Source organism: Aeromicrobium piscarium (assembly GCF_007421815.1).
In the GTDB taxonomy this organism is placed as follows: domain Bacteria; phylum Actinomycetota; class Actinomycetes; order Propionibacteriales; family Nocardioidaceae; genus Aeromicrobium; species Aeromicrobium piscarium.
On record NZ_VLNT01000003.1, the window covers coordinates 230368 to 275066 of the forward strand.

Genomic DNA, 44699 nt, shown 5'->3' on the forward strand with positions numbered 1-44699 from the left:
CGCTTGAGCTTGTGCCTGCCCATCGCCTGTTTGGCGTTCTGCTCCACGGTCTCCATCAGGCGCCTCTTGTCGCCGCGCCGAGGGACGCGGATGCGCACGGGGCCGCCTCGCTGCTCGCTGAGCAGCGCCTCGACCGCGTCCAGATCCGCGGGTAGCTCGGGCACCAGCACCTGCTTGGGGATCGCCTCGTCGACCGCGTCCTGGTAGAGGGTCATCAAGGCGTGCTGAACCAGATCCGCCAGCGCGGCATCGTCCTCCTTGTCGGCGACCCAGCCTCGCTGTCCGCGCACACGCCCGCCGCGCACCGAGAATATCTGGACCGCGACCTCCAGGGGATCGTCGACGAAGCCGAAGACATCGGCATCGGTGCCGTCCCCGAGGACCACGGTCTGCTTCTCCAGGACGCGTTGCAGGGCGGAGAGGTCGTCGCGGTACTTGGCGGCGAGCTCGTACTCCTGGCGTCCGGCCGCGTCGCGCATCTGCTGCTCGATCCGCCGGGTGAAGCCGGCGGTCTGGCCACCCATGAACGCGAGGAAGTCGTCGACGATGTCGCGATGCTCCTCGGCGGACACCCGCCCGACGCAGGGGGCCGCGCATTTGCCGATGTCGCCGAGCAGGCAGGGCCGGCCGATCGCCTTGGAACGCCGGAACACCCCGGCCGAGCAGGACCGCATGGGGAACACCCGCAACAGGGTGTCGACGGTGTCACGGATCGCCCAGGCGTGACCATACGGCCCGAAGTACCGCACCCCCTTGCGCTGCGCCCCGCGCATCACCTGCACACGGGGGAACTCCTCCCCCACGGTGACCGCCAGCCACGGGTAGGACTTGTCGTCGCGGTACTTGACGTTGAAGCGGGGGTCGTACTCCTTGATCCAGGAGTACTCCAGCGCCAGCGCCTCGACCTCGGTGCCGACCACGGTCCACTCGACCGATGCCGCCGTGGTCACCATCTGCTGTGTGCGCGGATGCAGGTGGACGATGTCCTGGAAATAGGAGCTGAGACGTGGTCGCAGCGACTTGGCCTTGCCAACGTAGATCACGCGGCGTTCGGCATCGCGGAAGCGGTAGACGCCCGGCTCGGTCGGGATCTCGCCCGGCTTGGGCCTATAGGTGGCCGGATCAGCCATCGGCGCTCACGCCAGGAGGGGCGCCAGGAAGCGCCCGGTGTGGCTCGCCGGATTGGCCGCTACGTCCTCGGGAGTGCCCTCGGCGACCAGCACGCCGCCACCGCTGCCGCCCTCCGGGCCCATGTCGATGATCCAGTCCGAGGACTTGATGACGTCGAGATTGTGCTCGATGACCAGGACCGAGTTGCCGGTGTCGACCAGCCGCTGCAACACGCCGAGGAGCTTGCGGATGTCCTCGAAGTGCAGGCCGGTGGTCGGCTCGTCGAGCACGTAGATCGTGCGTCCAGTGGACCGCTTCTGCAGCTCAGCGGCCAGCTTGACGCGCTGCGCCTCGCCGCCGGACAGGGTGGGCGCGGACTGACCGAGCCGCACATAGCCCAGCCCGACGTCGACGAGCGTGCGCATGTGCCGGGCGATGGCCGGGATGGCCTCGAAGAAGTCGACGGCCTCCTCGATCGGCATGTCGAGGACATCGGCGATGGTCTTGCCCTTGTAGTGCACCTCGAGGGTCTCGCGGTTGTACCGCGCACCGTGGCAGACCTCGCAGGGCACGTAGACATCGGGCAGGAAGTTCATCTCGATGCGGATCGTGCCGTCGCCGTGGCACGCCTCGCAGCGGCCGCCCTTGACATTGAAGGAGAAGCGTCCCGGCAGGTAGCCCCGCATCTTGGCCTCGGGAGTCTGGGCGAAGAGCTTGCGGACGTGGTCGAACACGCCGGTGTAGGTCGCCGGGTTGGAGCGCGGCGTGCGCCCGATCGGCGACTGGTCGACGTGGATGACCTTGTCGAGGTTCTCGATACCGTCGATGGCGCGGTGCCGTCCGGGGATCGTGCGCGCCTTGTAGATCGCGCGGGCGAGGGAGGTGTAGAGGATGTCGTTCACGAGCGTGGACTTGCCCGAACCGGACACCCCCGTGACCGCGACGAGCTGGCCGAGCGGGAAGGTGACATCGATATCGCGCAGGTTGTTCTCACGGGCACCTCGCACGGTGACCTCGCGTCCCTCTTGGCGTGGCCTCCGCTTCTCTGGCAGCGGGATGCTCTCCTTGCCGCTGAGGTAACGACCGGTGAGGGAGTCGTCATTGGCCAGCAGCTCGTCGACCGTGCCCGACACCATGACCTGGCCGCCGTGCTCGCCGGCACCCGGGCCGATATCAACCACCCAGTCCGACGTGCGGATGGTGTCCTCATCGTGCTCGACGACGATGAGCGTGTTGCCGAGATTCTTGAGCCGCACGAGGGTCTCGATGAGGCGGTGGTTGTCGCGTTGGTGCAGTCCGATGGACGGCTCGTCGAGTACGTAGAGGACGCCGACCAGGCCGGCGCCGATCTGCGTGGCGAGTCGGATGCGCTGGGCCTCGCCGCCCGAGAGTGAGCCGGCGGCGCGGTCCAGCGACAGGTAGTCGAGGCCTACATCGAGCAGGAACCGCAGTCGCTCGTGGATCTCCTTGAGCACCCGGCCGCCGATCTGGCGTTCCCGGTCGTTCATCACGAGGTCGTCGAGGAACTCCGCGGCCTCTGCGATCGAGAGATGGCACAGCTCGGCGATGTTCTTGGCGCCGTGCTTGGCCGACTCGATGGTGACCGCGAGGATGACGGGCTTGAGGCGCGTGCCGTCACAGGTCGGGCACGGCACCTCGCGCATGAAGCCCTCGAGCCGCTCGCGGTTCGTGTCGGACTCGGTCTCGGCGTATCGCCGCTGAACGAAGCCGACGGCGCCCTCGAAGGCCGAGTAGTACGAGCGCTCGCGTCCGTACCGGTTCTTGTAGCGGACGTGCACCTTGGTCTCGTGGCCGTGCATCAGCGCGTTCTTCACGTCACCGGGCAGCTCGATGTACGGGGTGTCGGTCGAGAAGCCGAGCTCGTCCGCGAGTGCCTCGGTGAGACGCAGGAAGTACTCCGAGACCTGGTTGTAGGCCCATGCGGCGATGGCCCCCTCGGCAAGCGACTTCTCCGGATCCGGGACGAGCAGCTCGGGGTCAACCTCCATCCGGCTGCCGAGGCCATGGCATTCGGGGCAGGCGCCGAAGGGGGCGTTGAAGGAGAAGGACCGTGGCTCGAGCTCATCGATCTGCAACGGGTGGTCGTTCGGGCAGGCGAGCTTCTCGGAGAACCGCCGATGACGAGCCGGATCGTCGTCGGGCAGATCCACGTAGTCGATGACCACCAGACCGTCGGCCAGTGCGAGCGCGGTCTCGACCGACTCGGTGAGCCGCTGCTTGGAGCTGGCCTTGACCGTGAGGCGGTCGACGACGACGTCGATGGTGTGCTTCTTCTGCTTGGCGAGCTTGGGCGGCTCGTCGGCGAGCTGGTGCATCTCGCCGTCCACGATCGCGCGGCTGAAGCCCTGCTGCTGCAGGGTGCTGAACAGCTCGGTGTACTCGCCCTTGCGACCGCGGATCATCGGCGCGAGCACCTGGAAGCGCGTGCCCTCCGCGCCGTCGAGGATACGGTCGACGATCTGCTGGGGCGTCTGCCGGCTGATCGCCTCGCCACACACCGGGCAGTGCGGATGCCCGGCGCGCGAGTACAGCAGGCGCAGATAGTCGTACACCTCGGTGATGGTGCCGACCGTGGAACGCGGGTTGCGTGACGTGGACTTCTGGTCGATCGAGACCGCCGGGGACAGACCCTCGATGAAGTCGACATCCGGCTTGTCCATCTGACCGAGGAATTGCCGCGCATAGGCCGACAGCGATTCGACATAGCGACGCTGCCCTTCGGCGAAGATGGTGTCGAAGGCGAGCGACGACTTGCCCGATCCGGAGAGCCCCGTGAACGTGATGAGCGCATCACGGGGTAGATCGAGCGAGACGTCCTTGAGATTGTGCTCGCGTGCACCGCGAATCACGAGACGATCAGCCACCCGACCAGCCTAACGAGGGGCACCGACAGTTTCTCTTGAGCGAGTTCTCGAGCGGCCTCCGTGGGCGGTGAGCTGTCCCACATCCCGCCTCGCGGAGCGGTGAGCTATCCCGCACGTTCCGCGCTCTGGTGCGTGGTAGCTCACCGCCGGCGTCAAACCGGTCCACTCGGCGATCAAGGATGGACTACTCACCACCCAGGAGCGGGGACGCTAGGGTCGGGCCATGACGTACACGGGAGAAGTCGAAGTCGGTGGAGCTCCGGATGTGCGGGAGGCCGGCGATCTGCGGATCACCAAGGTCGCCGTCGGGCCGATGAGCAACAACGCCTACCTGCTGCAGTGCACGATCACCGGCGAGCAGGCACTGATCGACGCGGCCGCCGAGACGCCGCGTCTGCTGGAGCTCGTCGGCGACGCCGGTCTCGCGCGGGTCGTCACCACCCATCGTCATCCCGATCACGTGCAGGCACTCCCCGATGTCGTCGCGGCGACCGGCGCGCAGACCGTGGCGGGCGAGGACGATGCGGACGAGCTGCCCGTGCCCGTCGACGTGCGGGTGCGCACCGGTGCTCGCATCGTGGTCGGCACCTGTGAGCTCGAGGTGATCGAGATCGTGGGCCACACGCCCGGGTCAATCGTCCTGGCCTATGACGACCCCGATGGCATCGTGCACCTCTTCACGGGTGACTCGCTCTTCCCCGGAGGCGTGGGCAAGACCTGGTCGGAGGAGGATTTCCGGAGCCTCATCGGCGATGTCGAGTCCAAGATCTTCGGGCGCTTCGACGACGACACCTGGTTCTACCCCGGCCACGGCAATGACTCCACCCTTGGCGCCGAACGCCCGCACCTCAGCGAATGGCGCGACCGCGGGTGGTGACGGCTACCAGGTGACGGGGAGCTCGTCGATGCCGAAGACGAAGCTGAGCTGACGGAACTCCAGATCGCTCTCGGGGACCGCCAGCCCGAGCGCCGGGAACCGTTGCAGCAGCTTGGGCAGCACGATCCGCAGCTCCATCCGCGCCAGCTCGGCACCGATACAGCGATGGATGCCGTGCCCGAAGGCCAAGTGTCCGCTGGTCGGCACCCGATAGGGATCGAACTCGTCAGGGCGCTCTCCCGCGCTCTTCGGGTCGCGATTGGCGGCGCTCAACGAGGCCAGGACGACATCGCCCTTCTTCAATGACGTGCCGAACAGCTCCATGTCCTGTTTCGCGAACCGCGGGAACGCCACCTGCACCACCGCCAGGTAGCGCAGCAGCTCCTCGATCACCCGGTCCACGGTCTCGCGATTACCGGACCGCACCAGGTCGGCATAGGTCGGGTCGCGGTGCAGGACGATCGTGCTCAGCGCGATCATCCCCGCCGTGGTCTCGAAGCCCCCGGTGAAGACACCGTCGGCGAGCCCGGCGAGATCGACATCGGAGATCTGCTCGCCCTCGGCCTGGATGATCTGCCCGATGAGGCCCGGCCCCGGCTCGACCCGCTGACGCGCCACGGCATCGAAGAGGAACTCGCGCTGGGCGGAGACCGCGCCGAAGGCAGCAGCCGCGCCGTTCGTGGCATCGAAGCGCTGGCTGCCCAGCTTCGCGAACTCCTCGCGATCGTCGTAGTCCAGGCCCAGCAGCGCGCAGATCGTGTTGAACGGCACCGGGAAGGCGACGTGTTTGGCCAGATCGGCCCCGGGACCGGCCTGTTCGAGCGCATCGAGGGCCTCATCGGCGATCCGGTCGATCATCGGCTCCAGGCGAGCAAGCCGGCGCATGGTGAACTCCGGCGTCACGATCTTGCGTAGCCGCGTGTGCAACGGCGGATCGGTGAAGCCGAGGCCGCCGATATCGTCGGAGGTCGCCGGTCCCGATCCGCTGAACAGGTGCCGGATGTCGTTCGAGTAGGCGTCTCGGGAGGTCAGCACCTCACGGGCCTCGGCGTGCCCCGTGATCAGATAGGCGTCGAAGGCGAACGGGAGATCGAGTTTGCGCAACGGAGACCCGGCCCGGTACTCGGCCATCTCGGCCACCGGATCGGTGCCCTCACGCTGCAATGGCCGCTTGGTCTCCTCGGGGATGAAGGAGATCCGGGAGAGATCGATTCCGCGCTTGCGCACGTGCCGACGCGCCAGGGCACCGCCCAGGCGCGCGCCATAGGTCCTCAACAACGACACCGCAACACCGTACACGTACCGGTTGCCGCGAGGATCGAGGCGGAGCAGTGTTGGACCACACACCAGCTCGGCAGAGACAAGGCGACGACGATGACCACCCAGACCTCCCAGCAGCCGGAACTCCGCCGGGTGATGGGGCCGAAGCTGCTCCTGTTGTTCATCGTCGGCGACATCCTCGGCACCGGTGTCTACGCTCTCACCGGTCAGGTGGCCGCCGAGGTCGGGGGCGCGGCGTGGCTGCCCTTCCTCATCGCCTTCGCGGTGGCCCTCTTGACGGCCTTCTCCTATCTGGAGCTCGTGACCAAGTACCCGCAAGCCGCCGGCGCCGCCCTGTACGTGCACAAGGCCTTCGGGATCCACCTGCTGACCTTCATGATCGCCTTCACGGTCATGTGCTCGGGTATCACCTCGGCATCGACGGCCGCGCGAGCCTTCGCCTCCAATCTGGCCGTCGGGGTCGGCTGGGAGGCCGGCAACACCTCGATCATGGCCATGGCTCTCGGCTTCATGCTCGTCGTCGCGGCGATCAACCTGCGCGGCGTCAGCGAGGGCGTCAAGACCAATGCCGTGCTGACGATGATCGAGTTGTCGGGCCTGCTGCTGGTGATCCTCGTCGGCTTCTACGCGATCGCCGGGGGCGACGCGGACTGGGGCCGTGTGATCGCCTTCGAGACGCCGGACGACAAGAACGTCTTCCTGGCCGTCACGACCGCCACCTCGCTGGCCTTCTTCGCGATGGTCGGCTTCGAGGACTCGGTGAACATGGCCGAGGAATGCCACGAGCCCAATCGTATCTTCCCGCGGATCATGCTCACCGGTCTCGGCATCGCCGGCGGCACCTACGTGCTGGTCTCCATCTGCGCCGTGGCGCTCGTGCCGGTCGGCGACCTCGCCAGCAACGACACGCCCTTGGTGACCGTCGTCGAACGGGGCGCACCGAACCTGCCGATCGCCGACATCCTGCCCTTCATCTCCATGTTCGCCGTCGCGAACTCTGCCCTCATCAACATGCTGATGGCCAGCCGTCTGCTCTACGGCATGGCCCGGCAGGGCGTCATCCCGGGTGTGCTGTCCCGCGTGGGACAGCGACGTCGAACTCCCTACGTGTCGATCATCTTCACGACGCTGATCGCCCTGGCCCTCATCGCCTATGTCTCCTATGCCAGTGAGAATGCCGTCTCGGTACTAGGCGGAACGACCTCGCTCCTACTCCTCGCGGTCTTCGGCGTCGTCAACGCCGCCGTGCTGGTGCTGCGGCGCGACCGCGTGGACCACGGTCACTTCCGCACGTGGACGCCGGTGGCGCTCCTGGGAGTGCTGTCGTGCCTGTACCTGGTGACCCCGCTGTCGGGACGCCCCGCGGCCGAGTACGAGGTCGCCGCGATCCTGTTGTCCCTCGGACTGGTGCTCAGCATCCCGATGTACATCGCCAGCCGCCGCCGGGGACAACGATTGAAGGCCGTGGAAGAGTCCGACGAGCCTCGATCCCACCGCAGCTGAGGTCCTACCCGTCGGTCCGAGACGCGTCACTCGTCGCGTGGCGGGCCGAGTACCAGAGACTGACGACCGCCGTCACGGCGAGTATCGCGATGATGACTCCGAGGCTGACCAGCGTCGGAATCGATGGCACCGGGACGGGCTCGCCGCCGTTGATGAAGGGGAGCTCGTTCTCGTGCAGAGCCTCCAGAACCAACTTGACGCCGATGAAGAACAGCAGCAGAGCCAGCCCGTACGACAAGAAGACCAGCCGCTGCAGCAGGCCGCCGATGAGGAAGTACAGCTGACGCAGTCCCATGAGAGCGAACACGTTCGCGGTGAAGACGAGATAGGGCTCGCGGGTCAGTCCGAAGATCGCAGGGATCGAATCGAGTGCGAACATGACATCGGTGGTGCCCAGCGCCACGATGACCAGCGCCATCGGCGTGACGGCGCGTTTGCCTCCTTCTCGCACGACCAGAGTCAGACCGTGCCATTCGTCGCTCATCCGGAAGCGGCGTCGTGCGAACCGAACCACGGCGTTCTCGGCGTCGTCCTCGTCATCGCCGCCGAAGGCGAGCTTGGCGGCCGTGTAGACGAGGAAGGCGCCGAAGACGTAGAACACCCAGGACAGGTTCTCGATGGCGGCAGCGCCCATGGCGATGAAGATCCCGCGGAAGACCAGTGCCAGGATGATGCCGACCAGCAGGGCCTCCTGTTGGTACTTCCGCGGCACCCCGAAGCTCGCCATGATGATGATGAAGATGAACAGGTTGTCGATCGACAGGCTGTACTCGGTGAGCCAGCCGGCGAAGAACTCGATGCCCCGGTCCTGGCCGTGACGCCACCAGACGAAGAATCCGAAGAGGATCGCGAGGCCGATATAGAAGGACAACGCCAGGGACGTCTCACGGGTGGACGGTTCATGGGGCCGCCGCGCGATGACGAGGATGTCGACGAGCAGGATGGCGATGGTGACGCCGAGGGTGATACCCCATTCGAGCGCAGAGACGTTCACGCGTGATGTCCTCCGAGTGTGGGTGGGCCGCCGGAGGTCTCGCCCGTCGCGACCCGTCCCGTCGCTGAGGAGTCCCCCTGGGCGGTGGCGCTGCGGCGAAGGAACGGTGTCCTCCGCCGACCATTGTGGCACCGCGGCGGCTCGAACTCGCGGCGAGGAGCGGGACGGACGAGCGAAGGGGTCAACCCACCGCAGACGTCTCCCCGGCGTGCAGGCTGAGCCGGATCGATCGTCGATGCAGGTCGACATCGGCGTCCGCCCGGTCGAGGGCGTCGGGTGGAGCGGTCTGCGGCTCGAGACAGATCGCGGACTCGCGTTCGGTGTAGACGACCCACCACGGAGTGTCGGCTTCGAGCTGCAGCGCCAGCACGCCGGGCCATCGCACCACCGGAGCGGACCGCAGGCGGAAACAGTCATCCCACGGGCCCGGCGGCACGGGGACGCGTCTGCCCGTGGGGAGATGGTCGTCACCGCGCTCGAGCATGAACTCCGCCGGCAGTTCGACCACTGCGGCGCTCCCGCTCACCTCCCGCCGCAGCCAAGGATGGAGACCCAGCACCGCCGGGGCGCCGGTGGCGGCCGGCTGCCACTCGAGGCCGATGTGCAGAGCTCGCGGACCGACCCGATAGCGCAGGCGCGCCGATCCCGGCAGCGGGCCGTCGACGATGTCCAGCACGAGGTCCGAACCGTCGACGCGCCAGACCCGGTCTCGCCCGAGACCATGTGCCCGGTGACCGCGCCAGCGGCCGGCCCACGGCACCATCGCGAAGATGCCGCCGGCCGTCGAGGGATCCTCGTCCGGATCGCCGCTGCCGCCGACGACCTCATGATCGCCGAACCGCAACGAGGTGATCCGTCCTCCCGCGGACGGATCGATGGTGGCCTCGACGCCGTCGTCGACGAGTCGCAGCAGCTCAGGCACCGGCCTCGATCATGCCGCGAAGCTCCTTCTTGAGATCGCCGATCTCGTCGCGGAGACGGGCCGCCACCTCGAACTGCAGCTCCTCGGCAGCCTGATGCATCTGCTGGTTCAGCTGATCGATGAGTGAGGCCAGTTCGCCGGAGGGCATGTCTCCTGCGGCCTTCTCCCCCAGCGGCACGGCCACCCCCTTGCGGCGGTGGTCGCCGGTGGCGGCGAGCAGGTTCTTGGTGTCGGCATCCTCACGCGCGAGCAGGTCGGTGATGTCGCCGATCTTCTTGCGCAGCGGCTGCGGGTCGATGCCGCGCTCCCGGTTGTAGGCGACCTGCTTCTCGCGGCGGCGGTTGGTCTCCTCGATCGCGAACTCCATCGAGTCCGTGATGGTGTCGGCGTACATGATGACCTGACCGGAGACATTGCGAGCCGCACGGCCGATGGTCTGGATGAGGGAACGCTCTGAGCGAAGGAAGCCCTCCTTGTCGGCATCGAGGATCGCCACCAGGCTCACCTCAGGCAGGTCGAGGCCCTCGCGGAGCAGGTTGATGCCGACGAGGACGTCATACTCGCCCATCCGCAGCTCGCGGAGCAGCTCGACGCGACGCAGGGTGTCGACCTCACTGTGGAGATAGCGCGTGCGGATGCCGGCTTCGAGGAGGTAGTCGGTGAGGTCCTCGGACATCTTCTTGGTGAGGGTGGTGACGAGCACGCGCTCGCCCTTCTCGACCCGTCCGTTGATCTCATCGACCAGATCGTCGATCTGCCCCTTGGTGGGCTTGACGATGACCTCGGGATCGACCAGCCCTGTGGGCCGGATGATCTGCTCGACCACGTCGCCACCGACCTTGTCGAGCTCGTACGAGCCCGGGGTGGCCGACAGGTAGATGGTCTGGCCGATGCGCTCGAGGAACTCCGGCCACTTCAGCGGACGATTGTCCATCGCGCTCGGCAGCCGGAAGCCGTGCTCGACCAGCGAGCGCTTGCGGCTCATGTCGCCCTCGTACATCGCCCCGATCTGCGGGATCGTGACATGCGACTCGTCGACGACCAGCATGAAATCGTCCGGGAAGTAGTCCAAGAGGCAGTTGGGGGCGGTGCCCGGGGCGCGGCCGTCCATGTGCAGGGAGTAGTTCTCGATGCCCGAGCAGGTCCCGACCTGCTCCATCATCTCCAGGTCGTAGGTGGTGCGCATACGCAGCCGCTGGGCCTCGAGCAGCTTGCCCTCGCGCTCGAGCACCTGAAGCCGTTCCTCCAGCTCGCGCTGGATGCCCTCGATGGCCCGGGTCATGACATCCTGGCCGGCGGCATAGTGGGTGGCGGCACCGACGAAGAGCTCCTTGTCGTCGCTGAGCACCTCGCCGGTGAGCGGATGCAGGGTCATCAGCCGTTCGATCTCATCGCCGAAGAACTCGATGCGCACCGCCATCTCCTGGTAGACCGGGAAGATCTCGAGGGTGTCGCCCTTGACCCGGAAGGTGCCGCGCGTCGCGGCGACGTCATTGCGGACGTACTGCGCCTGGACGAGGGTGCGGAGCAGCTCGTCGCGGTCGACCTCGTCGCCGACCTTGAAGCCGATCATGCGGTTGAGGTACTCCTGCGCCGAGCCCAGACCGTAGATACAGGACACCGTGGCCACCACGACCACGTCGCGACGGGTGAGCAGCGACCAGGTGGCCGAGTGCCGCAGCCGCTCGACCTCCTCGTTGATCGAGGAGTCCTTCTCGATGTAGGTATCGGACTGCGCGATGTACGCCTCAGGCTGGTAGTAGTCGTAGTACGAGACGAAGTACTCGACCGCGTTGTTCGGCAGCAACTCGCGCAACTCATTGGCGAACTGGGCGGCGAGGGTCTTGTTGGGCAGGAGGACGAGCATCGGGCGCTGGAGCTGCTCGGCGATCCAGGCCGTCGTGGCCGTCTTGCCCGTGCCCGTCGCGCCCATCAGCACGACATCGGGCGTACCCCCCGTGATGCGCTTACTGATCTCGGCGATCGCGGCGGGTTGGTCCCCGGCCGGCGCGTAGTCCGAGACGACCTCGAACGGCGCCACTTGACGGGTCAACTCGGTCGCTGATCTCATATCGACCAGCGTACGCCGGGCCACTGACAAGAACCGATCGATACAGTGAGCCCATGTCACCAGACGAGCGGCGGGCCCGCCGCGCCCGGGAGATCGTCGACGCCACCCGCACCTTGTTCGACCAGCGAGGGATGCGCGAGGCGCAGATCGACGACATCGCCAAGAAGGTCGGCATCAACCGGGCCATCATCTACCGGCACTTCACGACGAAGGAAGAACTCTTCGCGATGACGCTGGTGGACTACCTCGGCGAGCTCGGTGATCGGATGGCCGAGGCCGACGCGAACGCCGGCACACCCACGGAACGCCTGGACGCCCAGGCCGAGGCCTTCTTCGCCTACGGCACCGCGTTCCCGGCCTTCGTCGACTGCGCCCAGGCGCTGCTGCGCTTCCGCGGCACCGACCTCGTGGACGAGGTGAGCCAGAATCGTCTCGTCGAGTTGGGCCAGGCGATGTTCCAGTGCCTGGACCACGTGGTGCGGGCGCTCGAGGCCGGCAATGCCACCGGCGAGTTCGCCGTGAGCGATCCGCAGCTGCTCGCCAATGTGCTCTACGCGCAGGGCCTCGGCGTCCTCAATCTCGTCGGCTTCCAGAAATCGATCCGCGAGTTGAACTCCGGCATGCCGGTCATGGCGGATCTCCCTCTGGGAGAGGTCGTGTCGTGGGCGAAGAGGGCCATGGTCGCGATGGCGGTATCCCCGACCTCCGCCGCTGCCGGCGAGGGATGACCCACCATCCCTCGCCGGTCGGTTAGCGGAACCTCTCAGGCCTCGAGGATCGCCACCACGCACTGGCCGCCCGCAGCGCAGACCGAGATCAGACCACGACCCGAACCCTTCTCGTGGAGCAGCTTGGCGAGATTCGCCACGATGCGGCCGCCGGTCGCCGCGAACGGGTGCGCCGCCGCCAACGAAGAGCCCTTGACGTTCAGCTTGGCGCGATCGATCGATCCCAGTGGAGCGTCCAGCCCCAGCTTCTGCTTGCAGTAGTCCGCGTCCTCCCAGGCGGCCAGCGTGGTGAGGACCTGGGAGGCGAAGGCCTCGTGGATCTCGTAGAAGTCGAAGTCCTGCAGCGTCAGCCCGTTGCGCTCGAGCATGCGCGGCACGGCATAGACCGGGGCCATGAGCAGACCCTCGCCACCGTTGACGTAATCGACCGCGGCGGTCTCGTAGTCGGTCACATAGGCTAGCGGCTCCCAGCCGCGTGCGGCCGCCTCGTCCTCGGAGGCGAGCAGCACGACCGAGGCGCCGTCCGACAGGGGCGTCGAGTTGGCTGCCGTCATCGTGGCACGCTCGCCGAGCTGCTTGCCGAAGACCGGCTTGAGCTTGGCGAGCTTCTCCAGGCTCGAGTCCGCGCGCAGGTTGTTGTCGCGCTCGACGCCCTTGAACGGTGTGACCAGATCGTCCTGCCAGCCGTCGTCATAGGACGCCGCGAGATGCTGGTGCGAGGCGACCGCGAGCTCGTCCTGGGCCTCGCGCGAGATCCCCCACTCGTCGCCCGTCAAGGCCTGGGAGTCGCCCATCGAGAGCCCGGTACGCGGCTCCTCGTTGCGGGGCTGATCGGGGGCGAGGTGCTGCGGACGGATCTTGCTGAGCAGCTTCAACCGCGTCGGCGTGTCCTTGGCCGCGTTGACCTGGATGAGGATCTTGCGCAGCTTGTCGCCGACCGCGAGCGGCGCGTCACTGGTGGTGTCGGTGCCGCCCGCGATGCCGTAGTCGATCTTGCCCAGGGCGATCTTGTTCGCCACCTGGATGGTGGCCTGCAGACCGGTGTCGCACGCCTGCTGGATGTCGATGGCAGGGGTGGCCGGGGAGAGCTTCGAGCCGAGGACCGTCTCGCGGGTCAGGTTGAAGTCGCGACTGTGCTTGAGCACCGCACCGGCGACGACCTCCCCCGGACGATCGCCTTCCAGTCCGAAGCGGTCGACGAGGCCGTTCAACGCCGCCGTCAGCATCTCCTGATTGGAGACACCCGCGTAGACGGTGTTGGAGCGTGCGAACGGGATGCGGTTGCCGCCGATCACCGCGACGCGGCGGACGGTGGCGTCGTTGGCCGAAGCCGGCTTCTGGGCCATGACGGACCTTTCTTCGCAGGAGCTGGGACGTCCGTGTGGACTCGCCTGTCACGGCAGGCTACAGTCACACTAACGCGTTCAGATACCGAGGGTATCCGAGAGATAGGACACATGTCGCGATGACCGACCGTTACCAGTCGCTGATCCAGAATCCGATCGCCCAGTTCCTGGTCAAGAACATCGGCCTGCCCAATCCACCGGAGCTCAAGCGCTGGAACGGAGGCCCCCTCGTCGATGGCACCGTGCTGCTCGGCGGGTCCTCGGACGGGCTCCTGTTCGGCTCGCTGCCCCAGCTGCTGAAGAACGACGGGATCGAGACGACCACGGTGCGCGCCGAAGGACGTCGCTACGCCGGCCTCGTCTTCGACGCCACCGATCTGGCCTCGACCCGTGATCTCATCGCCCTGCAGGAGTTCTTCACCCCGGTGCTGCGCCAGCTGGCCTCCTGCGGTCGCGTCGTCGTGCTCGGCACCTTGCCGGAACGCACGGCCGGCGCCGGGGCCGCCATCGCCCAGCGTGGACTCGAGGGCTTCGTGCGATCACTGGGCAAGGAGATCGGCGGTAACGGCAGCACTGCCAATCTGGTCTACGTCTCCCCCGAGGCTGCCGACGCGGTCGACTCGACACTGCAGTTCCTCCTCTCGCCGAAGTCCGCCTTCGTCGACGGGCAGGTCATCAGGATCGGCACCACCGACCTCGCCGATGCCGAGGAGCCGGCGGCGTCCGACGCCCCCCTCACGGGCAAGGTCGCTCTCGTGACCGGCGCGTCCCGTGGTCTCGGAGCCGCGATGGCACGCACCCTGCATCGCGATGGCGCCACCATCGTGGGCTTGGACGTCCCGCCTTTGCAGGGCGACCTCGAGACCCTGATGGACGAGCTCGGTGGAACGTCGATCATCGCCGACATCACGGCCGATGACGCCCCGACCACGATCGCCGACCAGCTGGGCGAGGGCGTCGACATCGTCGTCCACAACGCGGGCATCACGCGCGACAAGCGACTCAAGAACATGAAGGCCGAGAACTGGGACAAGGTCATCGATGTGAGCGTGGGCGCGCCGCAGCGCATCACCGACGAGCTGCTCGACCGCGGGCTGATCCGCGAGGGCGGACGCGTCATCGGCATCTCCTCGATCGCGGGAATCGCCGGCAACAACGGTCAGACCAACTACGGCACCGCCAAGGCCGGGGTCATCGGCTTCGTGCAGGAGCTGGCTCCGCGGCTCACCGATCGCCGGATCACGGTCAATGCGATCGCCCCCGGATTCATCGAGACGGACATGGTCCAGACGATGCCGATCGGCATCCGTGAGGCGGGGCGCCGGCTCAGCTCGCTCTCACAGGGCGGCCAGCCGATCGACGTCGCCGAGGCGATCGCCTGGTACGCCCACCCGGGCTCCGGTGCCATCACCGGCAATGTCGTGCGCGTCTGCGGTCAGGGGTTCCTCGGTGCCTGACCAGAACACGCGCACGTTCGACTCCGCGCCAGCGGGGCTGCCGCTCATGCTCAAGGCCGCGTTGCCGGCATTGCCGGTCATCGGGTCGCTGCCGGGGATCAAGCACTCGCGCGGCGAGCTGCCCGAGACCACGCTGATCCGCCGGCGGGTCACGACGGATCAGGCCCATCTCGAGCGGTACCGCCGGGTCTGCGGATTCGACCCGTTCTCGTCGCTCCCGGCGACGTACCCGCATCTGGCCGCGCACACCCTGCACCTGACGATGATGACCGACACGTCGTTCCCCTTCACGCCGATGGGCGCGGTGCATCTGCGGAACCGGATCACCCAGCATCGCCCGATCGGCGTGACGGAGTCGTACGACATCTCCTTGCGTGCCGCCCAGCTCACACCGCATCCGAAGGGGCAGCTCGTCGAACTGCTCTCGGAGGCGCGGGTCGGCGACGAGCTCGTCTGGGACGAGAGCATGACGCTCTTCTTTCGCGGCCGCAGCGGCAGCGGGCCTGAGCCGACGACTCCCCCGCTGGACGGTGTCGAGGCACCGCGCGGACCGATCCACTGGACGCTGCCCGGTGGCCTGGGGCGCAGTTACGGGGCCGTGTCCGGGGATCGCAATCCGATCCATCTGCATCCGCTCACCGCCAAGGCCTTCGGATTCCCCCGCGCCATCGCGCACGGGATGTGGACCAAGGCCAAGTGCCTGTCGGCGCTCGACGACCTGCCCGAGGCGTACACCGCGACGGTCGAGTTCAAGAAGCCGATCCTGCTGCCCGGCACCATCGTCTTCGGCAGCGAGCGCCAGTCCGGACGCACGATCTTCGGTGTGCGGAGCGAGGACGGCTCGACCGAGCATCTCGTCGGCGCCATCGTCCCCGCCTGACCAGCGGCGCCCCGTTCCTAGCGGGCCTCCTCATCGCCAGGCCCTCGCCGGCCGATGAGGAGGCTCGCCTCAGCTTCCCGGGGGAGGCGCCGATGGCCGCGCTTTGTACCCTGGTACCCGTGGCGACATCCACGGAGACATCAGATGCGAGCTCGACGGACGGCGCCCCCCCTCACGATGGAAAGGTGCCGACCACGATGAGCCCCTCTCGCCCTTCACCGGATCCCTCGTCCATGGGCTTCCCGGTGGCGGCCATGCTGGAGAGCATCGGAGCGACCGCCCACGCACGCCGCCGCGAGAAGGGTCTCACCCTGGCCGAGCTGTCGGCCTTGTCGGGCCTCAGCCCCGCGATCATCAGCCAACTGGAGCGCGGGCAGGCCAACCCGTCGTTCTCGACCCTCGCGCAGCTGGCCCACGGACTGGACCTGCCGGTCGGCAAGTTCCTCCCCAGCCACACCAGCACCATGTCTCCCGTCGTGCGCAGATCGGAGCGCCGCGATCTGCGCAGCGTGGCCCCCGAAGCGGTAGGCCAGGAGGTCTTCGAGCTGTTGACTCCCGACCTCAATGGCACCATCGAGGCGCTCTGGGTGGTCACGCCCGCGGGCCACGACACCAGCGACCAGCCCTTCACCCATGGCGGCGAGGAGGTCGGTATCGTGCTTTCCGGCCGTCTCGATGTGTACCTGGACGGCCGGTGCCACACCCTCGATGAGGGAGACTCGATCACTTTCGACTCCACCATCCCGCACTGGTACGCGAACAGCTACGACGAGACGTGCACGGCGATCTGGATCGTCTCGCCGCCGACTTGGTAAGGCAGGTGCCCCATGGGAGGCCCGTTGGACGGTATCAGGATCATCGACTTCACCCAGGTCATGCTCGGTCCGTCCTGCACGCAGACTCTGGGTGACTTCGGCGCGGATGTCGTCAAGGTCGAGCGGCCTCAGGGCGGCGATCTCTCGCGCACTGGAGTGCTGGCCCACACCGGTGCCGACAATCCGGTCTTCCTCAGCTTGAATCGCAACAAGCGCGGTATCGCGATCGATCTCACCAGCGAGGACGGCCGCCGGGTCGTACACGACCTGCTGCGCGATGCCGATGTCGTCGTCAGCAACTTCCGCCCCGGGGTCATGGAGCGCCTGGGCCTCGGCTACGAGGCCGTCTCGGCGATCAACCCACGGATCATCTGGGCAGCGGGCTCGGGCTTCGGCTCCAGTGGGCCCTATGTCCACAAGGGCGGCCAGGACGTGCTCGGGCAGGCGTACTCCGGGGTGATGAAGCGTCTCTCCGATCCGAGCCACCCGGTCGCCATCTACGCCACTCCCCTCGCCGACTACACCGCGGGCCTCCATCTCGTCCAGGGCATCCTGCTCGCCCTGCTGGATCGTGAGCGCACGGGCCGCGGCCAGCAAGTGGAGGTCAGTCTCTACGACTCGATGCTGGCCATGCAGATGCAGGAGGCCACGACCCGGCTGATGTTCGACGAGGAGCTGAACTGGGCGCTGATGCCTTTGAGTGGCTGCTTCCCCACCGCGGACTCCGAGATCGTCATCATCGGCGCCTTCAAGCCGAACCCCCTCGCCGATATCTGCGCGGCCCTCGGGCTACCGGATCTCTCAGCCGAGGAGCGCTTCTCGTCCTTGGACCGGTTGAAGGAGAACCGCACCGAGATTCGGAAAATCATCGCGGAACGGCTGTGTGAGCGCTCGTCCGAACACTGGCTCACGGCGCTGGAGGAGCAGGACGTCCTGTGCGGCCCGGTCCGCACACTCGCCGAGGCGCTCAGCGACCCGCAGACGGCGCACAACCAGATGATCCTCGAGTTCACCGACGACGAGGGGCGACTCGTCCGCACCATCGCTCCCCCGATCACGATGTCCGCCGTGACCCCCGAGGTCAGGCATACGCCGCCCCGGCTGGGGCAGCACAGTCACGAGTTGCTGGCGGAGCTCGGCTACGACAGCAGCGATATCGAGGCGCTCTTCGCCGACGGCTCCGTGCGCTGACTCACGGTCGCCGATCTCCTCCACCGCCTCCCCGGTCCACCACCATCGCCGTGACTTCGGGGAGGCGGTGTCGTCTGTCCGCGCTGGCCTGATGGGTCTCGACCGGGTCACTCATGGATGTGCCGGCAACGGACGACCACGACGTGACCGTAGACATAATAAAAATCTTTAGTAAGATAAAACACGATCCGGGGCAGCTCCGCATGGCTTCTCCGCTCGACGTCTTACGAGGAGAAGTATGACTGACACCACACATGGGGCCACTCGCGCCCGCGATGAGCTCACTCCCGAGACCCGCCGTGGACTGCTCAGCTTGGGGCTGGGCAACACCCTCGAGTGGTACGACTGGATGATCTTCGGCCTGCTCTCGACCTACATCGGGCCGAATTTCTTCCCCAATGACGACCCGGTGGCGTCGACTCTCAGCACCTTGGCGGTCTTCGCGGTCGGATTCCTCTTCCGCCCCCTCGGCGGAGTCGTGCTCGGCACCATCGCCGACCGCATCGGCCGCCGGCGCGTCATGATGTTCTCAATCACGATCATGGCGCTGAGCACCCTGGTCATCGCGATCGCCCCCACCTACGATCAGATCGGCCCGTGGGCGGGCGTCATTCTCCTGCTCTGCCGCGTCGTGCAGGGCATCTCGGCCGGAGTCGAGGCTCCGCTCTCGACCGCCCACGCCATCGAACTCGTGCCACCCGGCCGCGAAGGCTACGTCGCCGGCATCATGGCGTTCTACGTCAACCTCGGCATCGTCGGCGCGCCGCTGGTCACCTTCCTCATCTCGCTGACCATCCCGGCCGGCCACATGGACGACTGGGGATGGCGGATCGCCTTCGCCATCGGCGCCGCCTCGAGCGTCGTCATCCTGTACCTGCGCCGCAATCTGCCCGAGACCATGACCAGCAGCGAGAGCGAGGAGTCCGCGGGCTCCGTCTGGGTCGGCGTCCGGCGGGCCTGGCTCAGCGTGCTGGCGATCGTCTTCATCGTCGGCGCCGTCCAGGCCTATAACTACGCCTGGAACACCGGGCTCCCCAATGCGGCCCGTTCGGTGATGGACGAGGACCCCCAGAAGGTCTTCGGCCTCACCACGATCCTGGGGCTCATCCTGGTCATCGGCGCCAGGATCGTCGGGCGCCTGACCGATGGCCGCGACCTCGCACCCTGGTTCGTCGTGACCCGGCTGCTCGCCGTTCCCTCCGTATTCCTCATGCTGCTCTACACCCAGCCCGGGCTCGGCGGCTTCGCGGCCGTGCTCCTCGGCGGATCCGTGGTGCTCGTTCTCAACATGACCCTCTACAACGTTATCTCCACCTCGCTGATGGAGAAGCGCTTCCGCGGCGCCGGCACCTCGCTGGGCTATGGCCTCGGGGTCGCGCTCTTCGGCGGCACCGCCTCCTATCTGCTCGTCTGGTTCCAGTCCCGCGGACTCGACTGGGCTTTCCCCCTCTATGTGGCCACGCTCTCCGTGGTCAGCGTGGTGCTGTACCTGCTCGCCCGGAAGTACAACGGCGTTCACGCCGGAAAATGAAAGGAATCATGCACACCAACGACCTTGCACTCACCACGGGCGACCTCGCCGCCCCGATCGCCTCGCGTTCGGACGTCCTCGTCGTCGGCGGCGGCCCCGCCGGCGTCGCCGCCGCCGTGACGGCGGCACGCTCCGGCGTCAGCGTCACCCTGCTCGAGCGCTACTCCTATCTCGGCGGTCTCGCCTCAGGCGGCATGGTGCTCGTCCTCGACGACATGATCAACGGACAGGAGATCACTGTCACGGGCATCGTGTCGGAATATGTCGAACGCTTGCAGCACCTCGGCCTCGCAGTCGTTCCGCCGCCGGAGGACCGGACCCGCTCACAGGAGCTGTGGAACAAGTGGGGGCGCTACGGCACCTTCGACTTCCACTCCCACACGAATCCCAAGCCGATCTGCTATGCGGCGGCATTCGATCCAGATGGCTGGAAGCGCGTCTCCAATGACCTCGTCCGCGAGTCGGGTGTGAATCTGGTGCTCCACTCCTGGTTCTCCCGGCCGATCGTCGACGATGGCGTCCTCAAGGGAGCCGTCACTGAGACGAAGGAAGGCCCCCGGGCCCACCTGGCCGATGTCGTCATCGACACTACCGGGGACATCGACGTCGCCTCACGGGCCGGTGCCGACCACATCCAGGGCAGCTACATCACCACGCTCGTCTTCCGGCTCGGCGGCATCGACACCCAGCTCGCCGAGCAGTTCGAGCAGCGCGAGCCCAAGGAAGCACGGGCGATCAATCGCCAGGTGAAGCGCATTCTCGGAGGCGCCTGGGATCTCTGGTGGCTGAAGACCCCGCTCGAGGGCGTGGTGTGGTGCAATGCCCCACATATGAGCGGTTTCGACGGCACCGATCCGCAGTCCCTCACCGAGGCCGACTTCCTCGCGCGGGACCGCATCGTCGAGGCCGTCGACTATGTACGCGAGCACCTGCCCGGTTTCGCCGACGCGGTCGTCCTCGACACCGCACCGCAGATGGGGGTCCGGCAGACACGCCTGCTGCAAGGTGAGTACGTCATGACGAAGGACGATGTGATGCAGCGCCGGCACTTCACCGACTCGGTCGCCCGCGGCCGCGACTATTACTACCCCTACCGCTCGCTGATTCCCACCAAGGTCGACCAGCTGCTCGTCGCCGGACGGCACTACTCGGCGACTCCGGACGCGCAGAAGGCCTCCCGGGAGATCCCGCCGTGCATGGCGATGGGCCAGGCGACCGGCATCGCCGCGGCCCTCTCCTTGCAGCAGGGAGTCCGCGTACGCGATGTCCCAGCGGTCGACATCCAAACCGGGATGCGCCGGCACAACGCCGATCCGGGTGACGTCCCGGCGGCGAATGCCAGCTTCGATGATCCAGGAACCACGACAGAGGAGGACTGAATGAACACCCCGAATACGGAGCCCGAGCAGACGGTGCTCCCCCTCGCGGGCATCGTCGTCGTCGACTTCACCCAGGTCTTCATGGGCCCCAGCTGTACCCAGCTGCTGGGTGACTTCGGCGCTGACGTCATCAAGGTCGAGCGGCCGGGAGTCGGCGACATCTCCCGGAGCTCCTATCCCGATGAGGACGGACCGGACAACCCGATCTTCCTGTCGATCAACCGGAACAAGCGCGGTATCACGATCGATACCCGCCGTGACGAGGGGCGCGCGGCGCTGCGACGGATCATCGCCGAGGCCGATGTCGTGGTCAGCAACTTCCGATCCGGGGTCATGGAGCGGATGGGATTCGGGTGGGAGGAGCTGCACCGCCTCAACCCGCGGCTGATCTGGGCCTCGGGCACCGGTTTCGGATCGACGGGCCCCTACTCCTCGCTGGGAGGCCAGGACGCCATCAACCAAGCCTATTCCGGCCTGATCTGGCGGCGAAACTCCGATGACGAGCCGCTATCGGCCTATCCCACCACGCTATGCGACTACACCACCGGGATGCACCTATTCCAGGGCATCCTGCTCGCGTTGCGCAGCCGCGACACGACCGGCGAGGGGCAGCGGGTGGAGGTCGCCATGTACGACTCGATGCTGCACATGCAGATGCAGGAGGCCGGGATGCAGCTCAATCGCGGCTACGAGGTGAACTGGGGACGGATGCCGCTGAGCGGTGTCTTCGCCACCCAGGACTCGGCGGTCTGCATGGTCGGCGGCTTCACCCCCGATCCGCTACGCCACATCTCCGCCGCGTTGGAGTTCGACGAGAACCTCACCGACCGCCCGGAGTTCGCCACCTTCGACGATCAGATGGCCAACCGGAGCCGATTGCAGGCGGTGCTCGCCGCGCGCTTCGCCACCAATACGACGCGGCATTGGACCGATCGGCTCGAGGCCGAGGGGGTGCTCAGTGCTCCGGTGCTCTCGCTCGAGGAGGCGCTGGCCGATGAACAGACAGCGGTGAATCGGATGATCGTCGAGGGCGAACATCCGGTCGCGGGCAGCTTCCACATGCTCGACGCCCCGATCCATCTGTCCGATACTCCGGCGAGCGTCCGCCGGGTCGCCCCGAGGCTCGGCGAGCACACCACCGAGATCCTGCGCGAGAACGGCTTCGACGACGAGAGCATCGACCGGCTGAATGACCTGGGGGTGCTCGGATGAGCGACAACGTGACCTTCACCGTCGACGAGCGCGGCGTCGCGACCGTCATGATCGACCGGCCACGGGTACTCAACGCCGTGGACCGCGCGACCCACGAGCGGCTCAACGAGATCTGGCTCGAGATCGAGTCGGACCGTTCGATCCGTGCGGTGGTGGTGACCGGCGCCGGAGAGAAGGCCTTCTGCACCGGCGCCGACATGGGAGCGGATACGACGGAGAAGACCGGCTTGGAGTACTGGGCCGACGGGGATTCCAACGGCTTCGGCGGCCTCAGCCTGCGGTCGACCCTCGACATCCCCGTCATCGCCCGCGTCAACGGCTATGCCCTTGGTGGCGGCATGGAGATGGTGCTCGGCGCCGATATCGTGATCGCCGCGGAACACGCACAGCTCGGGCTCCCCGAGCCTCGGGTCGCCCGACTGCCGATGGACGGTGGCATCACCCTCCTCGTCCGGCGGGTGCCCCACACCCAGGCCATGGGGCTGCTGCTGACCGGTCGCCGGGCCACCGCCTCGGAGCTCCACCGGATGGGACTCGTCAACGAGGTCGTCGCCATGGAGGATCTCGACGCGGCGGTCGACCGCTGGATCGAGCAGATCCTCGCCTGCGCCCCCACCTCGGTGCGCGCTATCAAGCAGACGGTGAGTCGCACCGCCCATCTGACCGCCGCGGAGGCGAGGGTCGCCCGGCTTCCCGCCCTGATGGCGGCACTTGACACCGAGGACGAGGCCGAAGGGGTCCGGGCGTTCCAAGAGAAGCGAGCACCGCGATGGGTCGGCCGGTGATCGCGGCGAGCCCTCGCGAGGACCGGTCGACACCGCTCGAACCCGGCGTGTGGGCGGTCATGCCGACTCCCTTCACCGGGTCGTCGCAGGACCTCGACGAGCGGAGCCTGATCCGGATGACCGAGTTCTACGGCGCGTGCGAGGTCACCGGGATCACGGTGCTCGGTGTCTTCGGCGAGGCGGCATCGCTGACCGTCGAAGAGCGTCGACGGATCCTGAGCTCTGTGATCGAGGCTAGCGATCTGCCCCTCGTCGTCGGTATCGCTTCGCTGTCCACTCGCCCCGCGATCGAGGAGATTCAGCAGGCTCAAGCGGTCGCGGGTGAACGCCTCCGGGCCGTCATGGTCCACGTCAATTCGGCGCAGCCCGATCGGGTCATCGCCCACCTCCAGGAGATCTCCATCGCGACCGGGGCACCGATCGTGTTGCAGAACTATCCGGTGGCGAGCGGCGTGTCGATCGCCCTCGACGATCTGATCGATGTCGTCCGCGCATGCCCGTTCGTCTGCGCAGTCAAGGCCGAGGCACCGCCGACGGCGATGGCCATCGCCCGGATCGCCGAGGAGACCACGGTATCGATCTTCGGAGGTCTCGGAGGCCAGAGTCTGCTCGACGAGCTGGCCGCGGGCGCGGCCGGCGCCATGACGGGCTTCTCCTTCCCCGAGGTGCTGGTGGCCTGTGTCGGCGCTTGGCTGGCCGGTGACGAGGACGGCGCCTGGCAGGCGCTGACGCCCTATCTCCCGCTGATCAACTACGAGCAGCAGCCGCGCATCGCCCTCGCCCTGCGCAAGGATCTGCTCACCCGCCGTGGTCTGCTCACCGAACGGACCGTGCGTCCGCCGGCGGCCGGCTTTCCCACCCAGCTCACCACTGTCGCCGATGGGCATATCGCCCGCGCCGAACGGCTCGGAAGGGACAACTGATGGATCTACGGATGAACGGCAAGACCGCCTTCGTCGCGGCATCGACCGGCGGTCTCGGGCGAGCCGTGGCCGAGGCATTGGCCGAGGAGGGTGCGCATGTCGTCGTCACCGGGCGGCGAGGCGAGACGGCCGCACGGATCGCGGACGCGCTGCCGTCGGCCATCGGCGTCGAGCTGGACCTCACCGATCCGTTCTCCCGGGAACGGGCGATGGCGGCGGCGCAGGAGGCCTTCGGTCCGATCGATATCCTCGTGCTGAACGGACCGGGCCCGCGGCCAGGTCCAGCCGCGGCGTTGAGCGCCGATGACGTCGATGAGGCGATCGCTCAGCTGGTGCAGCCCGGCCGGGACCTGATCTCCCGAGTGCTGCCGCGGATGCGCGAACGCGGGTGGGGGCGGATCCTCGCGATCGGCTCGTCCGGCGTCACTGCCCCGCTGGCGAATCTGGCGACCTCGAATCTCGGACGAGCCGCCCTGGCCGGCTATCTCAAGACGCTCGCCGCCGAGGTCGCCGCCGATGCGGTGACCGTCAACCTGCTACTGCCGGGACGTATCGGGACCGAGCGGGTCGCCCGGCTCGACGCCCTCCAGGCCGAACGCGACGGTATCGACATCGCCGAGGTCAGGAGACGCTCGCAGCAGACCATCCCGGCCGGCCGCTACGGCGAACCCGCCGAGTTCGGCGCCACCGCCGCATTCCTCTGCGGCGAGCCCTCCTCGTACATCACCGGCGTCGCCCTTCGGTGCGACGGCGGACTCGTCCGGTCGCTCTGATCGACACACGGAAGGAAATACCCATGTCAGCTTCTGCCACGGCACAACACTTCATCGGCGGCGAGTTCGTCGGCGATGCCGAACGAGAGCGCCGCAACCCGGCCCAGCCCACGCAGATTGCCGTGCGCTCCCCCATCGGCGACGCCGCCGATCTGGATGCCGCGGTCACCGCGGCTCAGGCGGCCCAGCCGGCCTGGCGACGCACGGCCGCTCCGCAACGCGGCGCCATCTTGCTTCGTGCCGCCGAGGTGCTGCGCTCGCGCGCCGAGACGGTCGCCGAAGACCTCGTCCGCGAGGAGGGGAAGACGCGGGCCGAGGCGACCGGCGAGGTCGCCCGTGCCGTCGGGGTGCTCCAGTTCGCCGGTTCCCTGGGCTGGGCATCGAATGGATCCACCTATCCCAGCTCGCTTCCCGGCACGACGGTGACCACCCGTCGCGAACCGCTCGGCGTCGTCGGGCTCATCACCCCGTGGAACTTTCCCATCGCCATTCCGGCCTGGAAGTCCGCCCCCGCGCTGATCAGCGGCAATGCGGTCGTACTCAAGCCGGCAGAGCTCACGCCGATGTCCGCCACGCACCTCGCCGCCGCCCTGCACGAGGCGGGCCTCCCGGCCGGGGTGTTCAATATCGTGCACGGCACCGGCGCCGAGGTCGGCGAGCCGCTGACGCGCGATCCCCGGATCGCGGCCGTCTCCTTCACCGGTTCGACGGCCGTCGGCCGCCGGATCGAGCGGACGCTGCGGGAACGCGGAGCTCGCAGCCAACTGGAGATGGGAGGCAAGAACGCCGTGCTGGTCGTCGACGACGCCGATCCGCGCCTGGCGGCGCAGGTCGTGGCGGCAGGGGGCTTCTCGTTGACCGGTCAGGCGTGCACCGCGACCTCCCGCGTCTACGTCACGCCCGGCATCCGGGAGAGCTTCCTCGCCGAACTCAGCGCCATCGCTTCGCAGGTCGTGCCCGGCGATGGGCTCGACGCGGCCACCACGATGGGTGCCGTCGTCAGCGACGAGCAGCTGGCCAAGAACCTGGCTGCGGTCGACGCCGCCCTCTCGGACGGCGCCCGGCTGATACACGGATCCGCCGAGGCCGACGGCCTCCGCTTCTCTCCGGTCGTCGCTGTCGACGTCGACCCCGGCTCCCCGCTCGCCACCGATGAGATCTTCGGACCGGTGATCGCCGTCATGGACGTTCCCGACTATGCTTCCGGGCTCCGAGCGGTCAACGACTCGCCTTATGGCCTCACCGCAGGCATCTGCACGACCAGCCTCGCCCTCGCGACGGACTTCGCCGACCAGGCGGCAGCCGGGATCGTCAAGGTCAACCGGCCGACATCGGGGCTGGACCTGCACGTACCGTTCGGGGGTATCAAGGACTCCTCCTCGAACACCTTCCGCGAGCAGGGGCACACAGCCACCCAGTTCTACACCTGGGAGAAGACCACCTATATCGGCGTCGACTGATCCACGACGATGCGGGCCGGGTCCCAGTTCCTCGACGCGACGCCGTCGAGATCCATGGCCCGGCCCGTGTCGTTCTCCCCAGTGTGGCTCAGCGGCGCGGGCGGATGAGTCCCTCCTGGGCCACCGAGGCGACCAGCGTGCCATCTTGGCGGTAGACCTTGGCCGTGCTGAAGCCTCGCGACGAGCCCGCCCACGGCGAGGTCTGGTCGTACAGCAGCCACTCGTCCGTGCGGAAGGGACGGTGGAACCACACCGTATGGTCCAGCGACGCCGGAGATACTTGCGGCGAGTTGATGATCATCCCATGCGGAACCAGCGAGGCCCCCAGCAGGCTGAAGTCGCTGTAGTAGGTGAAGGCCGCATTGTGGATGCGCGGATCGTCCGGAAGCTCCCCTGCCGCCTTGAACCACATGCGCTGGATCGCCGGGACCCGCTCGGGCGACGGATCATCGTCGGCACGACCACCGCTCACATAGCGCATGTCGTAACCGCCCCATTCGGCGTGCCACATCTCCACCGATCCCTCGTCGATCAGGTGGATGAGGTCGGTCATCGAGGTCGCGTCCTCCGGCGAGCCGATATCGGGCATCGCGTCCTGATGCTCCCAGCCCTCCTCATCGCGCTGGAAGGACGCGGTCATGTAGAAGATGATCTCGCCGTGCTGGCGGGCCGCGACACGACGCGTCGTGAAGGAGCGACCGTCCCGGACATTCTCCACGTCGTAGACGATCGGGATCGACGGATCGCCGCCGAGGATGAAGTACGCGTGCAACGAGTGGATCCGGCGGTCGTCGGGCACCGTGAGTTGCGCAGCCATCGTCGCCTGGGCCGCCACCTGGCCGCCGAACACCCGCTTGAGGCGCGAGTTGACCGGTTGCCGGCCACGGAACAGGCCGACCTCCAGGGGTTCGAGATCGAGCAGGTCGACGACTTCGTTGATCGAGGCAGGCACGGCCACGAGTCTAGTGTCTGCGCGACCGCCGCGGGCCATGTGCGGAGGCGTTCCTCCTCACGCGATCAGCCGTGGTCGTCGGGGCGGTGCTGGGCCAGGAAGCGCTCGAGTTGAGCGGCGAGCTCGTCGCCGCTCGGCAGGTGGCCGTCGTCCTCCAGGAGGGACCGTGCCGCACCGCGCGCGAAGGCGTCGTACTGCTCCTCCAAACCGTTCAAGACGTCCTCGCCGTTCTGCTCGTGGATCTGCTCCTCGATCTGCGCGATCGCCGCGGGCTGCTGCTCGCGCAGATCCTCCAGGTCGAAGGTCAGGCCCGTACGCAGGCCGGCAGCCTCCAGCACGGCGATCGCGGCGGTGGGGTACTCGACCTGCGTCAGATAGTGCGGCACATGCACGACATAGCCGAGGGCATCGGTTCCCCGCTGGCCCAGGCGGTACTCCAGCAGCGTCTGCGCGGAGGACGGGACGGTGATCTCGGCCTCCCAGAGGTTGCGACGATCCACCAGCTCCGGTCGCGTGGCATGGGCCGTGATCATCGGCGGCCGCGTATGCGGCACTCCCATCGACACGGCGCCCAGGCCCACCACGAGGGAGACGTTCTCGCGGTCGATGATCTCGATCACCTCGCCGACGAAACGCTCCCACCCGAAGTCCGGCTCCGGACCCGACAACAACAGGTACTCGCGCCCCGACACGTCGTACTCTCGAGTGATGGCCAGACGCGGCGGATCGTAGGAGCGATAGTGATCGGCGTCGAAGACGATCGGCGGCCGGCGCGCACGGTAGTCGTAGACGGGATCGAGGTCGAACTCGTGCACCGTCACGCCATCGGCGCCGCGCAACTGCCGCGAGACCAAGGATGCGGACGATCCGGCTGTCAGGAACCCGTCCAGGACGTGGAGCAGCACAGGCCCCTCGCCGGTGCTGCGCTCAGGGCGCGTCTCCCGCTTCTCGGGTCGCAGAGCTTTCGGTAACCACTTCGGTGTCAACATCGTCACTGCCTCGCGATATTCCCGTGGAGGGACGTGACGGTGTCGGCGGCGATGGCGGGACCTGTGAGTCCCTGACGCTCCAGGATCACGGCGCGCTTGGCGTGATCGAGGAAACGCTGGTCGACTCCGTGGATACGGACCGGCGTGCGGACCCCGGCGTCGAGAAGGGCACAGGCGATCGTCGAGCCGACGCCGCCCTGGCGGCCGTTGTCCTCGACGGACACGATGAGCCGATGGCCGGCCGCCAACTCGACGACCGCCGGATCGAGCGGCGCGATCCAGCGCGGATCGATCACCGTGCATCCGATACCGTCCGCGGCCAGCCGCTCGGCGGTGTCGAGAGCGACGGCGGCCATCGTGCCCGCACCGACGAGCAGCACGTCCGGCTCGGCATCGCGTCGCAGGACGTCCACCCCACCGACGTGGTCGATGGCGGCGATGTCCTCGCCCACCGGCCCCTTCGCGAAACGGACGACGCTGGGAGCATCGTCGATCGCGACAGCCTCGCGCAGAAGCTCCCGCAGGCGTGCCCCGTCGCGCGGCGCCGCGATGTGGATCCCCGGCACCAACTGAAGCAGGGACAGGTCCCACATGCCGTTGTGGCTGGCACCGTCGTCGCCGGTCACGCCGGCCCGGTCCAGCACGAAGGTGACGCCGCAGCGGTGCAGCGCGACATCGAGCAGCACTTGGTCGAAGGCTCGATTGATGAACGTCGCGTACACCGCGACCACCGGGTGCAGCCCGCCCATCGCCAAGCCGGCGGCGCTCGTGACCGCGTGTTGCTCGGCGATCCCGACGTCGAAGACGCGGTCGGGGAACTTGTCCGCGAAGGCATCGAGGCCGACGGGATACAGCATGGCCGCGGTCAGGCCGACCACGTCGGAGCGTTCGTCGGCGATGCGCACGATCTCGTCGCGGAAGACCGAGGTCCATCCGGCCGGCGCCACCGACGTGGCCTCGCCGGTGGTGCGATCGAAGGGGGTCGACTGGTGCATCTGGTCGTTCTCATTGGCCACGGCGATGTCATAGCCCTGGCCCTTGGTGGTGATCGCATGCACCAGCACGGGTCCGCCGAAACGTTTGGCGGCGGCGAGAGCCTGCTCCATCGCGACGCGGTCGTGTCCGTCGACGGGACCGATGTACTTGATGCCCAGATCCTCGAACATGCCCTGCGGGGCGAGAGCGTCCTTCATGCCCTTCTTCACGGCGTGGAGCGCCTCATAAGCGACCTCGCCGAAGCGGTGGCCCGAGGTCAGCCGTTCGCGGATCGCGGTGAGCGTGGGCTCGTAGCGCGGATTGGTGCGGATCTCGGTCAGCTTGTTGGCCAGGCCGCCGACCGTGGGGGTGTACGACCGGCCGTTGTCGTTGACGACCACGACCAGCCGCCGGGACTGATCGGCAGCGATGTTGTTGAGCGCCTCCCAGGCCATGCCTCCGGTGAGCGCGCCGTCGCCGATGACGGCGACGACATGGTCGTCGCGACCCGTCAGCGCGTTGGCGCGCGCCAGGCCGTCGGCATAGGACAACGATGTCGAGGCGTGAGAGTTCTCGACCCAGTCGTGCTCGGACTCCGCGCGCGAGGGGTAGCCCGAGAGCCCGCCCTCGTGACGGAGCCGGTCGAACTCGCCGGCACGGCCGGTCAGCATCTTGTGCACATAGGACTGGTGACCGGTGTCCCACACGAGGCGATCGCGGGGCGAGTCGAAGACCCGGTGCAAGGCGATCGTCAGCTCGACGACGCCCAGATTCGGCCCGAGATGCCCCCCGTTCGCGGCGACGGACTCCAGCAGGAGCTCACGAATCTCCTCTGCGAGGTGCGTGAGGTCGTCGTCACCGAGGTCCCGCAGATCCGCGGGTCCCGACAGCGAACGCAGCAAACTGGCCATTGCCCCATCGTAACCAGCCGCGCCCACGACGGCTGTGCGCCTCGACCGGTTAGCGAACTCGCGTCAGACCGGTCGGTAACGCCCGCGCACGTGGCTCAGCGCGGTCGTGCCCTCGATGACGATGTGCTCCACGCTCGCGACGATCTGATCGCTGTAACCGAGGGACGAGATCGACGCGAGGCGTGCCCCGATCCAGCTGCGCCCGTCATGGGCGGGGCCCCACGGTGTCTCTGTCCAGGAACCGAGCGTGAACGGGCCGCCGGGGGCGGGAGCCGTGCCCGCGAAGGCGTCGGCCAGGAACTGGTCGCCGTCGTCGAGCAGACTGATCGCGACCGGGGTGCCGACCTCGATCCGGTCGCGCAGGTCGGAGTCGGGATCGACCAGGATCACGACGTGCGGCGGCTCCCCGTCGGCGATCAGCAACGATGAGACGGTGAGCCCGCTGCGCCGGCGGCCCTCCCCGGCGGCCACCACGGTCACCGGTGCCGCCAGTCGTCCGCGGAAGCGCCGCAGCGCGTCGCGCTCGGGCTCAGGCGGCACGAAGGGATGCTCGGTATGGATCGTCACCCCCTCAGGCTACGGATCACGCAATCGCCGCCGCCGGAGCGGTGACGTGCGCACCCCTCGATGCTTGGAGCGGTGACTTACGCACGTCTCAGCGCGGTTGAGAGGTGTCTGACCCACCGCCCCGGGACGAGGGGGCCGTAAGTCACCGTCCCGGGACGAGCGCGGGCGGTGACGACACGGCCCCGGCGAGATGATCCCGCCGGGGCCGTGCCGTGATCGAACCGCGCTCAGTCGAGCAGCGAACGGAGCACGTACGGCATGATGCCGCCGTTGCGGTAGTAGTTCGCCTCACCCGGTGTGTCGATACGGACGACCGCATCGAACTCGACGGTGCCGTTCTCGCCCTCGGCGACGACCTTGACCGTGCGCGGCGTGCTGCCGTCGTTGAGCTCGGTGACGCCGGTGACGCTGAACGTCTCCTCACCGGTCAGGCCCAGCGACTCGGCATTCTCGCCCTCGGGGAACTGCAGCGGCAGGACGCCCATGCCGATGAGATTCGAGCGGTGGATGCGCTCGTAGCTCTCGGCGATGACCACCCGGACCCCCAGGAGGGCCGTGCCCTTGGCCGCCCAGTCGCGCGACGAGCCCGAGCCGTACTCCTTGCCGGCGAGCACCACGAGCGGGATGTCCTGCGCCGCGTAGTTCTGTGCCGCGTCGAACACCGTCGTGACCTCGCCGCCCGCGGTGAAGTCCCGCGTGAAGCCGCCCTCAGTGCCCTCGGCGATCTGATTGCGCAGCCGGATATTGGCGAACGTGCCGCGGATCATCACCTCGTGGTTGCCGCGTCGCGACCCGAGCGAGTTGAAGTCCCGCGGCTCGACGCCGTGCTCCATGAGGTACTTGCCAGCGGGGCTGTCCTTCTTGATCGCGCCGGCGGGGCTGATGTGGTCGGTCGTGACCGAGTCCCCGAGCTTGAGCAGCACCCGGGCACCCTCGACATCGGTGACCGGCGACGGCTCGCGCTCCATGCCGTCGAAGTAGGGCGCCTTGCGCACATAGGTCGAGTCGCCGTCCCATTCGAAGGTGTCGCCTTCGGGGGTGGGCAGGTTCTGCCAGCGCTCGTCGCCCGCGAACACGTCGGCGTACTCGGACTTGAAGGTGTCGGCACTCATCGACGAGGCGATGACCTCCTCGACCTCCGACGGGCTGGGCCAGATGTCCTTCAAGTACACCTCGTTGCCCTCGGTGTCCGTGCCGAGCGGCTCGGTGGTGATATCGACGTCCATCGATCCCGCCAGCGCGTAGGCCACGACCAGTGGGGGCGACGCGAGGTAGTTCATCTTGACATCGGGGTTGATGCGACCCTCGAAGTTGCGGTTACCCGACAGCACCGAGACGACCGCGAGGTCGTTCTCGTTGACGGCCGCGCTGACCTCGGGGATCAGCGGGCCGGAGTTGCCGATACAGGTCGTGCAGCCGTAGCCGACCAGGTTGAAGCCGAGCTTGTCGAGGTACGGCGTCAGGCCGGCACGCTCGTAGTAGTCGGAGACCACCTTCGAGCCGGGGGCGAGCGTCGTCTTGACCCACGGCTTGCGCTGCAGGCCCTTCTCGACCGCGTTCTTGGCCAGCAGCGCCGCGCCGATCATGACCGACGGATTCGACGTATTGGTGCAGGACGTGATCGCCGCGATCGTGACAGCGCCGTGATCCAGCGTGAAGGTCTGCCCGTCGACCGTGACCTCGATCGGGTTGCTGGGCCGCTTGCCATCGGCCGGCACGCAGGAGAGGTAGTCACGACGCGGGGTGGTGCCGTGGGCGTCCGATGCCGGCGGATCGGAGGCGGGGAACGACTCCTCCAGCGCCTCGTCGTAGTCGCCGGAGATGGTCTGCGCGTCATCGTCGATGTAGGCGGTCAGCGCACCCCGGAAGCCGTTCTTGGCATCGGAGAGGCTGACACGGTCCTGGGGACGCTTGGGACCGGCGATCGACGGCACGACATCGGCGAGGTCGAGCTCGAGGTATTCGGAGTAGCGCGGCTCGTGATCGGGATCGTGCCACAGGCCCTGCTCCTTGGCGTAGGCCTCGACGAGCGCGATCTCCTCGGGCGTACGGCCGGTGAGCTCGAGGTACTTGGTGGTCTCCTCGTCCATCGGGAAGATGGCGACGGTGGAGCCGTACTCGGGGCTCATGTTGCCGATGGTGGCGCGGTTGGCCAGCGGGACGGCGCCGACGCCCGAGCCGTAGAACTCGACGAACTTGCCGACGACGCCGTGCTCGCGCAGCTGCTCGGTGATGGTGAGGACGAGGTCGGTGGCGGTGGCGCCCTCGGGCAGCTCGCCGGAGAGCTTGAAGCCGACGACCCGCGGGATGAGCATGCTGATCGGCTGACCGAGCATCGCGGCCTCGGCCTCGATGCCGCCCACGCCCCAGCCGACGACGCCGAGGCCGTTGACCATCGTGGTGTGCGAGTCGGTGCCGACACAGGAGTCCGGGTAGGCGACGACGCTCCCCTCCGCGTCACGCGTGAAGACGACGCGGGCGAGGTGCTCGATGTTGACCTGGTGGACGATACCGGTGCCAGGCGGCACCACCTTGAAGTCGCTGAAGGCACCCTGGCCCCAGCGCAGGAACTTGTAGCGCTCGCCGTTGCGCTCGTACTCGATCTCGACATTGCGCTCGAAGGCCTCGGGCGTGCCGAAGACATCGGCGATGACCGAGTGGTCGATGACCATCTCAGCCGGTGCGAGCGGGTTGATCTTGCTGGGGTCGCCGCCGAGGTCGGCCATCGCCTCGCGCATCGTGGCGAGGTCGACGACACACGGGACGCCGGTGAAGTCCTGCATGATCACGCGGGCAGGCGTGAACTGGATCTCCTTGCTCGGGTCCGCCGACGGGTCCCAGCCCGCGAGGGCCTTGATGTCATCGGCCGTGATGTTGGCTCCGTCCTCGGTGCGCAGCAGCGCCTCGAGGAGGATCTTGAGGCTGAACGGCAGGGAGGCGACATCGAGCCCCTCCCCCTGCACCGCATCGAGCCGGTAGAAGTCGTAGGACGCATCACCGACTCGAAGGGTGTCCTTGGAGTGGAAACTGTCGACGCTCATGGTCTTCTCCTTCGCGTGGTCTTCATCCATCCTGCCGACCTTTCGCGCGGGCGCATCACTGAGGCCGACCTAATATCTTGACATCAAGATACCTCGCGTTCACAGCGCTCTCAACGAAGGTGACCCTTACTCAGATGCCGGGCAGCCGTCATCGCAAGGCGCTGAGGGCACGCAGCACGGCGCGGCCCTGGCGCACCCGCGATTCCCAGGTGATGCCGATCGCCAACAGCGCGAGTCCGAGGACGCCGAAGAGGATCCAGCGCTGAACCGCCATCGCGACCGGCCACAGGTTGACGACGACCAGGACGGCGAGCACCACGGCGCCGGCCACGAAGGGCGCGCGCCACGAGCGCCACCAGCCGACGCCGATCGCCACGACGGCGGCAGCCCCCAGCAGCCACGCGCGAAGACTCGTCGGGTCGGCCAGTGCCTGCGGCATCGACGGCAGGAAGGCGACGGCCAGCCCCACCCCCAGCGCGGGGACGGTGCCCAGGGAGCTGTCGCGCCACATGAACCATCCGCCGATGCCCAGCGTGAGCACGGCCAGCGGCACGGTGAAGGCCTCGACTGCCTGGACCTCCTGCCCGATCACCAGGCAGATCCACGCCAGCACGGCGAAGGTCACGGCGGGGATCAGACACCAGCGTCGGTCCGCCACGTCGAAACCGGCGCCGAACAGGACCAGCGAGAGCAGGAGGAACAGCAGCGCCATCCACGTGGCGTCCTCGGCATCGAGGCCGACCACCAAGCCGTAGAACGCGACTACGGCCGCGGCCACCTCCAGCGTGAGCCGGACAGGCAGCTCCTCGACACCCCAGGTGGCGAGGGCGAAGCAGACGATGGCAACCAGGACGAAGAACAGCGCCGCGATGGAAGGGTCGATGCGCTGCCATCCCACGAGCCCGCTCCCGGACGCCACGACCCCCAGCACGACCGCGGCGCTGCTCACGGCCACCGACGGGATCTCGCGGGCCAGCGCCACCACGATGAGTGCGGCCAGGGCGACGATGCCGAAGGCTGCGAAGACGATCTCATTCGAGGCCTCGGACGGGAACGCCATTCCCACCAGCACGAGCACGGTGCCGATCTGGTCGACGACGGGGCGTCGGGCGGCCGCGCATGCCACGACGGCCGCGGCGACGACGCCGGCGACGACGAACCAGCCGAACGATGCGCCGAGGGCCGCGAGAGTCACCCCGAGTCCGCAGGCGACGGCGACCGAGAGCACGGCGTAGCGGATCACAGCGAGCAGATCGGTGCTCCATCGTGCGCTCACGACCACCGCCACGATGACGGCCGCTGCCGCCGTCGCGTAGGCGAGCACGCCCAGACCGAAGGGCTCGGGCAGCGAACCGCTCCACGGGCCGTAGACATTCCTCGGCCACGCTTGCAGCCAGCCGAGGACGACGAGCCCAAGGCCCGCGACGGCCAGCACAGCGGCAGTCCACCTGCTTCCCAGCGCCCACGTGCGGGTCCCGCTCCCTAGCAATGCGGTCAGCACGCCGACGACGGCCGCGGTGGCGATCGCCGCCTCGGGAACGGTCGCGCCGCCCACTCCGGTCGCCAGGAGCAGCGTGACGCCGAGCAGCGCGCCGGCGGCCGAGACGCTGCGACCGCGCGGGGCAGTAAGGGCTCCCACGGCGAAGAGGACGGAGATCAGGAGGAGGGGCACCCCGTGCGCATCCAACAGAAGTTGTCGCGGCTCCGGGTGGGCGAGCGCGTCGACAGCCGCGGAGACCACGAGGAACGGGAGCATCACGACGAGCGGCGGCGCCACCCCCCATGTGGCGACTGTCGCGCGGGTGCGCCAGGCGAGCGCTGCCACGATGCCCGCCACGCTCACCGCGGCGAGACCCGCCCAGAACGGACGCCAGTCGAGATCGAACCACAGGTAGAACAGGAGGGTCGGCACGGCGACCCAGGGCGTCAGCGCGGCCACGACCTGCGGGACCACCAGCGACTTTCCGAACCGCGACCGGGTCGCGACCACGATGACGATCGCGATGGTCGACACGACGACAGCCCAGGCGCCGACATACAGCCCGGGGTCGATGGCCTTGAGGCCGAGCATCCCCTGCGCTCGTGCCGCGAACCAGTCGAGGGTCAGCAGGCCCAGGGTCACGCACCAGAGGGCCTCGGCCGAACCGCGCAGGCGACGCCGCGAGAGCTCACTCGCGCCCGCGGCCGCGAGGACGGTGACGCCCAGCAACACCATGGAGCGGCCGAAGAGCCCGAGCCGATCCCACGAGACGGTGATGAAGATCGTCGCGGCGACCAGCAGCAGCAAGGCACCGAGCGCGAGGATCACCCCGCCCACGTTCACGCCACTGCGTTTGGTCGACGGGGAGGCGGCCGGCTGGCCGGGGAACTGCGGGAAGGCGCCGCTCGTCGGTCCCGTCGAGGAGCTCGGCCCCGCCCCAGGCGCCTGCCCCCCGGCAAAGGGCGGGAACGGGGGTGGGCCGGGCGGAGGGGTTCCCTGAGCGGCCGATGCGGCCGGAGCGCCGGCCGGTGGGGACGGCGACGTCCCCTGGCGTGGCGCCGCGCTCTCGCGGCTCCGCGCGATCAACCGATCGGCGTCCTGAAGGCGCTCCCACAGGCTGGCTGCGGTCACCCCGCGCAGCGCGAAGCCGCAGTGAGGGCACCTCGGCTGCCCGTCGATACGACCTCGGCAGGCAGGACAGGCATGGGGATCGGCATAGCGCACGAGGTCACCTTCTCGTCAAGACCGCACCGGTGCAAGCACAGCGACACATTCGACGTGGTGTGTCATCGGGAAGAGGGCGAAGGCCCGCAGCGAGCTCAGCTCGTAGCCGAGACGCCCGAAGGAGGCGAGGTCGCGGGCGAGTGCCGCCGGATCGCAGGCCACGTAGACGATGCGCCGCGGCCCGAGCTCGACGATCGGCGCGACCGCCCCCTTGGCTCCCGCACGCGGCGGGTCGAGCACGACGACGTCGGCGGTCGTGCCCAGTCGTCCAGCGGCGAGGGCCTTCTCGACCGATGCCCGCGTCGTCGTCACGTTCGCACGGCCGGAGAGATTCGCCCGTGCATCGGCGTGGCCGCCACGCGCGCCCTCGACGCTGACCACCTCGCCCGTCGGCCCCGTGGCATCGGCGAGGAAGGCGGAGAACAGGCCGGCCCCGGCGTAGAGGTCGAGGACCCGGTCGGCGGCACGGACCTCGGCTCCCGCCATCACGGCATCCACGAGCGTGCCGGCCGCGCCCGGGTGCACCTGCCAGAAGCCCGATCCGCTGATCTGGAAGGAGTGCTCCCGCACGACCTCTGTGACGGATCCTTCACCGCGACGTACCCGGCCGTCGCTGCCCACGACGCCGTGGAGGGGGCCCAGCTCCTCGGGAACCTCGTCATCGGCGACGACCATCCGTTCCCCGGTCGACGAGAGGATGGCCTCGACGGGTCCGTCGTCCCATCGCACCGAGGGCGCCTGCGGCGTGTCCGGATGGGCGATGAGACACCGATCGATGGCCACCACCTCGTGGCTGCGGTGTCGGCGCAGTCCGGCTCGGCCCTCCGCGTCGACCGCGTAGGTCACCCGGGTACGCCAGCCGAGGTCGTCGGGAGAGACGGGCTCGACCTCCACCTCCCGGTCGAGGCCCGCGAGACGTCGAAGCTGCTCACTGACCACCGACCCGAGAAGCCGCCGTTGCCCGGCGGGCGAGACATGCTGGTAGTCACATCCCCCGCACACCCCGGCGTACCGGCAGGGAGGTGTGACCCGATCCTCCGAGGCATCCAGGATCTCCACCGCGTCGGCGCGCAGGAAGCGCTTGGATCGCTCCGTGATCTCGATACGCGCACGCTCCCCCGGCAGCGCGTGCCGCACGAACACGACCTGACCGTCGAGCCGAGCGACGCAGTGGCCGCCGTGCGCGACCGGCCCGATGTCGACGATCGGCCGCTCGGAGCTCACCGGGGTTCCCCGAAGCCGCGCCGCACGTCGCCGGCGGCCGCTCGGTGATCGTGAGGAGTGCGGTCATGGGCCGAGGTGAGTTGATAGGGCACGCTGACGGCCAGGACTCCGGGCATGAACAACAGTCTGCTCTTCAGACGCAAGGCGGTCTGATTGTGCAGCAGCTGCTCCCACCATCGGCCGACGACGTATTCGGGGATGTAGACCGTGACGAGCTCGTCGGGATGCTTCGATCGCAGCTCGTTCACATAGCGCACTACTGGCCGGACGATCTCGCGATAGGGCGAGTCGAGCACCATCAGCGGCAGGGTGATCCCCTGTTCTCGCCACTGCCGCTCGACCTCCTGAGTCTCGTCGGGGTCCAGATCGACGGTGACGGCCTCCAAAGCCTCGGGATGGCTGACCCGGGCGTAGGCGATCGCGCGCATCGTGGGCTTGTGCACCTTGCTCACCAGCACGATGCCGTGGACTCGCGGGAGCTCGCCCCGGTCACTGTCGTCGACCCGCAGTTCCTCGGCCACCTGACGGTAGTGGCGGGCGATCGCCCGCATCAGGATGAAGACCCCCACCATCGCGATGATCGCGATCCAGGCGCCGGCGAGGAACTTCGTCACCACCACGATGACGAGGACGGTGGCGGTGAGCAGCAGCCCGAAGGAGTTGATGGCCCGGGAACGGCGCATCCGCCGACGCGCGGCGGCATCGGTCTCGGTGGCGAGCAGACGGGTCCAGTGCCGGATCATGCCGAGCTGGCTCAGCGTGAAGGAGACGAAGACCCCGACGATGTACATCTGGATCAGCTTGGTCACCTGGGCGTCGAAGGCCACGATCAGCACGACCGCGGCGAGGGCCAGCAGGACGATGCCGTTGCTGTAGGCGAGACGATCGCCGCGGGTGTGCATCTGACGCGGCAGGTAGCCGTCACGCGCGAGGATCGAGCCGAGCACCGGGAACCCGTTGAAGGCGGTATTGGCGGCGAGGACCAGGATCACGCCCGTGCAGGCGATCGTCAGGTAGAAGGCCACCGGCAGGTCCGCGTAGAGCGCGGCCGCCAGTTGCCCGATCACGGTGTCCTGAACGTACCCGGACGACTCCCCCAGCGGCACGCCGTTGGAGAGCAGCTGGCGGGCCGGATCCTCGACATATCGCACGTGCATGGCATCGGCGAGCAGGACGATGCTCATCAGCATCGAGATCGAGATCGCCCCGAGCAGCAGGAGCGTGGTGGCAGCATTGCGGCTCTTGGGACGCCGGAACGCCGGAACCCCGTTGCTGATCGCCTCGACGCCGGTCAGAGCGGCACAGCCCGAGGAGAACGCCCGGGCGAGCAGGAAGGTCATCGCGAGGGTCGTGATCGCCCCCTCGTAAGGGGGTTCGGCCGCGATCTCATAGGAGGCGCTCGCCGCCTCCGGCAGATCACCGGTCAGGTAGGTGATCAGGCCCCACAGCGCCATCGCCAGTATCGCGATCATGAAGAGATAGGTCGGCACCGCGAATGCCCGTCCGGACTCCTTGGCGCCACGCAGGTTCATGACCATCAGCAGCAGCACGAGCGACGCCCCCGCCTCCGCCTCGTGCCCGTTGAGCCACGGAAGGGCCGCGGTCGCGTTCTGCACACCCGATGAGATCGAGACCGCCACGGTCAGCACGTAGTCGACCAGGAGCGCGCTGGCGACCGTGAGTCCTGCCGTGGGCCCGAGATTGACCGAGGCCACCTCGTAGTCGCCCCCACCGGAGGGATAGGCGTGGACATTCTGGCGATAGGAGGCCACGACGGTGATCATGACGAGGGCGACGCACAGGCCGATCTGCCAGTTCATCGAGTAGGCCGCCAGGCCGGCCATCGACAACGTCAGGAAGATCTCGTCGGGGGCGTAGGCGACGGAGGACAGCGCGTCGCTGGCGAACACCGGCAGGGCGACCCGCTTGGGAAGCAGCGTCTCGCCGATCTGCGTGTTACGCAGCTTGCGCCCTATCAGTGCCCGTTTCACGGCACCGGTGATGCTCACCGAGTGATCGTATGCCCGTCGAGAGAGGTGCGCCATCGAGCCCGACGATGACGTGGCTCACAGCCGGGGATCGGCACGGGCACGGGCGGCGCTCAGGCCGAGGGATCGTCCAGCGGGGTCTTGTTCCGGCTCAGCATCCACCCCATCGCGAGGAGCGAGGCGACCTGCAAGGGCCATCCCATCGCGATCTTCGCGGTCCCGAGCAGGGCGATCTCGTCGGCGAGGTACAACGGGTACTGGACCACCACGCGCAGCACACAGGGCGCGACGAACAACCAGGTCATCTGCGTGCACAGCTTCCGCATGCCGCGATCGGAGCGCCAGCCGGTGACGTCCCCCACCACAGCGCCGACCAGGAAGCCCACCGCCGGCCAGCCGATGAGGATCGTGAACACGAAGATGACCGCGTACGCGCCGTTGTAGAGGATCCCGGGAAGGAAGACGTCACGCGCCTCCCCCGAGCGGGACGCGAATACCGCGGCGATGGCGATGCCCACCAGCGCGTTGAAGACGAACTGCGGATTGGAGCGCTGGACGACGCGCACCACCAGCAGGAGCACCGCGACGGCAGCGCTCACGATCAGGCTCTGCCGCAGCTCGTCGCTCACCAGGAAGCTCACCGTGAACACGATGGTCGGGATCGCGCTCTCGATCACCCCGCGTACGCCGCCGAACGCCTCGGCCAGCCGCCGGCGGACCAGCTGCTCGACGGTGGTGACATCCGGTCGACCGGCACCGGCCTCCTCGTCGGCCGGTGATCCGTTCTGCTCAGTCATGGTGTCCCGTCGGATCCGCGTGCACGGTACTGGTGTGCCCCACTGCGGCGCCTAGGATCCCGCGTCGGTACCGCTCGGCGGCTGCTGGTCCTGCGGGACCGCACCCGGCGGCAGCTGCAGCGGCAGGGGCTCGCGCACCATGCGCGGTTCGTCGCCGCGGACCACGATGACATCGCGGAGGATCTCCAGCAGCGGCTCCGCCGCCGTCTCATCGCCGGCAGCCGCACCGAGCAGCGTGGCTCGCAGCAGCCAGCGGGGGCCCTCGACGGCCAGGATCCGCGAGTCCTGAGTCCCGGTCCGCCCATCCTGAGTCTGGACCTGCACCCGGAACCGCAGCTCGTCACCGAAGGGACCGTCAGTCTCCTTCCACTCACCCTCGCGACGCTCGACCTCGCGTTTGAGATCCTGCAGCACGTCGCCCCACTCCCCACCGGAGCGCGACGCGGCGAAGATCCGCAACTCCATGGCCGAGTTGGCTCCCTCGAGCACCACGAGCACGGAGGAGAGCGCGCCGTTCTCCTGGGGAAGCTGCAGGCCCACTCCATCGCGGCCCTTGATGCGCAATGATCCGAGATCGACGTAGCCGGGAGCATCGGGATCGCGCTCGGACGAGTCCCAGGGGCCGCTGGTGCGCGGACCGAGGCTCGCGGGATCGAACTCCTGCGTCCCCGGCGTCTCCTGCTCGGGCGTCTGATTCTTGCGTCGGCCGAACATCAGTCTTCCTCTCCTACCCTCGGGGCCGGCGCCAATGAGGCGTGGCCACCCGATGAACCGTAGCCCCCTTCTCCCCGGTCCGACAGCGGGAGTGCCGAAGTTTCTGCGAAGCGGACCTGCTCGACCCGTTGGATGACCAGTTGAGCGATGCGATCTCCGCGAGAGATGTGTACGGTCTCACGCGGATCTCCGTTGACGAGGAGCACCGCGATCTCTCCGCGGTAGCCGGCATCGATCGTCCCCGGCGCGTTGACGATGGAGAGCCCGTGACGCAGCGCCAGGCCCGACCGCGGATGCACGAAGCCGGCGTAGCCCGGTGGCAGTGCGAGCGCCACCCCGGTGGGCACCAACATCCGCTCCCCCGGTGCGATGACGGCATCGACACGGGCCATCAGGTCCGCCCCGGCGTCGAGATCGTGGGCGTAGGACGGGAGGGGAAGGTCGGGGTCGAGCCGGAGCAGCGGCACCTCGGTCGTCATAGGGTCCGACCTTACCCAAGGCCGTTGACGGTCATCAGGCACAGTAGGGGCGTGACACCCCCGACGACCGTCCACCGTGAGCGCCTCACCGCCGCCGTGTCCTGGTGGGCGGCCGCCGCGATCTTCGCGGTGATCATCGGCTGGTTACTCTGGGTCGCCGCGACCCCCGCCATCGCCCTCGTAGCGGCGGCCGGAAGCCTCGTCGTCGCCGGAGCGCTGGTCGCGTTCTACGGCTCGGTGAGGATCGAGGCCGACTCCCACGGCTTGCGCGCGGGGCGCGCCTTCCTGGACACCGCCCACATCGGCTCGGTCGAACCGCTGGAAGCGGCGGCCTGGCGCGAGGCGATCGGTCCCGAGGGCGACGTGCGTGCCTTCACCTTGTTGCGGCCCTATGTACGCACGGGTGTCCGGGTCGCGGTCGAGGATCCGGACGATCCGACGCCGTTCTGGCTGGTGTCGACCAGATTCCCCGCCTCCGTAGCGCGAGCACTGCGTCCGACGCCCTGACCCCGCCCGTCACCACCCTCACCCCCACACCGGGGTGGTGAGCAGTCAACCATCGGGCAGACCCCCTCCATCGGGCGGTGAATGGTCGACCATCACTCGCGCATCTCGAGCACCAGCTCCACGTCGGCCTCGGTCGATGACTCACCGCGATCACGCCCCGACCATCTCCGGTGCGTCAGCAACCACCCCGACCCGACGGCGGTTCACTACCCACCGGAATCCGCATCGTCCACATCCAGGTGAGTGGTCAACCACCGCCCCCCGCACGGAAGCATCATCGAGACCGCGCCCTCGCCGCCCGGAACGACGCCCACGCACCCCTCGGTCCGGCGGTCTGCGTCACAATGGTTCAGACATGCCGAGCACGACGGAAGGGCACCGGTGGGCAAGCGCAAGAAGAAGCAGCGGGACGCCGCGACGACGAGTGTCGCCGAGGCGAAGGCCCAGCGCCGCCTCGGCCGGAGCACCTGGAAGCTGATGGACACGGGCGCGACGATGGTGGGCGCCGCCCTCGCTCCCCGCGTCTCCAATGCCGCCTGGCGCGCGGTCACGGGACGGAAGCCCCCGGCGAGCGCCCGTCATCCCGAGCTCAGCACGACCGAGGCCATCGCCTGGGCGGCGATCGGCGGAGCGGTCATCCAGATCGTCCGCACCGTCGTCCGGCGGGGCGTCGCGACGTACTGGGTCAAGTCCACCGGTGATCTGCCTCCCGGCATGAAGCACCTCGACCAGGACGCCTGAACTCACTTCAGCTCACGCATGCGGGACGGATGATGATGCGTTGTGGTTGCCATAGCGACCTGAACGCATCGACTTTCGAGCGGGCGCGGACCGATATCGATGCGTTGGGGCTGCTACAGCGACCGTTATGCATCGTCATCGGTCCGCACCGCCGCGCCTACCTCGCTGACGCAGCGACCGAGGCCTGAACGAGACGAGGCCCGGACCCACTGGGTCCGGGCCTCGGTTCGGTATCGAGGACGGGCTGGATCAGTCCGCGCAGTCGCGGCAGATCGGCTGGCCGTTCTTCTCAGTGGCCAGCTGGCTGCGGTGATGCACCAGGAAACAGGACATGCAGGTGAACTCGTCCGACTGTTTCGGGACGACCTGCACCGCCAGTTCCTCGTGCGAGAGATCCGCTCCGGGCAATTCGAAGGATTCGGCCGCTTCGACCTCGTCCTCGTCGACCTTGCCGGAGTTCTGCTCGTGCCGACGCGCCTTCAGCTCCTCGATGCTGTCCTCGGACTGCTCTTCCTCAGTCTTGCGAGGTGCGTCGTAATCGGTGGCCATCTACTCTCCGTCCGTGCGTGTCAACCGGCGCGATTCTGCCACATCCTTCCAAACGCGGCTGATCGAGATCGTGCTGTGGCGCGTTGGATGCTCCCGGTGCGTACCCGCGGGAGCCGCTTCCGACACGATCTACAGACCACAAGCGCGTACGAGTTCGGAATATTCCGCCCAGATATCGGGGCGCGCGACCATCGTCAACCGCTCGCCGGCGGGACCGTCGAGGCCGCCCACGATCAGCCCGGCCTCCGCGGCGATGAGTCCTCCCGCGGCCAGGTCCCAGGGCTTGAGCCCCTGCTCGACATAGGCGTCCAGCTCCCCCGCCGCGACCGCGACCAGGTCCAGCGCCGCCGAACCGATCCGGCGGATGTCCCGTATCCGCGGCAGCAACCGCGCGATCGCCTCGGCCTGTCGTTCGCGTGTCGGCGCATCGTAGGCGAAGCCCGTCGCGACCAGCAGCTGCGACAGGGGCGTGGCGGGAGGGCCGTGCAACGTCTCGCGCTCGTCACCGTGCCAGCGCCATGCGCCGCCGCCCGCGACCGCCCCGTACTCGGCGCCGGTGGCGATGTTGACGACGTAGCCGATCGAGGGAGCGTGCTCCGCAGCGTCCGTACGCGCCGCGATGGAGACCGCATAGGCGGGGAGTCCGTAGACGAAGTTCACCGTGCCGTCGATGGGGTCGACGACCCACTCCACACCGCTGGAGCCGGCCACGTCCTCGCCCTCCTCGCCGACGAATCCGTCATCGGGACGCGCCGTGAGGATCCGCTCGCGGATGAGCCGCTCGCTCGCGCGGTCGATCTCGGTCACCGCATCAGTGGGACTGGACTTGGTGGCGACGACATCGACCCGTCCGGCCGGACGGAGCCGTCGAACGAGTTCCGCCGCCTCGAGACCGGCCTCACGGGCCAGGCCCAGCAGCTCGCTGTGCTCGCTCATACCAGTACCGGCAGGTCCGCCCGGGCGTTGAGACAACATCCCACCGGACAGTGATCCGGCCAGGGGCCCGCCTGGCCGCACGCCGGCCGGTCGGGATCCTCGCCCCGTTCGGCGGCCGCACGCTCGAGCACGAGCTCACGGACGAGCGCCACGAAACTCGGATGGACCCCGGGCGTCGGAACCCGGACGAAATCCAGTCCGAGCTCCTTCGCCGTCTGCGCAGCCTCGGTGTCGAGGTCGTAGATGACCTCCATGTGATCGGAGATGAAGCCGATCGGCACGACCGCCACCGACGTCACCCCGTCACCGGCGAGCTCGGTCAGATGGTCGTTGACGTCCGGCTCCAGCCAGGGAATGTGCGGGGAACCCGATCGGGAGCAGAAGGCGAGGCTGGTCGAGGTCAGCTCGAGCTCGTCGGCGACGAGCTGGGCGACCTCGCGGTGGGGGGGGCAGGGGGGCCCAGCCCCCCCCACCCCCCGGGGCCCGGGAGGTGGAGAGGGGG

At 68.1% G+C, this 44699-nt stretch carries 37 protein-coding genes (1 of these 37 running past the window's edge); 16 read left to right on the plus strand and 21 right to left on the minus strand.

Annotation, left to right across the window (positions count from 1 at the left end):
* Nucleotides 1-1130, minus strand: partial view of an excinuclease ABC subunit UvrC gene (gene uvrC / locus FNM00_RS06060; protein WP_143912432.1) — the 5' portion only. 844 nt of this gene lie to the left of the window's left edge; only the first 1130 of its 1974 coding nucleotides appear in the window; it begins with the start codon at nucleotides 1128-1130; the stop codon falls past the left edge of the window.
* 6 nt (nucleotides 1131-1136) lie between these two features.
* Entirely contained in the window at nucleotides 1137-3995 is a 2859-nt protein-coding gene (gene uvrA / locus FNM00_RS06065) for an excinuclease ABC subunit UvrA (RefSeq protein ID WP_143912434.1), read from the minus strand.
* A 223-nt stretch (nucleotides 3996-4218) separates the two neighbouring features.
* Here uvrA and FNM00_RS06070 point away from each other — a divergent pair, with 223 nt between their 5' ends.
* On the plus strand, nucleotides 4219-4872 hold the full coding sequence (locus FNM00_RS06070; RefSeq protein ID WP_143912435.1) for an MBL fold metallo-hydrolase: 654 nt from the start codon (nucleotides 4219-4221) through the stop codon (nucleotides 4870-4872).
* 3 nt (nucleotides 4873-4875) lie between these two features.
* Here FNM00_RS06070 and FNM00_RS06075 read toward each other — a convergent pair whose 3' ends face one another.
* The gene (locus FNM00_RS06075) at nucleotides 4876-6156 is read right to left on the minus strand and encodes a cytochrome P450 (protein WP_246065087.1); all 1281 of its coding nucleotides are present in this window, start codon (nucleotides 6154-6156) and stop codon (nucleotides 4876-4878) included.
* A 90-nt stretch (nucleotides 6157-6246) separates the two neighbouring features.
* Here FNM00_RS06075 and FNM00_RS06080 point away from each other — a divergent pair, with 90 nt between their 5' ends.
* Nucleotides 6247-7656, plus strand: a complete 1410-nt coding sequence (locus tag FNM00_RS06080) for an APC family permease (protein WP_143912437.1) — start codon at nucleotides 6247-6249, stop codon at nucleotides 7654-7656.
* A gap of 4 nt (nucleotides 7657-7660) precedes the next feature.
* Here the strand turns inward: FNM00_RS06080 and FNM00_RS06085 are convergent, their stop codons facing one another.
* From FNM00_RS06085 to uvrB, 3 genes are all read right to left on the minus strand, one after another.
* Nucleotides 7661-8650, minus strand: a complete 990-nt coding sequence (locus FNM00_RS06085; RefSeq protein ID WP_143912439.1) for a TerC family protein — start codon at nucleotides 8648-8650, stop codon at nucleotides 7661-7663.
* Nucleotides 8651-8831: 181 nt separating this feature from the next.
* Complete coding sequence (locus tag FNM00_RS06090; RefSeq protein ID WP_143912440.1) at nucleotides 8832-9572, minus strand: aldose 1-epimerase; 741 nt, start codon at nucleotides 9570-9572, stop codon at nucleotides 8832-8834.
* Nucleotides 9565-11643 carry an excinuclease ABC subunit UvrB gene (uvrB, locus tag FNM00_RS06095; RefSeq protein WP_143912442.1) on the minus strand — a complete coding sequence of 693 codons (2079 nt, stop codon included), beginning with the start codon at nucleotides 11641-11643 and terminating at the stop codon, nucleotides 9565-9567. The genes FNM00_RS06090 and uvrB overlap by 8 nt, the downstream gene beginning before the upstream one ends.
* A gap of 53 nt (nucleotides 11644-11696) precedes the next feature.
* Between uvrB and FNM00_RS06100 the strand changes: the two genes are divergently transcribed.
* Nucleotides 11697-12371: a TetR/AcrR family transcriptional regulator gene (locus FNM00_RS06100; RefSeq protein WP_143912444.1), complete on the plus strand. Its 675-nt coding sequence runs from the start codon at nucleotides 11697-11699 to the stop codon at nucleotides 12369-12371.
* A gap of 35 nt (nucleotides 12372-12406) precedes the next feature.
* Here FNM00_RS06100 and FNM00_RS06105 read toward each other — a convergent pair whose 3' ends face one another.
* On the minus strand, nucleotides 12407-13717 hold the full coding sequence (locus tag FNM00_RS06105; RefSeq protein ID WP_143912446.1) for an acetyl-CoA C-acetyltransferase: 1311 nt from the start codon (nucleotides 13715-13717) through the stop codon (nucleotides 12407-12409).
* Nucleotides 13718-13836: 119 nt separating this feature from the next.
* Here FNM00_RS06105 and FNM00_RS06110 point away from each other — a divergent pair, with 119 nt between their 5' ends.
* From FNM00_RS06110 to FNM00_RS06160, 11 genes are all read left to right on the plus strand, one after another.
* Nucleotides 13837-15174, plus strand: a complete 1338-nt coding sequence (locus tag FNM00_RS06110) for a 3-oxoacyl-ACP reductase (protein ID WP_143912448.1) — start codon at nucleotides 13837-13839, stop codon at nucleotides 15172-15174.
* The gene (locus FNM00_RS06115; protein ID WP_185973005.1) at nucleotides 15167-16054 is read left to right on the plus strand and encodes a MaoC family dehydratase; all 888 of its coding nucleotides are present in this window, start codon (nucleotides 15167-15169) and stop codon (nucleotides 16052-16054) included. The genes FNM00_RS06110 and FNM00_RS06115 overlap by 8 nt, the downstream gene beginning before the upstream one ends.
* A 197-nt stretch (nucleotides 16055-16251) precedes the next feature.
* Complete coding sequence (locus FNM00_RS06120; protein WP_143912451.1) at nucleotides 16252-16869, plus strand: helix-turn-helix domain-containing protein; 618 nt, start codon at nucleotides 16252-16254, stop codon at nucleotides 16867-16869.
* 12 nt (nucleotides 16870-16881) lie between these two features.
* On the plus strand, nucleotides 16882-18060 hold the full coding sequence (locus FNM00_RS06125) for a CaiB/BaiF CoA transferase family protein (RefSeq protein WP_143912453.1): 1179 nt from the start codon (nucleotides 16882-16884) through the stop codon (nucleotides 18058-18060).
* 238 nt (nucleotides 18061-18298) lie between these two features.
* The gene (locus FNM00_RS06130) at nucleotides 18299-19591 is read left to right on the plus strand and encodes an MFS transporter (RefSeq protein WP_143912455.1); all 1293 of its coding nucleotides are present in this window, start codon (nucleotides 18299-18301) and stop codon (nucleotides 19589-19591) included.
* A gap of 8 nt (nucleotides 19592-19599) precedes the next feature.
* Nucleotides 19600-20970 (plus strand): FAD-dependent oxidoreductase, encoded by a 1371-nt coding sequence (locus tag FNM00_RS06135; RefSeq protein ID WP_143912456.1) that lies wholly within the window; start codon nucleotides 19600-19602, stop codon nucleotides 20968-20970.
* On the plus strand, nucleotides 20971-22182 hold the full coding sequence (locus tag FNM00_RS06140; RefSeq protein ID WP_143912458.1) for a CaiB/BaiF CoA transferase family protein: 1212 nt from the start codon (nucleotides 20971-20973) through the stop codon (nucleotides 22180-22182).
* Entirely contained in the window at nucleotides 22179-22967 is a 789-nt protein-coding gene (locus tag FNM00_RS06145) for an enoyl-CoA hydratase-related protein (RefSeq protein ID WP_143912460.1), read from the plus strand. The genes FNM00_RS06140 and FNM00_RS06145 overlap by 4 nt, the downstream gene beginning before the upstream one ends.
* Nucleotides 22952-23890, plus strand: a complete 939-nt coding sequence (locus tag FNM00_RS06150; RefSeq protein ID WP_143912462.1) for a dihydrodipicolinate synthase family protein — start codon at nucleotides 22952-22954, stop codon at nucleotides 23888-23890. Before FNM00_RS06145 ends, FNM00_RS06150 begins: the two co-directional genes overlap by 16 nt.
* The gene (locus FNM00_RS06155; RefSeq protein ID WP_143912463.1) at nucleotides 23890-24663 is read left to right on the plus strand and encodes an SDR family oxidoreductase; all 774 of its coding nucleotides are present in this window, start codon (nucleotides 23890-23892) and stop codon (nucleotides 24661-24663) included. Before FNM00_RS06150 ends, FNM00_RS06155 begins: the two co-directional genes overlap by 1 nt.
* Before the next feature lie 23 nt (nucleotides 24664-24686).
* Nucleotides 24687-26123, plus strand: coding sequence for an aldehyde dehydrogenase family protein (locus FNM00_RS06160; protein ID WP_143912465.1), 1437 nt, complete (start codon nucleotides 24687-24689; stop codon nucleotides 26121-26123).
* An 88-nt stretch (nucleotides 26124-26211) separates the two neighbouring features.
* On the opposite strand, the gene FNM00_RS06165 is transcribed toward FNM00_RS06160, so the two are convergent.
* From FNM00_RS06165 to dut, 11 genes are all read right to left on the minus strand, one after another.
* Nucleotides 26212-27075 (minus strand): acyl-CoA thioesterase, encoded by an 864-nt coding sequence (locus tag FNM00_RS06165; RefSeq protein WP_143912467.1) that lies wholly within the window; start codon nucleotides 27073-27075, stop codon nucleotides 26212-26214.
* Between the two features lie 65 nt (nucleotides 27076-27140).
* Nucleotides 27141-28064, minus strand: coding sequence for a proteasome assembly chaperone family protein (locus FNM00_RS06170; protein ID WP_143912468.1), 924 nt, complete (start codon nucleotides 28062-28064; stop codon nucleotides 27141-27143).
* 2 nt (nucleotides 28065-28066) lie between these two features.
* Entirely contained in the window at nucleotides 28067-29950 is a 1884-nt protein-coding gene (dxs, locus tag FNM00_RS06175; protein ID WP_143912470.1) for a 1-deoxy-D-xylulose-5-phosphate synthase, read from the minus strand.
* A gap of 63 nt (nucleotides 29951-30013) precedes the next feature.
* Nucleotides 30014-30517 carry a flavin reductase family protein gene (locus FNM00_RS06180; RefSeq protein WP_143912472.1) on the minus strand — a complete coding sequence of 168 codons (504 nt, stop codon included), beginning with the start codon at nucleotides 30515-30517 and terminating at the stop codon, nucleotides 30014-30016.
* Nucleotides 30518-30744: 227 nt separating this feature from the next.
* Nucleotides 30745-33558 (minus strand): aconitate hydratase, encoded by a 2814-nt coding sequence (locus FNM00_RS06185; RefSeq protein WP_143912474.1) that lies wholly within the window; start codon nucleotides 33556-33558, stop codon nucleotides 30745-30747.
* A gap of 148 nt (nucleotides 33559-33706) precedes the next feature.
* A complete protein-coding gene (locus FNM00_RS06190) occupies nucleotides 33707-35866 on the minus strand; it encodes an SCO7613 C-terminal domain-containing membrane protein (RefSeq protein ID WP_143912475.1) in 2160 nt (719 codons plus the stop codon).
* Between the two features lie 411 nt (nucleotides 35867-36277).
* Complete coding sequence (locus FNM00_RS06195) at nucleotides 36278-37486, minus strand: class I SAM-dependent RNA methyltransferase (protein ID WP_143912477.1); 1209 nt, start codon at nucleotides 37484-37486, stop codon at nucleotides 36278-36280.
* Complete coding sequence (locus FNM00_RS06200) at nucleotides 37483-39495, minus strand: APC family permease (RefSeq protein WP_246065089.1); 2013 nt, start codon at nucleotides 39493-39495, stop codon at nucleotides 37483-37485. Before FNM00_RS06200 ends, FNM00_RS06195 begins: the two co-directional genes overlap by 4 nt.
* 92 nt (nucleotides 39496-39587) lie before the next feature.
* Nucleotides 39588-40271, minus strand: coding sequence for a DUF3159 domain-containing protein (locus FNM00_RS06205; protein ID WP_143912480.1), 684 nt, complete (start codon nucleotides 40269-40271; stop codon nucleotides 39588-39590).
* A 51-nt stretch (nucleotides 40272-40322) separates the two neighbouring features.
* A complete protein-coding gene (locus tag FNM00_RS06210; protein ID WP_143912482.1) occupies nucleotides 40323-40985 on the minus strand; it encodes a DUF3710 domain-containing protein in 663 nt (220 codons plus the stop codon).
* Nucleotides 40985-41464, minus strand: a complete 480-nt coding sequence (gene dut / locus FNM00_RS06215; protein ID WP_143912484.1) for a dUTP diphosphatase — start codon at nucleotides 41462-41464, stop codon at nucleotides 40985-40987. Before dut ends, FNM00_RS06210 begins: the two co-directional genes overlap by 1 nt.
* Before the next feature lie 51 nt (nucleotides 41465-41515).
* Here dut and FNM00_RS06220 point away from each other — a divergent pair, with 51 nt between their 5' ends.
* Nucleotides 41516-41971, plus strand: a complete 456-nt coding sequence (locus FNM00_RS06220; protein WP_185973007.1) for a DUF3093 domain-containing protein — start codon at nucleotides 41516-41518, stop codon at nucleotides 41969-41971.
* A 381-nt stretch (nucleotides 41972-42352) separates the two neighbouring features.
* On the plus strand, nucleotides 42353-42712 hold the full coding sequence (locus FNM00_RS06225) for a DUF4235 domain-containing protein (protein WP_143912487.1): 360 nt from the start codon (nucleotides 42353-42355) through the stop codon (nucleotides 42710-42712).
* A 249-nt stretch (nucleotides 42713-42961) separates the two neighbouring features.
* Here the strand turns inward: FNM00_RS06225 and FNM00_RS06230 are convergent, their stop codons facing one another.
* From FNM00_RS06230 to FNM00_RS19185, 3 genes are all read right to left on the minus strand, one after another.
* The gene (locus tag FNM00_RS06230) at nucleotides 42962-43261 is read right to left on the minus strand and encodes a DUF4193 domain-containing protein (protein ID WP_087624668.1); all 300 of its coding nucleotides are present in this window, start codon (nucleotides 43259-43261) and stop codon (nucleotides 42962-42964) included.
* 129 nt (nucleotides 43262-43390) lie between these two features.
* On the minus strand, nucleotides 43391-44197 hold the full coding sequence (locus FNM00_RS06235) for an inositol monophosphatase family protein (RefSeq protein ID WP_143912489.1): 807 nt from the start codon (nucleotides 44195-44197) through the stop codon (nucleotides 43391-43393).
* Nucleotides 44194-44699 (minus strand): ferrochelatase (locus tag FNM00_RS19185; protein WP_246065090.1); only part of this gene is annotated, 506 nt, incomplete at its 5' end. The genes FNM00_RS06235 and FNM00_RS19185, both read right to left, overlap by 4 nt.

Excerpts from the sequence above, each read along its gene's own strand:
- FNM00_RS06185 (WP_143912474.1), bottom strand. The coding sequence starts at position 33,558 with ATGAGCGTCGACAGTTTCCACTCCAAGGACACCCTTCGAGTCGGTGAT.
- FNM00_RS06135 (WP_143912456.1), top strand. The coding sequence starts at position 19,600 with ATGCACACCAACGACCTTGCACTCACCACGGGCGACCTCGCCGCCCCG.
- FNM00_RS06110 (WP_143912448.1), top strand. The coding sequence starts at position 13,837 with ATGACCGACCGTTACCAGTCGCTGATCCAGAATCCGATCGCCCAGTTC.
- dxs (WP_143912470.1), bottom strand. The coding sequence starts at position 29,950 with ATGGCCAGTTTGCTGCGTTCGCTGTCGGGACCCGCGGATCTGCGGGAC.
- FNM00_RS06155 (WP_143912463.1), top strand. The coding sequence starts at position 23,890 with ATGGATCTACGGATGAACGGCAAGACCGCCTTCGTCGCGGCATCGACC.
- FNM00_RS06170 (WP_143912468.1), bottom strand. The coding sequence starts at position 28,064 with ATGTTGACACCGAAGTGGTTACCGAAAGCTCTGCGACCCGAGAAGCGG.
- FNM00_RS06130 (WP_143912455.1), top strand. The coding sequence starts at position 18,299 with ATGACTGACACCACACATGGGGCCACTCGCGCCCGCGATGAGCTCACT.
- FNM00_RS06235 (WP_143912489.1), bottom strand. The coding sequence starts at position 44,197 with ATGAGCGAGCACAGCGAGCTGCTGGGCCTGGCCCGTGAGGCCGGTCTC.
- uvrB (WP_143912442.1), bottom strand. The coding sequence starts at position 11,643 with ATGAGATCAGCGACCGAGTTGACCCGTCAAGTGGCGCCGTTCGAGGTC.
- FNM00_RS06230 (WP_087624668.1), bottom strand. The coding sequence starts at position 43,261 with ATGGCCACCGATTACGACGCACCTCGCAAGACTGAGGAAGAGCAGTCC.
- FNM00_RS06070 (WP_143912435.1), top strand. The coding sequence starts at position 4,219 with ATGACGTACACGGGAGAAGTCGAAGTCGGTGGAGCTCCGGATGTGCGG.
- FNM00_RS06150 (WP_143912462.1), top strand. The coding sequence starts at position 22,952 with ATGGGTCGGCCGGTGATCGCGGCGAGCCCTCGCGAGGACCGGTCGACA.
- FNM00_RS06120 (WP_143912451.1), top strand. The coding sequence starts at position 16,252 with ATGAGCCCCTCTCGCCCTTCACCGGATCCCTCGTCCATGGGCTTCCCG.
- FNM00_RS06160 (WP_143912465.1), top strand. The coding sequence starts at position 24,687 with ATGTCAGCTTCTGCCACGGCACAACACTTCATCGGCGGCGAGTTCGTC.
- FNM00_RS06140 (WP_143912458.1), top strand. The coding sequence starts at position 20,971 with ATGAACACCCCGAATACGGAGCCCGAGCAGACGGTGCTCCCCCTCGCG.
- FNM00_RS06100 (WP_143912444.1), top strand. The coding sequence starts at position 11,697 with ATGTCACCAGACGAGCGGCGGGCCCGCCGCGCCCGGGAGATCGTCGAC.
- dut (WP_143912484.1), bottom strand. The coding sequence starts at position 41,464 with ATGACGACCGAGGTGCCGCTGCTCCGGCTCGACCCCGACCTTCCCCTC.
- FNM00_RS06145 (WP_143912460.1), top strand. The coding sequence starts at position 22,179 with ATGAGCGACAACGTGACCTTCACCGTCGACGAGCGCGGCGTCGCGACC.
- FNM00_RS06080 (WP_143912437.1), top strand. The coding sequence starts at position 6,247 with ATGACCACCCAGACCTCCCAGCAGCCGGAACTCCGCCGGGTGATGGGG.
- FNM00_RS06105 (WP_143912446.1), bottom strand. The coding sequence starts at position 13,717 with ATGGCCCAGAAGCCGGCTTCGGCCAACGACGCCACCGTCCGCCGCGTC.
- FNM00_RS06205 (WP_143912480.1), bottom strand. The coding sequence starts at position 40,271 with ATGACTGAGCAGAACGGATCACCGGCCGACGAGGAGGCCGGTGCCGGT.
- FNM00_RS06210 (WP_143912482.1), bottom strand. The coding sequence starts at position 40,985 with ATGTTCGGCCGACGCAAGAATCAGACGCCCGAGCAGGAGACGCCGGGG.
- FNM00_RS06125 (WP_143912453.1), top strand. The coding sequence starts at position 16,882 with ATGGGAGGCCCGTTGGACGGTATCAGGATCATCGACTTCACCCAGGTC.